48 protein-coding genes, 1 rRNA gene and 2 riboswitches are annotated in these 53,470 nt (G+C 50.0%); of the genes, 5 read left to right on the top strand and 44 right to left on the bottom strand.

Annotation, left to right across the window (positions count from 1 at the left end):
* Positions 1–78 (top strand): IS3 family transposase (locus R7V76_RS16690; protein WP_369076250.1); only part of this gene is annotated, 78 nt, incomplete at its 5' end.
* Between the two features lie 69 nt (positions 79–147).
* Here the strand turns inward: R7V76_RS16690 and lysA are convergent.
* The 12 genes from lysA to R7V76_RS14935 all read right to left on the bottom strand — a co-directional run bounded on the left by lysA (position 148) and on the right by R7V76_RS14935 (position 12,664).
* Positions 148–1,461 carry a diaminopimelate decarboxylase gene (gene lysA / locus R7V76_RS14990; RefSeq protein WP_318094009.1) on the bottom strand — a complete coding sequence of 438 codons (1,314 nt, stop codon included), beginning with the start codon at positions 1,459–1,461 and terminating at the stop codon, positions 148–150.
* A 12-nt stretch (positions 1,462–1,473) separates the two neighbouring features.
* On the bottom strand, positions 1,474–2,532 hold the full coding sequence (alr, locus tag R7V76_RS14985; RefSeq protein WP_318094007.1) for an alanine racemase: 1,059 nt from the start codon (positions 2,530–2,532) through the stop codon (positions 1,474–1,476).
* The gene (locus R7V76_RS14980) at positions 2,532–3,464 is read right to left on the bottom strand and encodes a branched-chain amino acid transaminase (protein ID WP_131504474.1); all 933 of its coding nucleotides are present in this window, start codon (positions 3,462–3,464) and stop codon (positions 2,532–2,534) included. The genes alr and R7V76_RS14980 overlap by 1 nt, the downstream gene beginning before the upstream one ends.
* Before the next feature lie 25 nt (positions 3,465–3,489).
* Entirely contained in the window at positions 3,490–4,197 is a 708-nt protein-coding gene (gene dapD / locus R7V76_RS14975; protein ID WP_318094003.1) for a 2,3,4,5-tetrahydropyridine-2,6-dicarboxylate N-acetyltransferase, read from the bottom strand.
* A complete protein-coding gene (gene dapB, locus R7V76_RS14970) occupies positions 4,184–4,930 on the bottom strand; it encodes a 4-hydroxy-tetrahydrodipicolinate reductase (RefSeq protein ID WP_318094001.1) in 747 nt (248 codons plus the stop codon). Before dapB ends, dapD begins: the two co-directional genes overlap by 14 nt.
* A complete protein-coding gene (gene dapA / locus R7V76_RS14965; RefSeq protein WP_318093999.1) occupies positions 4,927–5,808 on the bottom strand; it encodes a 4-hydroxy-tetrahydrodipicolinate synthase in 882 nt (293 codons plus the stop codon). The genes dapB and dapA overlap by 4 nt, the downstream gene beginning before the upstream one ends.
* Positions 5,809–5,828: 20 nt before the next feature.
* Positions 5,829–6,821, bottom strand: a complete 993-nt coding sequence (locus tag R7V76_RS14960) for an aspartate-semialdehyde dehydrogenase (RefSeq protein WP_318093997.1) — start codon at positions 6,819–6,821, stop codon at positions 5,829–5,831.
* Between the two features lie 12 nt (positions 6,822–6,833).
* Complete coding sequence (locus tag R7V76_RS14955) at positions 6,834–8,033, bottom strand: aspartate kinase (protein WP_318093996.1); 1,200 nt, start codon at positions 8,031–8,033, stop codon at positions 6,834–6,836.
* A gap of 113 nt (positions 8,034–8,146) precedes the next feature.
* A riboswitch (Lysine riboswitch) is annotated at positions 8,147–8,324 on the bottom strand.
* Between the two features lie 67 nt (positions 8,325–8,391).
* Complete coding sequence (gene argH / locus R7V76_RS14950) at positions 8,392–9,765, bottom strand: argininosuccinate lyase (protein ID WP_318093994.1); 1,374 nt, start codon at positions 9,763–9,765, stop codon at positions 8,392–8,394.
* Positions 9,762–10,967: an argininosuccinate synthase gene (locus R7V76_RS14945; RefSeq protein WP_114596934.1), complete on the bottom strand. Its 1,206-nt coding sequence runs from the start codon at positions 10,965–10,967 to the stop codon at positions 9,762–9,764. The genes argH and R7V76_RS14945 overlap by 4 nt, the downstream gene beginning before the upstream one ends.
* 120 nt (positions 10,968–11,087) lie before the next feature.
* Positions 11,088–11,516, bottom strand: a complete 429-nt coding sequence (locus tag R7V76_RS14940) for a GNAT family N-acetyltransferase (protein ID WP_318093992.1) — start codon at positions 11,514–11,516, stop codon at positions 11,088–11,090.
* On the bottom strand, positions 11,513–12,664 hold the full coding sequence (locus tag R7V76_RS14935; RefSeq protein ID WP_318093990.1) for an alanyl-tRNA editing protein: 1,152 nt from the start codon (positions 12,662–12,664) through the stop codon (positions 11,513–11,515). The genes R7V76_RS14940 and R7V76_RS14935 overlap by 4 nt, the downstream gene beginning before the upstream one ends.
* A 128-nt stretch (positions 12,665–12,792) precedes the next feature.
* Here R7V76_RS14935 and phnF point away from each other — a divergent pair, with 128 nt between their 5' ends.
* Entirely contained in the window at positions 12,793–13,527 is a 735-nt protein-coding gene (gene phnF / locus R7V76_RS14930; protein WP_318093988.1) for a phosphonate metabolism transcriptional regulator PhnF, read from the top strand.
* Between the two features lie 115 nt (positions 13,528–13,642).
* On the opposite strand, the gene R7V76_RS14925 is transcribed toward phnF, so the two are convergent.
* The 5 genes from R7V76_RS14925 to R7V76_RS14905 form a co-directional block, all read right to left on the bottom strand.
* Positions 13,643–14,713, bottom strand: a complete 1,071-nt coding sequence (locus R7V76_RS14925; RefSeq protein WP_318093986.1) for an LCP family protein — start codon at positions 14,711–14,713, stop codon at positions 13,643–13,645.
* A 256-nt stretch (positions 14,714–14,969) separates the two neighbouring features.
* The gene (gene nagB, locus R7V76_RS14920) at positions 14,970–15,728 is read right to left on the bottom strand and encodes a glucosamine-6-phosphate deaminase (RefSeq protein WP_318093985.1); all 759 of its coding nucleotides are present in this window, start codon (positions 15,726–15,728) and stop codon (positions 14,970–14,972) included.
* A 6-nt stretch (positions 15,729–15,734) separates the two neighbouring features.
* Positions 15,735–16,880, bottom strand: coding sequence for an N-acetylglucosamine-6-phosphate deacetylase (gene nagA, locus R7V76_RS14915; RefSeq protein ID WP_318093983.1), 1,146 nt, complete (start codon positions 16,878–16,880; stop codon positions 15,735–15,737).
* A gap of 148 nt (positions 16,881–17,028) precedes the next feature.
* Positions 17,029–19,587: a bifunctional lysylphosphatidylglycerol flippase/synthetase MprF gene (gene mprF / locus R7V76_RS14910; RefSeq protein WP_318093982.1), complete on the bottom strand. Its 2,559-nt coding sequence runs from the start codon at positions 19,585–19,587 to the stop codon at positions 17,029–17,031.
* Entirely contained in the window at positions 19,584–20,939 is a 1,356-nt protein-coding gene (locus R7V76_RS14905) for an MATE family efflux transporter (protein ID WP_318093980.1), read from the bottom strand. Before R7V76_RS14905 ends, mprF begins: the two co-directional genes overlap by 4 nt.
* 96 nt (positions 20,940–21,035) lie before the next feature.
* Between R7V76_RS14905 and R7V76_RS14900 the strand changes: the two genes are divergently transcribed.
* Entirely contained in the window at positions 21,036–21,818 is a 783-nt protein-coding gene (locus R7V76_RS14900) for a CHAD domain-containing protein (protein WP_318093977.1), read from the top strand.
* On the opposite strand, the gene glsA is transcribed toward R7V76_RS14900, so the two are convergent.
* The 3 genes from glsA to R7V76_RS14885 form a co-directional block, all read right to left on the bottom strand.
* Positions 21,815–22,747: a glutaminase A gene (gene glsA / locus R7V76_RS14895; protein ID WP_290829584.1), complete on the bottom strand. Its 933-nt coding sequence runs from the start codon at positions 22,745–22,747 to the stop codon at positions 21,815–21,817. The two genes, R7V76_RS14900 and glsA, sit on opposite strands and share 4 nt — an antisense overlap.
* A gap of 146 nt (positions 22,748–22,893) precedes the next feature.
* Positions 22,894–25,467 (bottom strand): ATP-dependent chaperone ClpB, encoded by a 2,574-nt coding sequence (gene clpB / locus R7V76_RS14890; protein ID WP_318093974.1) that lies wholly within the window; start codon positions 25,465–25,467, stop codon positions 22,894–22,896.
* Positions 25,468–25,474: 7 nt separating this feature from the next.
* Positions 25,475–26,341 (bottom strand): DnaJ C-terminal domain-containing protein, encoded by an 867-nt coding sequence (locus R7V76_RS14885; protein ID WP_318093972.1) that lies wholly within the window; start codon positions 26,339–26,341, stop codon positions 25,475–25,477.
* A 191-nt stretch (positions 26,342–26,532) separates the two neighbouring features.
* Here R7V76_RS14885 and R7V76_RS14880 point away from each other — a divergent pair, with 191 nt between their 5' ends.
* A complete protein-coding gene (locus tag R7V76_RS14880; protein ID WP_012369376.1) occupies positions 26,533–26,724 on the top strand; it encodes a YwbE family protein in 192 nt (63 codons plus the stop codon).
* A 61-nt stretch (positions 26,725–26,785) separates the two neighbouring features.
* Here the strand turns inward: R7V76_RS14880 and R7V76_RS14875 are convergent, their stop codons facing one another.
* The 3 genes from R7V76_RS14875 to R7V76_RS14865 all read right to left on the bottom strand — a co-directional run bounded on the left by R7V76_RS14875 (position 26,786) and on the right by R7V76_RS14865 (position 30,223).
* Positions 26,786–27,961, bottom strand: a complete 1,176-nt coding sequence (locus R7V76_RS14875) for an amidohydrolase (RefSeq protein WP_318093969.1) — start codon at positions 27,959–27,961, stop codon at positions 26,786–26,788.
* 12 nt (positions 27,962–27,973) lie between these two features.
* A complete protein-coding gene (locus tag R7V76_RS14870; RefSeq protein WP_318093967.1) occupies positions 27,974–28,828 on the bottom strand; it encodes a MurR/RpiR family transcriptional regulator in 855 nt (284 codons plus the stop codon).
* A gap of 216 nt (positions 28,829–29,044) precedes the next feature.
* Positions 29,045–30,223 (bottom strand): CamS family sex pheromone protein, encoded by a 1,179-nt coding sequence (locus tag R7V76_RS14865; RefSeq protein ID WP_318093966.1) that lies wholly within the window; start codon positions 30,221–30,223, stop codon positions 29,045–29,047.
* Between the two features lie 132 nt (positions 30,224–30,355).
* Here R7V76_RS14865 and R7V76_RS14860 point away from each other — a divergent pair, with 132 nt between their 5' ends.
* Positions 30,356–30,931, top strand: a complete 576-nt coding sequence (locus R7V76_RS14860; protein WP_318093964.1) for a class D sortase — start codon at positions 30,356–30,358, stop codon at positions 30,929–30,931.
* A gap of 89 nt (positions 30,932–31,020) precedes the next feature.
* On the opposite strand, the gene ligA is transcribed toward R7V76_RS14860, so the two are convergent.
* From ligA to rrf, 21 genes are all read right to left on the bottom strand, one after another.
* Positions 31,021–33,015: an NAD-dependent DNA ligase LigA gene (gene ligA, locus R7V76_RS14855; RefSeq protein WP_318093963.1), complete on the bottom strand. Its 1,995-nt coding sequence runs from the start codon at positions 33,013–33,015 to the stop codon at positions 31,021–31,023.
* Positions 33,016–33,029: 14 nt separating this feature from the next.
* The gene (pcrA, locus tag R7V76_RS14850) at positions 33,030–35,255 is read right to left on the bottom strand and encodes a DNA helicase PcrA (RefSeq protein WP_318093961.1); all 2,226 of its coding nucleotides are present in this window, start codon (positions 35,253–35,255) and stop codon (positions 33,030–33,032) included.
* Positions 35,256–35,299: 44 nt separating this feature from the next.
* Positions 35,300–35,983 carry a heptaprenylglyceryl phosphate synthase gene (locus tag R7V76_RS14845; RefSeq protein WP_318093959.1) on the bottom strand — a complete coding sequence of 228 codons (684 nt, stop codon included), beginning with the start codon at positions 35,981–35,983 and terminating at the stop codon, positions 35,300–35,302.
* Positions 35,984–36,067: 84 nt separating this feature from the next.
* On the bottom strand, positions 36,068–36,292 hold the full coding sequence (locus R7V76_RS14840) for a hypothetical protein (RefSeq protein ID WP_318093958.1): 225 nt from the start codon (positions 36,290–36,292) through the stop codon (positions 36,068–36,070).
* A gap of 12 nt (positions 36,293–36,304) precedes the next feature.
* A complete protein-coding gene (locus R7V76_RS14835; RefSeq protein ID WP_318093956.1) occupies positions 36,305–37,684 on the bottom strand; it encodes a TrkH family potassium uptake protein in 1,380 nt (459 codons plus the stop codon).
* Positions 37,685–37,723: 39 nt separating this feature from the next.
* Positions 37,724–38,038, bottom strand: coding sequence for a YerC/YecD family TrpR-related protein (locus tag R7V76_RS14830; protein ID WP_318093954.1), 315 nt, complete (start codon positions 38,036–38,038; stop codon positions 37,724–37,726).
* A gap of 67 nt (positions 38,039–38,105) precedes the next feature.
* Positions 38,106–39,845, bottom strand: coding sequence for an adenine deaminase C-terminal domain-containing protein (locus R7V76_RS14825; RefSeq protein WP_318093952.1), 1,740 nt, complete (start codon positions 39,843–39,845; stop codon positions 38,106–38,108).
* Between the two features lie 209 nt (positions 39,846–40,054).
* The gene (purD, locus tag R7V76_RS14820) at positions 40,055–41,311 is read right to left on the bottom strand and encodes a phosphoribosylamine--glycine ligase (RefSeq protein WP_318093950.1); all 1,257 of its coding nucleotides are present in this window, start codon (positions 41,309–41,311) and stop codon (positions 40,055–40,057) included.
* Positions 41,312–41,326: 15 nt separating this feature from the next.
* Positions 41,327–42,847 carry a bifunctional phosphoribosylaminoimidazolecarboxamide formyltransferase/IMP cyclohydrolase gene (gene purH / locus R7V76_RS14815; RefSeq protein ID WP_318093948.1) on the bottom strand — a complete coding sequence of 507 codons (1,521 nt, stop codon included), beginning with the start codon at positions 42,845–42,847 and terminating at the stop codon, positions 41,327–41,329.
* Positions 42,844–43,419 (bottom strand): phosphoribosylglycinamide formyltransferase, encoded by a 576-nt coding sequence (purN, locus tag R7V76_RS14810; protein ID WP_318093946.1) that lies wholly within the window; start codon positions 43,417–43,419, stop codon positions 42,844–42,846. Before purN ends, purH begins: the two co-directional genes overlap by 4 nt.
* On the bottom strand, positions 43,416–44,450 hold the full coding sequence (purM, locus tag R7V76_RS14805) for a phosphoribosylformylglycinamidine cyclo-ligase (protein WP_318093944.1): 1,035 nt from the start codon (positions 44,448–44,450) through the stop codon (positions 43,416–43,418). The genes purN and purM overlap by 4 nt, the downstream gene beginning before the upstream one ends.
* 19 nt (positions 44,451–44,469) lie before the next feature.
* The gene (gene purF / locus R7V76_RS14800) at positions 44,470–45,879 is read right to left on the bottom strand and encodes an amidophosphoribosyltransferase (RefSeq protein WP_026833967.1); all 1,410 of its coding nucleotides are present in this window, start codon (positions 45,877–45,879) and stop codon (positions 44,470–44,472) included.
* Positions 45,855–48,074 carry a phosphoribosylformylglycinamidine synthase subunit PurL gene (purL, locus tag R7V76_RS14795; RefSeq protein ID WP_318093942.1) on the bottom strand — a complete coding sequence of 740 codons (2,220 nt, stop codon included), beginning with the start codon at positions 48,072–48,074 and terminating at the stop codon, positions 45,855–45,857. The genes purF and purL overlap by 25 nt, the downstream gene beginning before the upstream one ends.
* Entirely contained in the window at positions 48,055–48,738 is a 684-nt protein-coding gene (purQ, locus tag R7V76_RS14790; protein WP_318093940.1) for a phosphoribosylformylglycinamidine synthase subunit PurQ, read from the bottom strand. The genes purL and purQ overlap by 20 nt, the downstream gene beginning before the upstream one ends.
* Positions 48,735–48,983: a phosphoribosylformylglycinamidine synthase subunit PurS gene (gene purS / locus R7V76_RS14785; RefSeq protein WP_318093938.1), complete on the bottom strand. Its 249-nt coding sequence runs from the start codon at positions 48,981–48,983 to the stop codon at positions 48,735–48,737. Before purS ends, purQ begins: the two co-directional genes overlap by 4 nt.
* Entirely contained in the window at positions 48,980–49,687 is a 708-nt protein-coding gene (purC, locus tag R7V76_RS14780; RefSeq protein ID WP_318093936.1) for a phosphoribosylaminoimidazolesuccinocarboxamide synthase, read from the bottom strand. Before purC ends, purS begins: the two co-directional genes overlap by 4 nt.
* A 61-nt stretch (positions 49,688–49,748) precedes the next feature.
* Positions 49,749–51,044 (bottom strand): adenylosuccinate lyase, encoded by a 1,296-nt coding sequence (gene purB, locus R7V76_RS14775; protein WP_318093934.1) that lies wholly within the window; start codon positions 51,042–51,044, stop codon positions 49,749–49,751.
* Positions 51,041–52,144, bottom strand: a complete 1,104-nt coding sequence (purK, locus tag R7V76_RS14770; RefSeq protein WP_318093932.1) for a 5-(carboxyamino)imidazole ribonucleotide synthase — start codon at positions 52,142–52,144, stop codon at positions 51,041–51,043. Before purK ends, purB begins: the two co-directional genes overlap by 4 nt.
* On the bottom strand, positions 52,141–52,632 hold the full coding sequence (purE, locus tag R7V76_RS14765) for a 5-(carboxyamino)imidazole ribonucleotide mutase (protein WP_114596963.1): 492 nt from the start codon (positions 52,630–52,632) through the stop codon (positions 52,141–52,143). The genes purK and purE overlap by 4 nt, the downstream gene beginning before the upstream one ends.
* A gap of 89 nt (positions 52,633–52,721) precedes the next feature.
* Positions 52,722–52,823: riboswitch (purine riboswitch) on the bottom strand.
* A gap of 233 nt (positions 52,824–53,056) precedes the next feature.
* Positions 53,057–53,236, bottom strand: a complete 180-nt coding sequence (locus tag R7V76_RS14760; protein WP_440137056.1) for an NETI motif-containing protein — start codon at positions 53,234–53,236, stop codon at positions 53,057–53,059.
* A 115-nt stretch (positions 53,237–53,351) separates the two neighbouring features.
* Positions 53,352–53,467, bottom strand: a 5S ribosomal RNA gene (gene rrf, locus R7V76_RS14755).
* Between the last annotated feature and the right edge of the window lie 3 nt (positions 53,468–53,470).

Below are 53,470 nucleotides of genomic sequence, written 5' to 3'. Positions count from 1 at the left end.
AATTACTATAACGAAGAACGAATCCAAGAAAAATTAGGCTACCTGACACCGATAAAATATGGTGTACTGGCAGCCTAATCAAGGTGTTTTATATGTGTCTCATATCGCTAGGTCAGTCTAGAAGGTGCTTTTCGTATAACTTTATTTTTAGGAAGACGGGATATTTTCCAGACCAAGATCACATTGAATCAAATCGGCATACGTCTGGCGACGGACGACTTCACGCGATTCTCCTTGATTAACAAAAACGACAGCCGGGCGTAAAAATTGGTTGTAGTTGCTTGCCATCGAATAGTTATAAGCACCAGTCCCGAAGACCGCCAGCGTATCCCCGCCGACAGGTTCCGCTAAGTCAGCGGACTCGGCAACCAGGTCGCCTGATTCGCAAGCCGCACCGACAACCGTCACCTGCCGCTTGTTTCCTTCCATTCGGTTCGCGATGACAGTCTCATACACGGCACCGTACAGTGCCGGCCGGATATTGTCCGCCATTCCGCCGTCAACCGACAGATATGTCCGGACACCTTGCACTTCTTTGATGGCACCAACCGTGTAAAGCGTCGTTCCGGCATTTGCGACGACCCAGCGCCCCGGCTCGATTCCGATCCGCGGACGATCGATTGCAAGACGCGTCGTTTCTTCATCGATGATCGCCATCACCCGCTCCATCGTTTGTTCAAAATCAAGCGGCTGGTCATCTTGTGTATAGGCAATTCCAAATCCGCCGCCGAGATTGACTTCACTTGCGACGAAAGAGGTCCGCTCGCGAATCGTTTCGACGAATCCCATCATCGTCCGGGCTGTCCGTTCAAAAAGTTCGATTTCTTGGATTTGTGAGCCGACGTGACAATGGATCCCGAGCAATACTAAATGCTCCGCTGCTAAAACGGCTTCGACGGCTTCTAGATACGAGTCATCATGCGTCGAGAAACCAAACTTCGTATCGACACCGCCGGTCTGAATTTTCGTGTGCGCCCCGCCGATGACTTGCGGGACGATCCGAATCAGGACCTGAACCGTTTGACAGGCATCCGCCGCAATCTGATTGAGTTGAGCGATTTCCCCGTAATGATCGATGACGATTTTTCCGACACCTTCTTCGACGGCATACCGTAAATCCTGCGTCGATTTATTCGAACCGTGGAAATAGATCCGTTCCGCCGGCACACCGGCTTTACGGGCGATAAACAGTTCACCGCCGGTAACGACATCAATCCCGAGACCGTGCTTGACGACCTGCTGATATACAGCACCGATCGTCAAGGCTTTAGAAGCAAACGAAGCATACGTATTCGGATATTTCTCTAAAAAGGCGTCGCGTACAGTCACCAGACGGTCCGTCAGTTCACGTTCTGCCATGACATAAAGCGGTGTCCCGTATTGTTTGGCAAGCTCCGTTGCTGCCACCCCGTCAATCTGTAGTTCATTGTTTTGTTCCGTCAAATAGCGGCTTCCGTACATCTTGCTTCCCCCTTATAGATAACGATGTGTCAAACGCCACGAACGGGCACACATCTGTTCCGAATTATTGGCTGTCCCGGTCCGGGTGATGTCATCGATTTCAATGCCATCTCCGTACAACACGACTTTATCACCGATCTCCACCGTCGAATCGACGGCGATGAACGTATGGCTCATGAATAACTTACTGATGATTGGATAACGTTTTCTATTGATGATGACCGGCAGTGATGATCGTCCGCGGACAACCCCGTCCCCGTAGCCAACCGGCAGAACCGCAACACGAATCGCTGTCGGTGCCGTATACGATGTTCCGTAACCGACGTGTTCCCCTGCTGCCACTTCACGAATTTCAACAACCTCCGTCGTCATCCGGAGCGAAGGTACGAGCCAATCCATTTTTTCGATTGGTGAGTAGCCGAACAGGAATATACCGGGCCGAACGTAATTGCAACAGGCGAGACGCGGATCATGTTTGACGATCGTTGCACTGTTTTCGGCATGGATATAAGTAAATGTGTGTTTTGCCTGTAACGGATTTCCGATTTCAAGGAATCGTTCAACCTGACCGTCGTGATCGGCTCCCGGTTCATCGGCAAGCGGGAAGTGCGTGTAGAGCCCTGTTAACATCAGCTCCTGCTCCTGTACGGTTTCAAGCACCGCTAGCGCTTCCTCCAGCGAACTGACACCAAAACGGTTCATCCCGACATTTATTTTTAGATGAAGTTCAATTCCTGATAAATCCGCCTGATGACGTTGAAGCCAATCGAGCGAAGGAATTCCGAGCGCTACTCCATGCAACCGGACTTCTTTGAAGTGCGATGCCGGATTCATCGCCAGGACATAACTGTCTGGAAAATTCGTTTTGATTTCAATTGCTTCGTAGACTTCTGCCACTGCGAAATGCCGGACACCGGCTTCCATCAATGTGGCGACCATCTCAATCATTCCTAAGTTATAAGCATTGTTTTTGACCACGGCAAAAATCTGCTTATTGGACCGGGCGAAAACCGATGCGACATTGTGCCGCACCGCTTCCCGATCGATTGTAACAATAGTTCGTGAACTCATTATTCTGCGATGGCTGGTGTCACGTAAGTCAACCACGATGCATATTGTGGCAGTTGACCCGAGACTGCTTGACGGTAAAGATCGAGTAACTCATCTGCGACAGCCCGTGTTCCGCCGTTGATGACGATATGATCAATTTCACCGACACTTGTGATTTCTGCAGCCGTACCTGTTAAGAAGATTTCATCTGCAACGTATAACTCATCACGGCCGATGTGACGCTCGACGACCGGATAGCCTTGATCCTGTGCCAAACGCATGATGACTTGGCGTGTGATCCCGTCTAGTACTGAACAATCGAGTGAAGGCGTGTAGATGGTACCGTTTTTCAACATAAACAAGTTGGCAACACTTGCTTCACTGACGTTCCCGTTCATATCAAGAGCAATCGCCTCGTCAAATCCGTCGCGAAGTGCTTCTCCTTTTAAGAGTTGCGAGTTCATGTAGTTGGCGGCAGCTTTTGCCTGCATCGGCATCATCGTCGACGATACGCGACGGTACGAAGCGACTTTCGCCCGGATGCCGGCACCTTTGTCAAAGTATTCACCAAGTTCCCAACAAGAAATCCCGACGTGTACCGTCGTATCTTTTGCCATCAATGCCTGCCACGGCGTACCGAGGAAAACAAACGGGCGGATGTAACAAGATTCAAAGCCGTTTTTGGCGACAAGATCAATCGTCGCTTGGACAAGTTCTTCCACTGTATAAGGAATCGTCACGTGATAGAACGCACAACTGCGGAATAAACGTTCAATGTGTTCCGTCAATTGGAAAATCGCCGGACCATCCGGTGTCGCATACGCACGGATGCCTTCAAAGAATCCGCTTCCGTAATGAATCGCATGGGACATGACGCTCGTATTTGCTTCTTTAGGATCATGAAAAACCCCGTCTAACCAAATTGCTTCTCCATACTGTGTATCCACTGCCATGTGTTTTCCTCCTCTTCGACGTCAATCAGAGTGAACGTAAATCATCCACTAGTTGCGTCTTCTCTGCTGTTTTTGCATCTTTCTGTTTGATGACGCGTGCTGGCGTACCAGCCACTACGCTGCCGGCAGGAACGTCTTCTGTGACGACACTGCCTGCTGCGACGACGGCATCTTTTCCGACGCGGACACCTTCAAGAATCACGGCATTCGCTCCGATTAGGACACCATCTTCAATGATGACCGGTGTTTTTGAAGGCGGTTCAAGAACCCCTGCGACCACGGCGCCTGCGCCGACATGAACGTTTTTCCCGATTGTGCCACGTGCTCCGACAACGGCGTTCATATCAATCATTGTACCATCTCCGATTGATGCACCGATATTAATGATTGCACCCATCATGACGACAGCATTGTCACCGATGACGACATGATCACGAATCCATGAACCCGGCTCGATCCGTGCGTTTAAATGGCGCGTATCAAGCATCGGTACGGCACTGTTCCGGCGGTCATACTCGACGTGAACTTCCGTAATCCGGTCTGCATTCTCTTCTAAGAAAGTTGACGCAAGTCCTGCATCGGCGAAGAAAATTTTCGATTGATCGGTTCCGAAAGCTGTTGCCCCTTCAATCGTCAGTCCTGTCAAGTCTCCGTTAACGTACAGTTTGACCGGTGTTTGTTTTTTAGCATCTTTAATGAATTTCGCAATTTCAAAAGCATCAGTTAATAACATGTGAATCCTCCTGTGTGTAAAGCGTCTCCAGTGTATAGAGTCCCGCTGATTTTTGGATGAGTGCTTCTGCTGCCTTGATCGCACCTGAAGCAAAGACTTTCTTTGACAGCGCCGTATGCTTGATTTCAATCAATTCGTCAACACCGGCGAACAACACTTCATGTTCACCGAAAATCGTTCCGCCTCGCATCGAGTGCATCCCGATTTCGTTTGCTTCCCGCTTCTCGCGTGTCGATTCCCGTTCATAGACGGGTGTGACGTCCCGCAGATCTTGTATCGTCCGGAGCAACAGATCTGCCGTCCCGCTTGGTGCATCAACTTTTTGATTATGGTGTTTCTCAAGCAATTCGATGTCAAATGCTCCGGCGAGCGGAACGAGTGTTTTTAACAGCTGTTGCATCATCGCGATTCCAAATGACATGTTATACGATTGGAAAATCGGAATTTGTGTTGACGCCTCGCGGATCGTCTGCAGTTCCGCTTCCGAAAAACCGGTTGTCGCAATGACGAGTGATGTCTTCGTTCGGATACCGTAGGCAAGCAAGTCCGGTAAGAGACTTGGATGTGAAAAATCGATGATCGCATCGACCGACTCCGTCATTTCGGCAAGCGTCCCGTAAGACGGCACCTGTTCCGCCGTTTTCGTTTTGTCGATGACGGCGACGACAGCATCCGGTGCCAGTTCGTGCACGTAATGTCCCGTTGCCCCGTAACCGTGAATGGCGAGTTTCATCCAACCACTCCTTTGTAACTGCGCATCGTCTCAAGCAGATGGGCATGTCCCGCTTCCGACTGACGGACGAGCGGCAGACGAGGTGCCCCGACAGCAATCCCGATTTCTTCGAGTGCGGCTTTGACGGGAATCGGATTGACATCGCTGAACAACGCTGAGATGACAGGCATCAAATCACTTTGAATCTGTCGTGCCGTCACGTAGTCATCCGCAAGTAACGCTTCCGCAAGCGCCTGTGTTTCCGCCGGATATGGATTTGATAAGACGGAAATCACACCTTGTGCTCCCCAGGCCATATAAGGAAGAATTTGATCATCGTTGCCGCAGAAGACGGCAAAGTCAGCTGGTAAGGCCGTCATCAATTCACCCATGAAACTGACGTCTCCGCTTGCTTCTTTAAAGGCTTGGATATTCGGATGTTTCGCAAGCGTCACGGCTGTTTCGACCGAAATCGCAACCCCCGTTCGTGATGGCACATTGTACAGCATGATCGGTAAATCGACGGCATCTGCAACCGCCGTGAAATGGGCGACGAGTCCTGCTTGCGACGTCTTATTGTAGTAAGGTGTGACCAGCATCGCTGCATCCGCACCAAGTCGAGCCGCCGTCTGTGTTTTCTCAATCGTCTGTGCCGTGTTGTTTGTTCCGGTTCCGGCAATAACCGGGACACGGCCGGCTGTCACACGGACTGCCGTTTCAAGTAACGTCTCAAACTCTGCATTCGTCAACGTCGACCCTTCACCGGTCGTCCCTCCGACGACTAACGCTTGAATGTTTGCTGCGAGTTGTTGCTCGATCAGTTGTTCAAATACGGTTAAATCCAGTTCACCGGTTGAGGTAAACGGTGTAGCGAGTGCTGTTCCTGCTCCTTTAAACATATCGGATTCCTCCTCGTTTCTTACGAATGGATTGAACTTTCAAGCGCTTGACGCGCGACTTGGACGGCGTTCGAAGCAGCCCCTTTACGGATGTTATCGGCGACGCACCAGATGTGGAAGGTGTTCGCAAGACTCTGATCCTGTCGAATCCGTCCGACGTATACATCATCCGTTCCACTGGCATCAAGCGGCATCGGATACTGATTTTGACTGACATCATCGACCAGAACGACGCCGGGTGCTTGACGCAATGCTTCACGGATCGCTTCGACCGTCGTCTCCTGCTCAAACGTCACGTTGATGGCAACGGAATGCGAATTCGTGACCGGGACACGGACACATGTCGCACTGACCGGTAACTCCGGTAAGCGGAAGATTTTCCGTGTTTCGTCAATCATCTTCTGTTCTTCTTTTGTATAACCGTCCGGTAAGAACACATCGATATGCGGCAGGATATTATCATGAATCGGGTGTGGATAGTTGACCGGTTCTTCGCCGCGACTGCCACGTGCTAAGTCCTCGATCCCCTTTTGACCGGAACCGGATACGGCCTGATACGTCGTATAGTTAACGCGCTTCAAACCGAATGGTTGAAGTGGGGCCAGGGCGACGACCGATTGAATCGTTGAACAGTTCGGATTGGCGATCAAACGATCGTTCGGACCGATTGCCTCCGGGTTCACTTCCGGTACGACAAGCGGAATATCCGCCTGCATCCGGAAAGCACTGGAGTTGTCGACGACGAGTGTTCCTGCTGCAGCGAGTAACGGAGCATACTGTTCACTGATCGTTCCGCCTGCTGCGAACAGTGCGACATCAATCCCGTCTTCCGTAATCTGTTCCGATAATGCTTGAATCGTGACGTCTTGCCCTTTGAACCGAACGGTTTTCCCGGCAGAACGAGCTGAAGCGTAAGCTGAAATTTGACGAACCGGAAAGTCGAGTTCCGCCAGGACTTGCAACATTTTTTGTCCAACGGCGCCTGTTGCGCCAATGACTGCTACATGATACATATGGTTTCCTCCTTACAGGTCAAACGCATTGGCGATTGCTGCGACGGTCCGTTCGATATCGGCCTGTGCAATCGTATATGAAATGCTGATTTCTGATGTCGTGACTTGATAAAACGTAATGTTTTCCGCGCGGAACGTCGCAAACAATTTCGAAGCGACACCGGTTGCGTCCCGCATCCCGATTCCGACGACTGATAACTTGGCATGCTGGTTGTGACGGTCGACTTTGACCGTCGGGAAACGATTGATGATATCCTGCAGCGCTTCTTCCAAAAATTCTTCTTCATCCAGCGGACAAGAGAAGGAAAGGAAGATGTCGCTGTCAAACGTCGTCTGACTGATCATATCGATGTTGACGTGACGCCCTGATAACAGTTCAAAGATATCCGCGACCGCCGAGTTCGTCTGCGGTACATGCTTGATTGACACCGTCAACACGTTTTTCGTTACACTGACGCTCGTGACCGCTTTTTGTTCCATCGTTTCCGTTGCCTCCATGATCCAAGTCCCTCTTTCCGATTCTAATGTTTTTCCGACGAAGATGTGGACGCCGTATTTTTTACCGAGTTCGACACTGCGCATCTCCATGACTTTTGAGCCGAGCGCACTCATTTCCATCATCTCATCGTATGAAATATGTGGAATCGGTTGTGCCGCTGCATGAATCCGTGGATCAGCGGTGTAAACACCGTCAACGTCCGTATAAATTTCACATCGTTTATCAAGAACCGCAGCCAAGGCGACGGCTGTCGTATCCGATCCGCCGCGACCGAGTGTCGTGACATCCCCGAGCTCATTGACGCCCTGGAAACCGGCGACGATGATAACGTCGTATGTCTCCAGTTTTTTCCGGAGCAATTCGCCGTCAATCTGTTTAATTTTACTTTTCGTGTGGAGTCCCATCGTGCTGATACCTGCCTGGGCCCCTGTCTGCGACAAGGCTTTTATCCCAAGCGAGTTCAGGGCGATGCTGAGTAATGAAATCGTCTGTTCTTCACCGATTGCAAGCAGCCGGTCCAGTTCGCGTCGTTCCGGACGGTCTGTAATAGCCTGTGCCTGGGCAATCAATGAATCCGTCATTTTCCCCATTGCCGATACGACGACGACTAATTTTTCACCTTGTTCCGTCCGATTCTTCAAATAATTCGCAATTGACTGAATCTGTTCGACAGTCGCAACCGAACTACCACCAAATTTAAGTACAGTTGTCACAATCCTATCTCCTTTTGTCCCGAAACAGAAAAAAACGACGGGCCGGTAGGAGCGTTCCTACGGCCCGTCGTTATCACGATCGGACAAACGATGACAGTGTCATACGTTCTTTTACGTAAGATAGCGCTCCGAAACGTGGGTTTCGGCAGTACAACGGATCTTAACCGTTGTACCAGCAATCAAGAAAAAGCATTTTCTTGTTCACTTCGGCGGATTTCCCCTTTCACATCACTTGGCATGCTTGCCTTGATAAGTGTTGCTACTGATGTCATCCGCGCCTCTATCTGTCGGTTGTTAGTTACAGTTATAGCAAACATTTTTTGTTAAATCCAGTGATTTGCCAAACTTTTTTTGAATTTTATATTTTTTCAAGTTGCTTCTTCGCTAATACAAGTTGATCCCGGACGGCCGTAAAACCGGTTCCGCCGTAACTTCCCCGTCGTGCGACCGCCTGAACCGGATCGAGCAACGGATAAACATCTTCTGCAATGACCGGATGGAACGTCTGATACGTGGACAGCGTCAAATCTTTTAAGAAACAGCCGCTTTGGACACAATGTAAGACGGCTTTTCCGACGATTTCATGTGCTTCCCGGAACGGAATCCCTTTTGTGACCAGATAATCCGCCAGTTCCGTTGCATTCGAGAAGTCTTGCATCGTCGCCTTCTTGAGCGCTTCTGTCTTAAACGTAGCCGATTCGATCATGCCTGTAAAAATTTGAACGGATTGTAATACAGTATCAGCGGTGTCAAAGACACCTTCCTTATCTTCCTGCATGTCTTTATTATACGCGAGCGGTAAAGCTTTCATCGTCGTCAGGAAACCCATCAGATTTCCGTAGACACGACCTGTTTTACCGCGGATCAGTTCCGCGAAATCCGGATTCTTTTTCTGGGGCATCATGCTCGATCCCGTTGAAAAAGCATCAGATAACTCGATAAATGAAAACTCCTGTGACGCCCAGATGATGATTTCTTCGCAAAAACGAGACAAGTGCATCATGACCGTCGAAGCGATTCCGAGATATTCGATGACGAAATCCCGGTCCGAGACCGCGTCCAAACTGTTCGGATAGACTTGTTCAAACCCAAGTAACTCGGCCGACTTGAACCGGTCAATCGGGAAAGTTGTTCCCGCCAGTGCCCCGGCACCGAGCGGCGACATCCGAATCCGTTTCAGGTTATCGGTCAATCGATCGGCATCCCGTTCAAACATCCAAAAATAAGCGAGCAGATGATGCGCGAGTGAAATCGGCTGCGCCCGTTGCAGATGGGTGTAGCCCGGCATGACCGTCTCCACATGTTGCTCGGCCTGTTCCGTAATGACGGATTGCAGGTTGCGGATACTGGTCAGAAGTTCAAGAACATGCTGTTCCATCCAAAGGTGGAGATCAGTCGCGACCTGGTCATTTCGACTGCGGGCTGTATGCAGCTTACCGGCGACCGGACCAATCTGTTCCGTCAGTAACCGCTCGAGATTCATGTGGATGTCTTCATCCACTGTCGTATAGACGTGTTGCTCGAGTGTCGTTTGCAACTGTTTAAGGCCGGCTTCGATTTGTTCCCACTCGGTCTTTTCAAGAATTCCCTGTTCATATAACATCTGCGCGTGTGCAAGACTCCCCTGTAAATCAACGGCTGCTAATTTCTGATCAAACGAAATCGATGCTCCGAAGGCCTCCGCTTGAGCGGAAGCACTTTCCGTAAAACGTCCGCCCCATAGTTTCGTCATTTTTTCACGCCTTCCTGACGATGAACACTGGCATGTGTCGCAATCGCAAGACCGTGCAATTTGATGAATCCTTTCGCTGCTTCGTGATCAAAGGCATCTTCTTTTGTATACGTCGCGAGTTTCTCGTCGTAGAGCGAAACCGCTGACTGACGTCCTGTGACGGTTGCGTTCCCTTTATACAGTTTGACACGGACTTCCCCGGTCACGTCCTGTTGCGTTGCCGTCAAGAACGCTTTAAGGCCTTTTGTCAGCGGTGCATGGAACAATCCGTTGTAAATCGTTTCTGCATATTGTTTGCTGAGAATTGGTTTAAAGTGGGCAACGTCTTTCGTCAATGTGATCGTTTCAAGTGCTGCGTGAGCTTTGAGTAAGACTGTCGCACCCGGGCACTCATACACTTCACGTGACTTGATGCCGACCAAACGGTTTTCGACATGGTCAATCCGTCCGACACCATGTGCACCGGCAATGATATTCAGTTCTGTAATCAGTTTCGCCAGCGGATACGCTGTCCCGTTAATCGAAACCGGAACACCTGCTTCAAAACCGATGATGACTTCTTCCGCTTGATCCGGTGCGTCTTCCGGTGCGACCGTCAAAGCGTATGCATCTTGCGGCGGCTCTGTCCATGGATTTTCAAGGACACCACATTCGTTACTGCGTCCCCATAAGTTCATGTCGATTGAATACGGGCTGTCGAGATTGATTGGAATCGGAACGTTGTTTTCTTTTGCATAAGCGATTTCTTCTTCACGTGACCATTTCCATTCACGAACCGGTGCGATGACTTCGAGTGACGGATCAAGAGCAGCAACCGAAACTTCGAACCGGACTTGGTCGTTTCCTTTTCCGGTACATCCGTGGGCGACTGCTGTGGCACCGTGGGCATGCGCCACTTCGACCAGTTTTTCAGCAATCAACGGACGGGATAAAGCGGAAATCAATGGATACGCACCTTCGTAATGCGCACCGTATTGGAGGGCCGGCAAAACAAAGTCATTTGCGAATTCGTCTTTGACATCAAGGACAATCGATTCGATCGCACCGACGAGTAACGCTTTTTCTTTGATGACCGACAAATCTTTTCCTTCGCCGACATCCATGCACAATGCGACGACGTCATAGTCCTTGCTTAACCATTTGATGGCGACTGAAGTATCCAATCCACCCGAATACGCTAAAATCAATTTTTGTTTTGTCATTCTTATTTCCTCCTTGAATTCGACTGTATCTGTCTGTATAAAAATTCACTATGAATTATATATATACATAGACTTTCAAAAAAAGAAACCCTTTTTTCAGGATTTCTCAAAAAATATGCATTAAATTTTTTTCTCCATCGTCCGGTGCGGAATGCCCGCATCATCAAATTCATCGGAAACAATCGCATAACCAAGCCCTTGATAAAACGGAATGGCCTGTACTTGGGCACCGAGCGTTAAAATCGTCCGGCCTTCCCGGCGGGCAATCCGCTCCATCGCCTGCATCAGCTCGCCGCCGTATCCTTTTCCTCTTGTCGCAGCAAGGGTCGCGACGCGTTCGACCTTCATCCGTTGCTCATCGTACGGACGGGTCCGCCCCGTCGCAACCGGACGATTCATCTCATCGAGGACAAGCAAGTGAATCGCTGTTTCATCATGCGTATCATATTCCAAATGGCTTGGAACGCCTTGTTCCTCGACGAAAACCCGTTCCCGGATCATTCGGACCGCTTGTTGTTGTTCGGCTGTTTTCACTTGAATCACTGTCATGTATGTAATTCCTCCTTTAATGCTTCTGCATAAGCTTGTGCCTCTTCATACGTTTGGAATACTGCCTGGGCATTGTTTTCACTTCCACCGCCCCGTCCATTAAACTGCTTTAAATGGGTTTTGGCAAATTTTCCGAGATGAATGGATCCGGCGCTGCACATGAATAATTTTTTGGCATTTTCGTTCCAGACGAATCCTGTCCGTCCTGCTTCAGCCAGGGCTTTCAACAGTTTTTCCGAGAAACGGACATCCTCTTGATCATGCCGAACGGTGAGAACCGGTTCATCCGTTGCGAGCAACTGTTTTAAGACCGTTTTGACATGCAGATCTTCCGCCTGTCCGATTTGACGGTTCAGACGGACTTGTTCCTGCTTCAGTTCCTCCACGACGAGATGGACCTGATCTTTTTTAGCTGATACTGCACGTGCGGTTTCTGCCAGGACACGCCGTTCGGTCGTCAGTAATCGAAACGCCCGGTCTTTTGCAACGTACGCTAAACGAATATTCCCGCGAACCTTTTCAAGTCCCGTGAATAAAATCATTTCCAGTTCCGTCGTTGAGGCGAGATGTGTTCCCCCACAGGCACTGTAATCCAGTTCACCGATTTGGACGACCCGAATCTTTCCTGTGACTTGTGGTGTTTTTCGTAACGGTAACTGCAAGGCTTCTTCTTCTGTATATTCCGTCGCTGTAATCAAGAGGTTTGCTTGAATTACCGTCCGTAACCGTTCCTCCAAGCGACTTTGAAGCGTCTCGTCCCAGGCACCGAGATCGAGATCAAGCGTCGATTCTTCTGTGCCGGTCCGGAAACTGACTGTCTTGATTTGAAATTCGTCTTGAAGAATTGCGGAAATAACGTGTTGTGCTGTATGTTGCGCCGCATGATCCGTTCGAATGACATCATCGACTTCACCCTGCACTTCGTTTTCAAGAAGCGGACTGTCGAGCAGGTGCCAGACCTCCCCTTCTTGAAGCTGGACATCGAGGACAGGAATCCCGTTGAGTGTTCCCCGATCCGCAGGCTGTCCCCCGCTCTCCGGGTAAAAGTAGCTTTGTTCTAATTTTACCCAGTAACCTTGTTCTTCCTTCGTACCTGTCACGATTGATTCGAAGGTCCGGACGTCCGGATAAATTTGCTCTGAACGCATCTTCATTCCACCTTTTCCGCACTGAATTTGCTTCTATTATGACACAAATCACTTACAATCGTTTGTCGACATCTTCATTTCCTAGTACACTAGATGAAAGACTATCGACCGCGAAGGGACGAAATGCCGTGATTCAGCATATCAATAAAAATTCACCACTTCCAATCTACTACCAAATCGAGGCTGCCTTGAAGCAACAAATCGAGGAGGGTCTGTTACAACCCGGCGATTTAATCCCCTCGGAACGCGAGTTTGCCGAAGCCCATCAAATCAGCCGGATGACTGTCCGTCAAGCCATCTCGAATCTTGTTAACGCTGGTTATCTCATTCGTCAAAAAGGACGCGGCACATTCGTCGCCAATAAAAAAATCGTCATGCAACTGTCCGGATTAACCAGTTTTTCCGAAGAGATGGAACATCTTGGTTTGGAACCGGCGAGTGAACTGCTGTCTTATCAAACGATTGCTGCCGAAATGACGATTGCGAATAAACTCGGGATTCGTGAAGGAGCCAAAATCTATGAATTAAAACGGCTACGCATCGCGAACGAACAATCGCTTGCGCTCGAAACTGTTTATATCCCGGAACAGCTGTTGCCGGGTTTGAACCAGGATGTCGCCATTACGTCCCTTTATGCCTTTGCTGAAGCCAGTGGACTCAATCTGGGTCGCGCCAGTCAGACTTTCGAATCACGTCTTGCGACAAAAGAAGAAGCACAACATCTCGGTTTGTCGGTCAGTTCACCTGTTTTGTCCGTCGAACAGCTGACTTTCCTTGCCACCGATCAACCGTTTGAATATGTCATTTCCGCGTATCGCGGCGACCGGTATACGTTTACGGTCGAAATGGAACGGCAACGCTGATGCTGATTTGAATACAGAGGAGGACTCCTCTTCCTTTCCGAAAAAAAAAGCACATGTCTCAGGATACTTTTCAAGAAAGTATCTGAAACGTGTGCTTTTTAATATCCAGTTAGCATTACTGAACGGGTTGTTCGACTGTCGTCGAATCATCTGTTGTTGTCGAATCCGTTGTTCCCGGTGTCCCTGTCTCTTCTTTTATCGGTGACACTTCTTGTCCTTGCATTGCCTTGGCCAGGTTGGCTTTCACCCGGTCAAGCTGATTCGGGTCCAGATGGTATTCCCATTTCCCGCTGATACCGATGTATCCTTCACCTGCGAGCTGGTATTCCGTCGTATTCCGTAAAGCTGTCGTAAAGTCAGCTAACCGGAGATAATCGTTTGGACCTAAGTTCGTCTCAACGTTGTCCCCGACAGCGTCTAAGATATCACGGTACGCACCAAGCGAACGGAAGCTTGCGGCTTCTTTCGCAACAGCTTGAATGACTTGCATCTGCTTTTGTCCCCGGCCGATATCACCGAGTGGATCATCATGGCGATTTCGGACATAAGCGAGTGCTTGTTCCCCCGTCAAATGTTGCATACCTTTCGGAACGGTAATCGTTCCTGCTTTACGCGCTGAATCCTGTTCTTTGAACGCATAACGGACGTCGATATCAACTCCATCCAGCGCATCGATCAACTGAACGAATCCTTGGAAATTAACTTTAACGACATGATTGATTTCAATGCCGAGCAGATTTTCCGTCGTCTCACGGGCGAGTTTGATGCCGTTGTAAGAACTCGATTTGTCCATCGAACCAAAATAATGCGCATGGGTGATCTTGTCCTGCTCGACACCCGTTTTCCCGTACGGCACATCATACTTGGAGTAATCAATATTGACGAGTGAATCCCGGGGAATACTGGTCAGGACCAATTGCTCGGTCTTTTTATTCAAGACACCTACAATCATGACATCCGACCGCGCCGGCTCCTTGCGTTCTTTACTCGCTTTCGTCTCATCCGTTCCTAAAATCAAAAAAGATTCGGACGGCACATCATCATATTTCGAACTGACTTTCGAACCTGGAATGTTGATTTGTGTTCTCGCCAGCGTTTCCTGTGTTTTTATGAAAACCGCTCCCGCATAACCGGAACCGATAACGGTCAAAAGTAATAACAAGGCAGCGATCACTTTGATGAACATCTTGCCAGCACTCGGTTGCCTCTTTCTTGCTGATCTCGTCTGCATCTGTAAGCCCTCATTTTCATGTAAATTTTCTGTAAAGTTCACTATTCTCCATTATCCCGACTTTTATTAAAATGTCAATTTACGTTTCGATTAAGATGATGTGATTTCACTATTTTTACAATCGGACGGCTCACCGTTCACAACATAAAAACCCGCCTCTTGAGAAGACCGGTCTAAAGCAGTCCGGTCTCATCAAAGACGAGTTGTTGTTTCATTTCATGAAGTTGGTATAGGCAGCTCGGCCCGTGCGTTTCGCTTCGTCCGACAACAAGCTTGCCGCTTCTTCATCAAGAACGACCATCACATCGGCGTGCCGCTGTAAAATCGTCGCCGGGCATGCCGTCGTCGCCGGACCTTCCATCATATCGCGAATCGCCTCCGCTTTCCGTTCGCTTGAAGCTACCAACAAAATCTTTTTCGCTTCCATGATCGTTCCGATTCCCATCGTGATCGCTTCTGTCGGTACATCTTCCAACCGATCAAAAAAACGCTGATTGGCCTGTCGGGTCGACTCGGTCAGCTTAGTCACGTGGGTTTTGGCATCAAAAGGGGTGCCCGGTTCATTAAACGCAATATGACCGTTCGAACCGATCCCGAGCAACTGAATATCGATGCCTAACTTCCGGACAAGCGCTTCATACCGGTCACTCTCTTCACTTGGATCCACCGTGTTTCCGATCGGCACATACGATTCTTTAAAGTCGACCGCATCAAACAAATGCTCCTGCATGAACGTATGATAACTGTGCGGATGATCCGGACTGAGTCCGACGTATTCGTCCAAATTGACGGTCGTCACATGCCGGCAATCCACTTGATCCTTGCGCCATTCTTCATAAACACCGAGCGGAGAACTGCCGGTCGCAAGTCCGATCGTTAATCCTTCCGGGTGTCTTACAATCTCCTGTTTGAGCAGTTGATACGAAACATTTGCCAATTCTGCCGCTTTTTCTACAATCATCCATTTCATCAGTCGTTACCCCTTTCCGTTTGTAAATTGGTGCACTTTCCCGCGGTGAACGGTTTGCTCCACTTCCATGTCTGCTGTCAATACGACAAAATCGGCATCCTTGCCCTGCTCGAGTCGTCCTTTATGTGTTAAGCCGAATTCCTCTGCCTGATTAATCGAAGTCATCTGGACGGCTTGTTCGAGTGAACAGCCGGTAAAGCTGATGATATTGCGTAGCGCCTGATCCATCGTCAAGACACTGCCGGCTAAGTTCCCGCTTTCGAGACGCGCTGCTCCGTCCTTGACGTGCACCGTCTGTCCGCCGAGTTCATATTCTCCGTCCGACAATCCCTTCGCCCGCATCGCATCGGTGATGACCGTCAAACGGTCTGGTCCCTTCATCCGGTAAGCGAATTCGACCATCTCTTTCGAACTGTGGATCCCGTCCGGAATGATTTCCGCGTATACCGATCGTTCGAGGAGACAATATCCGACGGTGCCCGGTTCCCGGTGATGCAAAGCACGCATTTGATTATAAAGATGCGTCCCGTGGGTAACATTACCTGAATGATTTTGATCAAATGTCGCATCGGTATGTCCGGCAGATGGAATCGCTCCCGTCTCTCGAACAGCCGCTTCAAAATCACGGGCACCCGATCGTTCCGGAGCGTACGTGACAAGTTTGATCTGATTTCCGGATGCCTGTTGCCATTTTAAAAACTGGTCTGCATCGGGTTCGACGATATATTCAAGTGGTTGTGCTCCGGCATAATCCGGATTGATGAACGGTCCTTCCAGGTGAATCCCTTCAATCGTCGTCTGCCGGGAGTCGATGACATCGCGCGCGACTTCCAGGGCCCGCGTAATCTGATTCCAGTCTTGGGTGATCGTCGTCGCAAAAAAGGACGTGACACCTTCCGAGAGCATGGATTCACTCAATCGGCACAGCGCTTCCGCACTTGCATCCATCGTATCGACGTCGTATCCACCATGGATATGAACATCAATCATTCCCGGAATCAATCGTTTTCCCTCAAGATTAATGACTGCTTCGTCGCGCGCTGTGTAAGCTGACATCGGCCCGATTTCCTGGATGGTCTCCTCAAAACGGATGAATCCATCGTGAATAACGGTCTGTCCCGTATAAATTTCAGCATGAATCATGGTTGGCATCTTGTGACTTCCTTTCTCGTGTAAATTCCGGCAAGTAATCTATCTTCCCTTTTAGTATACTGCTGTTCATTCTAGTTGTATAGACCTTTATACATTTAACTAACTATGAAAAAGAAGATTCCGGCGTCTCGTCCGGAATCTTCTTTAGTCACGGCAATAAAATCCGGTCTTTTTTCTTCGAAATCAGACGTGTCGCTTTTAAGATCGCAATCGTCAGTGATTGACGTTTACGGTAGGCGAGGTAACGTCCTTCCCATTTCGGATCGTATTTTTCCTTGTATCGTCTCAGTCCTGTAAAGCTGTACATATACCGGATGTTATTGAACACATCCGCTGCCACGCGCTCCTGCCAAAATGAGGTTTCGTCCTCACCAACGGACGAGAGTGGAGCCATTCCCATATTAAAGGTGTGGTAGCCTTGCTCGGTCGCATAGTCAAACAAACGGATAAACATGGCATCCATGATCCCGTTCGGACCATCCGGACGAAAACGCATTAAATCAATCGAGAGAACCCCTTCTTGATACGCCGGCATGAACGTCATGAATCCAAGCATCTGCTGATTGGCATCACGCATGATACCGATCGGCGCTTGATTCAAATACGACTCGTTGAAATAACCTAATGAAAATCCTTTTTCTGATTTCCCTCCCAGCCATTCATCCGAGACGTCACGTAATTGATGCAACAACGCTTCACTGAACGGAGGTGACACGACTTCAAACGTCATGCCTTCCCGTTCGAAACGATTTTTAATAGAACGTAAGCCGGCCCGCTTTTTCCCGGAAACGGTAAAGGTCGTCATGTCGACGATTGCTTCCTCGCCAAGCTTAAAGAAATTAAAACCAAAATCATGATACAACGACATATTTTGTGCCTGAATCTGATAGATGTTCGGGATATACCCTAAATCCTCAACACGCCGTAAGAAACAGGCAATCAACTGGGAATGCTCTTCCGGATTTCCGCTCGGGTCACCCAGCATCATAATCCGGTTTCCAGTCTGACTGAACTGAATAAATGAACGCCCGGACTCGGAGAAGAAAAAGCGTTTATCGCCGAGAAAAGCCAGGTGACTTAAATAATTTCCCCCCTCTTCTGTCAAGACATCCTTAACTTTTTGCAAATCTAACTTTTCACCCAGGACCGGATGATTAAATGTATTGAATAAACGAATGAAGACGAGTGTGTAGACAAGTGCAAAAATCGAAGCACTCGCGGCAAACATGAAGATCTCATGCGCAGGATAGACCTTTGTTCCGTCAGCCGAACCGAGTGTATAAAACGCATATCCGAAGAAGATGAAGCCGCCGATGTATAAAAAACCGGCAAAACCGGCCCGGATTAGTCGAGTCGTCGTGATCAGTGTCCGTTCGCGATGAAAGGCACTGCGTGACATCGTTACTAAAATCAACACGATCAACACGACAGACAAGGAAATCAAGTTAAATCCGCGGAGGGCCATCCCGATTAAAGCAAAAGCCGAAACACCATAAATCATATACAGTGAACGTTTCGTCCGTCGGTACAGAGACGGAGCAAGCAATACATACAACAAACCGGCCATCAAAAAGAAACTGTTTGCAAGCAGCAGCAATTCATGCGGCAGACGGGCTTCCAAATATTCATACTGTGTCGAATTAGGCGGCAGAATCGCCAGACCCCAAATCGCGATGCCGGCGAGTAACGTAATCAAGGCCAATGTAAAATGTCGTACTTTACTTAAAAAACGTAACTGAAGCCGCCAAATGACGCCGCCGACCTCAACCGACGGACCGACAATCGGTTTATCCTCAATCATTTTGACGACCGGACCGCTGAACTCACGTGCCGAGAAAATGACACCGATCACGAATGGAATCAAATAATACACCAGACGATAAATCAGCAATCCGGTAAGGACGATCCCTTCTTCGACACCGGCGCCCTGCATGCCAATCAAAAAGACCAAGTCAAACGAACCGAATCCACCCGGCACCATCGAAATCAATCCGGCGGTTGCGGCGATGATGAAAACGCCGATGACTTTAGAAAAACTGACATCCGTTCCGAGGGCTGCAAGAATAAAATAAACGACGACTCCAGCACTGAACCATTCCGCAAGCGATACAAGCGAATAGAGGGCGATCGACGACGGACGGATACTGCTGCTTCCGCGCCGGAAGGTAAACAGAAGATAGACCGGGAAGAAAAAGGCAACACCGATGATGACCGGCCATAACCATTTCTTTAAATCCAACACTTCAAAAGCAGGAAAGACATTTAATAAAGATAATGCCGATAAAATCGATAATCCGCTGATCAGTGTCGGAGCCATCCAACCGATGGCTTTTAATAACCGGGTTCCTTCGACGAACGGTCGATAGAGGGCTGTTCTGACGCCCATTCCGGCAAGTCCTCCGAAACCGATAATCCCGTTAAACGAGTTGGCAATCCAAGATGCCCGGAAAATCAGCCCGAGTGGAACCTTCACTTGAAGCGAACGCAATAAGAAGAAATCATAAAAGAACATCGTTGCGACCGCTGCAAGTCCCGAGACAATCAATAAAATGAATTTCCAGGACGGAATCTGCTGAATCGCCCGAATCGATTCTTTTAACGATAGACTTCTTAATTCGTTTTGTCCTTGATAAAAAATGAACGCAATCAAGATAATCGGCAAAATGATTTTCGCCATTGTCAACAAACGTTGTTTATTGAATCTCATTTCACGACCTCCTTTGATTTTCTGACAAGATGCATCAGGCGGAGCAAGAGAAGACTGGCTCCGACGGCGAGTCCGATGATCAAGCCCCACCAATATCCGTCTGGCCCAAGTTCCGTAAACCGCTCAAAATAAAATCCGAGTGGCAGTCCGATGACCCAGTACGCGGTAATCGTCAAAATAAATGTGACGTTGACATCCTTAAATCCCCGAAGCGCCCCTTGAGTGGGTGCTGCGACCGCATCGGACAATTGAAAGAAAATCGCTAAAATCATGAAATGAGCTGCCATTTTGATAACTGCTGGATCGTTGCTGTAAAGTGCCGCAATCCGTTCATTTTGAACGTACAGTAATATCCCTGAAAATAGCGAGACGACGAGACAGAGCAATAAGCCGATCCACACGTATTGAACGGCGTCCTTGACTCGTTTGGCACCCATTTCGAATCCGACCGTGATCGTCAGGGCTGATGCAGCCGAGAGCGGAATCATATAGACGAATGATGCAAAGTTGATCGCTGCCTGATAAGCTCCTATGACGACATCGCCGTAGGCGCCAAGCAGCAAAGTTACAGCTGAAAAGATACTGACTTCCGAAAAGATCGCTAAGCCGATCGGCGCACCGAGCAAGACCAATTCTTTGATTCTTGTTACATCCGGTTTATAAAAACGACGGAGAATCCCGAGTCGTTGAAACAGTTCACCTTTCAAGACAACACCAACAACCGCGATACATAAAATCCAGTAGGTGATGGCTGTCGCCACACCGGCTCCGATTCCACCGAGTTCCGGGAAACCGAACTTTCCGAAGATAAACAGATAATTGAAAGCAACATTAATGGGTAAAGAGAATAATAATAACGTCATCGTGATGTTCGACTTTCCTAACGAATCAATTAAGGTACGCAGGACAAAAAAGACGAACATCGGAATGATGCCAAAACCTAACATGACGAGATAGATGCGGGCAACATGACGTGCCTGATCTGATAATTCCATTTGGTTCAAAATCGGATTCACGAGCACCAGTCCGAGCAGAATCGTCAAGACGATAATGACGACGGACACATACAATGCCTGAATCACGATCCGCTTCACTTCCCGCTCTTTTCTTGCTCCCATTGCTTGGGACACAAGCGGCGCCACGGCTAATAAAATACCCGTCAATCCTGTATAAACCGGTGCCCACAGACTGGCTCCGACGCCGACGCCCGCTAAATCAGCCGACCCGTATCGTCCGGCCATGACCGTATCAAAAAAACTAATTAAGTAAAACGCTACCTGTGTGACCAGAATCGGAAAGAAAATCTTCATGAACTGTTGAATCTTTCCCGATAGCGTAGTTGTCTCTAACATTGTTCCACCACATTCCAGGGCAACCTGCACCCTATTTTTATTGAAGCATTCAAGTTTGCACTTTGTTCTACGTAAATTATTTAAGGAGGGATTCATTTGAATCATCGTGATGCGGAAAATTTAACTTTTGAATTACTCGAGACCTGGTCGACGTTTAATCATTATGCCAAGGAAGCCCAAACATTTAAAAACCCGGAAAATGTCCACCAGGCCCGGATCCGGTTGCGTAAACTCATTACGTTCGCGAAACTGGTTGATCAAACCGAGGAACCGATCTATCTCATCTGGAAACGTTTGATGGCTGCATTCGGTCAAGTGCGGGATCTTGATGTCCAACTCAGCCAACAATCGGTCGACTCGCCGATCGAACAATTATTCGCAGAACATCTTGCCTTGCAGCTGCAAGGCAAGCGGGCAACGTTACTGGAAACGATGCACCTGTTGATTTCCGACGAACTCGACCGTTCCGTCCGCCGTTTTTTAGCCGGTCGGTTGACGAAACAATTAAAACGGATCGATGAACAACATCTTCTCCAGACAGCCGAAAAACGATTTGATAAAAAGAAACTCCACTATGAAAAAGTTCAGCATAAGGAAGGGAATAAGCGGATTCAAATGATGCATGAGTTACGGCTTGCAACGAAATTTTACCGGTATACAGTCGAATATTTACGACCGTACACCGATTTTCCAAAGTCGTCCGTTGATCGGTTAAAACGGATTCAAACCCAATTAGGCGATATCAACGATACGTATAACCGGCTTGAACGCTGGCGTCTCTTCAGTGTTCCGGAAGAACAACTGGCGCAACAGCAAAAAGAAATCACGCGACTTGAGAAAAAGCTTTCGAAACTGCTCGATCAGCTGTCGTTTGATTAAGGATGGCGCTGAACAAGCAACTCCAGCATCTTTGTTCCGGCAATCGAGTTTCCTTTCAAGTCAAGCGCCGGTCCGAAGATACCGATTCCAAGGTCCGCCATGTCGAAATCACTGCGGCCACAGGCAACGATCGCACCCGAGACCCCGCTTTTTCCGGGTAAGCCGACCTGGACCGAAAATTCACCGGACGCATCGTACATGCCGCACGTCGTCATGATCGCCCGGATGATCCGTGCATTCCGGCGGGAGATGACTTGATTCCCGGATGGGGTTTTTCCGGATTGACTCAAGATTTTCCCCATCATCGCGAGTCCTTTACAGTTGGTCAAAATTGCACATTGTTTTGTGTAGACATCGATGATTTCTTCGACGTTCCCTTCGATGACTCCATGATACCGCATGAAGTAAAGCAGAGCCCGGTTTAAGTCGGTCGTCTCGAATTCGGATTTCGCGACTTCCGCATCATATTTGACCATATCGAGATCGATATCAAGTAAATCCGCAATGAATTGACGTAACCGGTTCAGCTTATCAACTGCATTTTCTCCCGGTAACATGCTCGTCACCGCGAGGGCTCCGGCATTGATCATCGGATTAAGCGGTTTTGTCGGAATCGTCTCTTCTAGCTTCGCAATCGAATTGAAGGCGTCCCCAGTCGGTTCCATCCCGACTTTTGAGAACACGTAGTCTTCTCCAAACGTCTCGAGGACAAACGCCAATGTGATGATTTTTGAAACACTTTGTAAGGTGAACATCGTTTCGGCGTCTCCCGCGGATACAAAACTGCCGTCTGCATTACACACGGCGATTCCGAGTTGGGTCGGTTCCGACTTTGCCAGTTCCGGTATATAACTCGCCACCTGCCCGAGGACGGTATAGGGGCGGCATTCAGCGATTAACTCTTCTAGTTGTTGTTGCGTTACGTTCATCGGAGTCCCTCTTCCTGTCGTTTTCATTAGCTTATCATGCTTTTTCATCATGAGATATGCCGTTGTTCTTTTTAGTTTTCCTTCTCATTCAAAAGGTCGTCTCTCCCCTGACTGTCAGAGGACGAGACGACCTTTTAGACTATACTTCAACGGATAATCAATTCTGTACCGTCTGTATCGATTGCGACGTGTGAACCGTCCTGGATGGATCCACTGATCAAGGCCCGTGCCAGCTTTGTTTCAATCGTCCGCTGGATATAGCGGTTGATCGGGCGTGCCCCGTACTGCGGTTCAAACGCTTCATTGAAAATCAATGTTTTTGCCGCTTCGGTCACATCAATCGTAATTTCACGACCGGACAGACGATCCGCCATCTTGCTGACCGCTTTGTCGATGATCCGTTCAATTTCCGCCCGGTGGAGAGGATGGAAGAGAATCGTGTCATCAATCCGGTTCAGAAACTCTGGCCGGAAATACTTTTTCAACTCTTGACGGACGGCTTCTTCTTCTGCCGCATCAATTTCTCCGTCTTTTGCTGCTTCAAGTAAAATATTCGATCCGATGTTGGATGTCATGATGACGATCGTATTCTTGAAATCGACCATCCGTCCTTGTGCATCGGTCAAACGTCCGTCGTCGAGCACTTGAAGTAAGATGTTAAAAACGTCTCCGTGGGCTTTTTCAATCTCGTCAAACAGGAGGACCGAATACGGACTCCGGCGGACGGCTTCTGTCAATTGACCGCCTTCTTCATACCCGACATAACCCGGAGGTGCTCCGACCAGACGTGATACGTTGTGTTTCTCCATATATTCCGACATATCAATCCGGACGATGTGTTCCTCACTGTCAAACATGGCTGCTGCGAGAGCTTTCGCCAGTTCCGTTTTCCCGACCCCTGTCGGTCCGAGGAACAGGAATGAACCAATCGGGCGGTTCGGATCCTTGATTCCGGCACGTGCCCGGATGACTGCATCCGACACCAGTCGGACGGCCTCATCTTGACCAAAAACACGTTCGTGCAGCGTATCTTCCAAATACAGCAGTTTCTCACGTTCGCCTTGTGCGAGTCGGCTGACCGGAATCCCTGTCCACTTCGATACGATATCGGCAATTTCTTCATCTGTCACGGCTTCCCGGACGAGTTCATGCGATACGTGTTCCGCCGACTCTTCCGCAACTTTCAACTGATTCTCAAGAGCGGGAATCTGCCCGTATTTGATTTCGGATGCTGTATTCAAATCGTATCGTCCTTCAGCTTCCTGCAGGGCAAGTTTTGCTTTTTCAAGATCGGCCCGCAGTTGCTGGACGTTTTGGGAACTGTCTTTCTCACGTTCCCATCGTGTCCGGAGCGCACTCTCGTCCTCGCGCACAGAACTGAGTTCCTGCTGGAGCGTCTCGAGTCGTTTCCGGGAGGCTTCATCGGTTTCTTTTTTCAGTGCCGCTTCTTCGATTTCAAGCTGCATGACACGGCGGACAAGCGAATCCAGTTCAGCCGGCATCGATTCCATGTCGGTTCGGATCATGGCACAGGCTTCATCGACTAAATCGATGGCTTTATCAGGCATAAAACGGTCCGTGATATACCGGTCGGACAGGATTGCTGCTGCAACCAGGGCATTATCATGAATCCGGACACCATGATGAATTTCAAATCGTTCTTTTAGTCCCCGTAAAATCGAAATCGTATCTTCGACATCCGGTTCCGCAACAAGGACCTGTTGGAATCGGCGTTCGAGTGCCGGATCTTTTTCGATATATTTCCGGTATTCATCTAAAGTCGTCGCCCCGATGCAGTGCAACTCTCCGCGGGCAAGCATTGGTTTCAGCATGTTACCGGCATCCATCGCCCCTTCGGTTTTTCCGGCACCGACAATCGTATGCAGTTCATCGATGAACAACAGAATCTGTCCTTCGGCTTCCTTAACTTCGTTTAAGACCGCCTGCAGACGTTCCTCAAACTCTCCGCGGTATTTCGCACCCGCCACAAGCGTACTCATATCGAGACTGAACAACTGTTTGTTTTTCAGACTTTCCGGTACATCTCCCCGGACAATCCGTTGCGCCAGACCTTCAACGATGGCTGTTTTCCCGACACCCGGTTCCCCGATCAAAACCGGATTATTTTTCGTTTTCCGGCTGAGAATCCGGATGACACGGCGGATCTCGTCATCTCGTCCGATGACCGGATCGGTTTTCCCGGACCGGAAGTCTGCGACAAGATCGCGGCCATATTTCTTTAAGACGTCGAAAGTCGCTTCCGGATTTTTAGTCGTTACTTTCCGGTTGCCCCGCATTTCGATGATTGCTTCCCGTAAGACCTGTTCAGTCACACCCTGGTTCCGCAAATATTGTGTCGCCGGACTTGATTGTTTGATAAGACCTAATAATAAGTGCTCGACAGAAACATAATCGTCTTGCATCAAACGGGCTTCCGTCTCGGCTTCCGTCAAGACCTGCAACAAGGAGTTACTGATGCGCGGCGTCGAGGATTGACTAAGTGCCGGTAATCGTCCGAGTGCTTCATTCACACCTGTCTCCAACTGGTCAATCCGTTGGTCCAGCTTCTCAAAAACAATCCGTGCGATGCCCTCTTCTTGTGAGAGTAAAGCGAGCAACAGGTGCCACTCTGTAATCTCACTGTGTCGACGTTGTTTGGCAATGGCTTGTGCCGATACGATAGCTTCATGTGCCCGGTCTGTTAATTTTTCGAAATCCATTTTTCCGTCACTCCTTCACAGATAAACGATTTTCCCACTCTTCATAAAACGACGGTTCCATTTCCGGTAATTTTACTTCCAGTTGAACCAACAGAGCACCGCGGTGTCCTTCCCGGTTACTGAGTCCCCGATTCGGAATACGGAGCCGGGCTCCCGGTTTTGTGCCGGGCTTGATTTTCAATTTGACACGTTTTCCTTCCAACGTATCTGCGACGACTTCTCCCCCGAGAACAAATACGGTCGGATAAACCCGGACTGTCGAAATGACGTCGGTATCCTGGCGGCGGAACTGTTCATCATCCTTCAGATGAATCGTCACGTACACATCTCCCGCGATGCCTTTGCGGTTGCGTTTCGAACTTTTACCGCGTAAGCGGACTTTTTTTCCGTCATACAAATCTTTTGGCAGACTCATTTGAATGGCTCCTGTCGCCAGTCGAATCGTCACCTTATCATTTTGACTCAGATGACTCAGCGGAACCGTCAACTCGAGTTCTTCGTCCGTTTCCTCGGGTTCCTGACTAAAGAACGAACCAAACATATCCTCGAATCCAAACGACTGTCCTGCCGATCCCGACGGCCGCGATTGACGACCGTTGAATTGACGGAAAAGATCATCATAGTCAGCCGACTGTCCGTAACCTGCTCCTGCCATCCGTTCATAATTACTTCCATATTGATCATACTGTGCCCGTTTTTCTTCATCCCCAAGGACATCAAATGCTTCCTGAATATCTTTAAAGCGCTGATCCGCACTCGCCTCCTGATTGACGTCCGGATGGTATTGTTTCGCAAGCTTTCGGTAGGCCCGCTTGATTTCCTGGTTCGATGCCGTCTTCTCGACACCAAGCGTCCGATAGTAGTCTTTCGCCACTCTGATCACTCCCTTAACTTTTTGTTCTGTATCTTAATTATAAAATTAGTCAGTCAATTGGTCAAATATAGTCAAACTTTTTTTGACGATTCTTTTGTTCTTTTCACTTTACGCATTTTCCTCAAACAAGTTTCACTTCAGAAACCATGATATACTGACAACTAGCATCAGGAAAAAGGAGCGATCAAGGCATGGATGGTAAAAAACGCGCCGACGTCAAAATCGGGCAACACGTCAGTATCGTATTAAAGCAAGACCAACGGACAGGGAAACGGACGGAAGGAATCGTCAAGGATCTGTTAACCAAGTCACCAAATCACCCGCACGGTATCAAAGTCCGTCTCGAAGACGGGCAAGTCGGCCGGGTTCAGGAAATCTTATAATTCAGCACACGACAAAGCCCCCCGCTTTCCGGCCATCTGCCGGAGAACGAGGAGCTTTTCTTCATTCACTGGAGCGCTCGAGGTAACGTAAGGTCACTTCGATTAAGATCCGGGCAGCATGCTGCATCGCCTGTTCTTCAAAGTCAAACTTCGGATGATGATGCGGGTAAAAGGTTTCGTCCCCTGCCCCGGTAAAGAAAAAGGTACCGGGCACCTGTTGCAAGTAATAAGCGAAATCTTCGCCACCCATCGTCGGAGCAATTTCAAAGACGTGATCCGCACCCATGATGTCAGATGCCACGGTCCGCAAAAGGTTCGTTTCTTCCGGATGATTGACGACCGCCGGATACCCTCTTTCGTACGTAAACGAATAGGTCGCCCCTGCCGCGTCACATACCCCTTTGATTGTCCGTTCCATTTCACGTACGATTTGCTCGGCGACTTCCGGATCAAACGTCCGGATCGTCCCCGTCAGTTCCGCACTGTCGGCGATGACGTTAAACGTATTCCCAGCATGCAGTGTACCAATCGTCAAGACCGCTTGTTGAAGCGGATCGAGTCGGCGGCTGACGATACTTTGCAATTCTTTAACCACGGTCGCACCGAGTACGACGGCATCAATCGTTTCGTGTGGCTTCGCACCGTGCCCTCCGCGTCCGAACAAAGTCAGCTCGAACTTGTCGGCCGCCGCCATGACCGGACCGATCCGGTAACCAATCGTTCCAAGTTTCGTCGTTGACCAGAGATGGGTTCCGAAGATGACATCGACGCCGTCAAGACATCCGTCGGCCACCATGTCCCGTGCCCCGCCCGGAACCACTTCTTCCGCGTGTTGGTAAATCAAGACGACGTTCCCTGCCAACTGTTCTTTCTGACGGACCAGAATTTCGGCAACGGCAAGCAACGTCGCTGTATGCCCGTCATGTCCGCATGCATGCATGACACCCGGGACGGTCGATCGGTAACCAACGGTTTTTTCATCCTGAATCGGTAACGCATCAAAGTCTGCCCGTAGTGCGACCGTTTTTCCCGGTTTCCCCCCACGGATCGTTCCGACTACCCCCCGGCCGCCGACACCGGTCCGGACTTCAATCCCAAGCTCCGTCAATCGATCCGCAATGAATTTCGGGGTATCGACCTCATGAAACGACAACTCCGGATGTTGATGTAAATACCGACGCCGTTCGACCATCACCGGAAATAACTGCTCCACCATCTCTTCCACTGTCTGTTTCATTATGTACGCCCCCTATTTTTTACTGTGCAACATTTTTACACTTTCCCGTGTATACTGCAACCGTTCAATCGTATCGTCATAATGGACGGCGGCATAGGATAAAAACAACACATCAATCGCAAACAACTGAGCGAGACGCGAACTTAAGGCTGCACTTCGTAACGGCGCTTCCGGAGCCCGTGACGTCCATAAGGCGATATCCGCCAGCTGGCTGACCCGATTATCCCCGAACCGTGTCAAACTGATGACCTTCAAGCCCCGGATCTTGGCGAGCCGGATCAACTCCACAACCTCTTCTGTTTCCCCGCTGTAGGAAATTGCAAAAAAGACATCCTCCGGACTGGCGTTCGCAAGAATCGTCGCGACGAGATGCTGATCGGACTCCTGAATCGTCAGTTTCCCGACACGCGTCCATTTTTGGGCAGCATCCAGTGCGACGACGTTTGATGCGCCGATTCCATAAAAGTAAATTGCCCGTGCCTGATCCAGTACATCCGTCGCTTCCGCAATCCGGTCTTCACTCAATTGTTTGGCCGTATCCTGTAACGCTTGAATGCTGTTGCTGACCGTCTTTTCCACTAAGTCAGCAGGCCGTTCATTTTTTTCGATATCATGATACCCTTTTAAATCTGTTCGTGCCGTATCCGCTGAAATCCGCATCCGCAGTTCCGGATATCCTTTTAAACCGAGTGCCCGGCAAAATCGGACGACAGCTGCCGCACTTGTCCCCGATTCTTCGGCTAAATGATGAATCGTCATCCCCGCGATTTCATTCATATGCGCTAAAACAAAATCAGCGACTTTCCGCGAAGAAGAAGGTAACTCTTCGTGGACGGCGCTAATCTGTGAAAAAATACCACCTTTCATGCGAACCGCTCCCTTTACCATGAATTAAAACAGGCGAACTCAGCATAGATTTGTCTGATTCGCATTATGCTTCTTTTCTATTATGCGCTTTCAAGACGGCTTTCGTAAATCTAAAGAAATCTGACAATAGTAAATCAATTTTTGATTGTGTTTAAAAATCAGCTCAGCCGCAAAAAAAAAGACTCCTGCTTGCGCAAAGAGTCTTTCCAAATAAAATCAGCGAATCTTGACGATCGGCTTTTTCGTATCCGGCTCGATGAATAACATTGCTTCCGTATCACCGTTCAAGTTCGTGACGGTAATCGTTGTCGGAACGTTCCGATTGTATTCCCAACGATTTTCGAGCAGGTAGGTCACGTATTGAATAAACGCTACGAGTTCTGCTTTTCCGTAAAACTGCACCGGAATCTTAATTTCTAACTTTTTCAGTTCACCTTCCTGGTAAAACCCTTCGCCCATCATACCGGTGTAATTCGGGAAGTAGTCTTCAAGGCGGTCTTTAAATAAATCAAACTTCGCAGCATCATCCCGGACATCGTTCGTCGCGGCACCGGACGGATAGTAATAATACTTTTCGTCATAGTTTTTCCAGTCATTTGAACTGATTTGATTGCCACGGCCGATGAAGGCAGAAGAGACATAATGACCGGAGACCGGTGATCCTTCACTTTCCTGCAAATACAAGGCCACATGGATCGGTGTCGTTTTGACCCCGTCCGTTTTCCGCATTTTCTTGACCAACTCATTGGCCATCCGCTTTCCTTCTGCAATGACTTTTTTCTCATCAAGTTTTACAGTATAGGTCGGACCGTAGTTTTCATCTTGGAAAACATACTCGCTGTTTAAGACTAAAGCAACTGACGTCCCGCCGAGTTCGAGTTTTTTATCTTCTTCCAACATGTAGTCCTGTTCCAAAATGTGCGATAGAATCAAAGGAGACTTTTGGTTTTTTTCTTTATAGGATTTTCCGGTCGTATACGCAGGATTCAGGCCATTCGGATCACTGACACCATCCCCGGATTTTCCTTTTCGCAACAGCCACTGGGCAATCTGATCGGCTTGCAGTAACTGTCCTTCCTGATAATAGTATTTATCTGGAGCAAAAAATTGAGTGGAGTGACGCATCAGACCGGTCTCGATTTCATCCAGTTCCAGGCGGGAACTAATCCGCTTTTGTGTCATCCCGCGGGCGACACTCGGTCGGAACGGTAAGACGGTCCGATAATAGGAATCGGTTGTATCAATTGCCGGACTGACGACGGCTTGAACTTCTTTTCCTTGTTCGCTCTCTGTAATGACTTCTTTTGTATCGCTTTTCTGTGACAAATCAAACGAACACGCGCCGAGGAATAATGTACTCGTCAACGTCAACGCTGCTATTTTTTTAGATTTCATTTCTTTACGCACCCCATGTTTTTAAAATCGTTCTCTCTATCATAACAGAATAGTTTTCCATCCGGGAAGGTGTAGTTTTCCCCTGATTTTCAAAAAACGATCCTGCTAAAACAGCAGATGAAAGGATACTTCATGAAACGACAAAAATTTTTGGGCCTGCTTCTTCTGATTGCGGGCATCCTGCTGATTCTCTGGCCGCTGTATACCAACCATCAAAAACAGGCGGCCGCGGAAGAGCTGAAGCAACAGTGGACACAAAACTTACAAGCGGTCGATGCAAAGGAAACGAAGAAGCCGGTCGCAACGAACGGCAGCGGCTTACTGACGATTCCATCCCTTGACTTTGAACAGGTCATTTTAGAAGGGGCTTCGACGGCTGTCCTCGATCAAAGTATCGGTCACCTGAAAGCGACCGGCGCTCCCGGTAAAGGGAATTATGCCTTAGCGGGACACCGTAGTTTTACGAAAGGACTTCATTTCAACCGTCTTCCTGAGTTGAAAGCAGGCGCGCATGTGATCGTAACAACAAAAAGTCACCGCTATACCTATCAAATGAAGACGTCACAACTGGTCAAACCCACCGATTTGTCCGTCTTGCATCAGGACGTGAAACAAGCAACCATTACACTGATTACGTGTGATCCGCCGGAAACGGCAACCAACAGGTTAATCAAACAAGGTGTGTTAATCAAAACCGAATCGTTGTAACACACCATTTCAACAGCAAACAGGGAAGGCGCCGTGAATCATGCGCCTTCCCTGTTTGTATTCCCATCATCCGTTTGACGGATGTTCTGTTATCCTTCGTATTTCGCCAACTCTTCAAGCAGTTGCGTTTCATTCCAAATCTCAATTCCGAGCGACTCGGCTTTCGTTAACTTCGAACCGGCTTTTTCCCCGGCTACTAAAATGTCCGTTTTCTTACTGACACTTCCGGTTACGTCCGCTCCAAGCAATTCGAGCCGCTTGCCGGCTTCCGAACGTTTCAGTGATTCGAGCGTTCCGGTCAGCACAATCGTTTTCCCGGCGAGCGGAGCATTCGATTGATCGACCCGTTGTCCGAGAAACTGTTGATTCAGTCCGAGTTCTGCCAAATCCTTGATCAGTGCCTGCGCTTCCGGATGTTCAAAATACTTCGTCACAGAATCGGCAATCTTACTGCCGATTCCGTCGATTGCTAAAATATCTTCATAGTCCGCCTGTGCGATGCCCTCGAGTGAATCAAACCGTTCTGCCAGCAGGTATGCCGCTTTTTGACCGACCAATCGAATCCCGAGACCAAACATCAACCGTTCCAAGGAGTTTTGCTTCGACGCTTCAATCGCGGTCAGGAGATTATCGACCGACGTTTCACCCATGCGTTCATACGTCAGCAATTCATCCCGGTCGAGGCGGTACAGATCGGCAAGCGTCCGGATTGCTTCGTGTTCGTACAATTGACGGACGACTTTTTCACCGAGGCCGTCGATGTTCATCGCTTGACGCGATACGAAGTGAATGATGCCTTCGACGAGTTGAGCCGGGCACTCCGGACTGACACACCGGATATCCGCTTCGCCTTCAAGACGAACGAGTTCGGATTCGCAGGCCGGACAATGCGCCGGGAATTCAATCGGCTGTTCGTCCCCTGTCCGTTCCGAGACGACGACGCTGACGACTGCCGGGATGACATCTCCGGCTTTTTTGATGATGACTTGATCGTGCAGCCGAATGTCCTTTTCCGTAATGAAATCGGCATTGTGGAGCGTCGCATAACTGACGGTCGAACCGGCAACAACGACCGGGGCAAACCGGGCACGTGGCGTGACTTTCCCTGTCCGTCCGACACTGAAATCGACTTCTTCGACCGTTGTCATGACTTCTTCGGCGGCAAATTTATAAGCCGTCGCAAAACGGGGGCTTTTTGCTGTAAAGCCGAGTTCTTCCTGATCGTCATAACGGTCGACCTTTAAGACGATCCCGTCAATTTCATACGGTAAGTTGGCACGTTCCCGTGTCCAGTGGTCGATGTACGCCAAAATTTCTTCGACCGTCTCACACGTCTGCATCTCCTTGTTCGTCGGCAGTCCGAGTTCCGCCAGTTGTTGCATCGCTTCACTGTGCGAACGGGCACTCAGTGTATTGACACCGACACCGTAGACGAACAGTGACAGATTACGGGATGCTGTAATCGAAGAGTCGAGCTGACGCAAACTACCGGCCGCTGCATTGCGCGGATTGGCAAACAGCGCTTCCTCCCGTTCGGCCCGGTCTGCATTAAGACGTTCAAACGATTGTTTCGGCATATATGCTTCGCCCCGGACCTCCACCGTCTCCGTTTGACGCAACCGGAGCGGCAAGGCTTTGATTGTCCGGAGGTTTTGCGTGATATTCTCGCCGACCGTCCCGTCGCCGCGCGTCGCCCCGCGGACAAGTTGTCCGTCTTCGTACTTCAGCGAAATGGCGAGTCCGTCAAACTTCAACTCTGCCACGTACGTCGTCGACCGACCGAGAGAGCGTTCGATGCGGGCGACCCACTCCCGAATCTCCGTCTCATCAAAGACGTTGCCGAGCGATAACATTGGTAAATCATGGGTCACCTTCTCAAAGGCATCGAGCGGCGCAGCACCGACGCGTTGCGTCGGTGAATCTGCTGTGATCAGCTCCGGATGTGCCGTTTCGAGTTCCATCAGTTCCCGCAACAATTGATCATAGGTGCTGTCCGGAACAGTCGGTTGATCCTGCACGTAATATTCATAACTGTATTGGTTTAATTTTTGGCGTAATTCTTCGATTCGTGCCTGTTCTGTCATCTTGACGCCTCCACTCATACCTTTTTGATCGGTGCGAATTTCGCCAGCAACCGTTTGACACCGACTTCCGGGAAGGCGATATCGATTTCAAGGCTGTCTCCTGCTCCGCGTGTCTGTACCACGGTACCGCGACCCCATTTTCCGTGCTCCGCTTTGTCTCCGACGTTCCAGCCGAGTGACTCCGCGCCTGACGTCTTCATCGCCGTGGGTTTCGTGACCGAACGACCGATGACGGCTTTTCCTTGCGGCACCGGACGGTCTTCCCACGGTAACGGTTTCGGTTTTTTACCGGTCCGCTCCAGTACTTCCTCCGGTAATTCGGCAAGGAAACGGGATTCGAGATTGGCATTCGTCCGACCGTAGAGCGAACGCATCCGCGCGTGCGAGAGATACAGGCGTTTTTCGGCCCGGGTAATCCCGACGTAAGCAAGACGGCGTTCTTCTTCCATTTCATCTTCATCCTGCAGGGAGCGGCTGTGCGGGAACAATCCTTCCTCCATTCCAATCAGGAAGACGATCGGGAACTCAAGTCCTTTTGCCGAGTGCAATGTCATCAAGGTTACCTGTTCGCCCGGATCACTTTCATCGAGCGAGTCGACATCAGCGACCAACGTCAAATCGGTTAAGAAGGCGATGATTGTTTGTTCTTCCGGATCTGCTTTTTCGGTCTCTTTTTCAAAGTTTTGCGCAACGGTAATGAACTCGTTGATGTTTTCGAGACGGCTTTGTGCTTCAAGCGTTTTGTCCTCTTTCAACACTTGACGGTATCCGGTCTTCTCGAGGACTTCTTCGACCAGTTCAGACAGGCTGATAAACTCCTGCATTTGCTGCAAGCCGAGAATCATCGTCCGGAAGTCCGTCAGTTTGGCTGCCGTTTTCGGCGCAATGCTCGACAATTCGATATCGCGGATGGCTTCCATCAGGGACACGCCCTGCAGGTCGGCAAAATCACGTAATTTATCAATCGTCGTTGCTCCGATACCGCGTTTCGGTTCATTGACGATCCGGGCAAACGATAAGTCTTCGTTCGGATTGGAAATCAGACGCAGATAAGCCAGGACATCCTTGATTTCTTTGCGATCATAGAACTTCGTGCCGCCGATCATCTTGTACGGGACATTTGATTTCAGTAATGTTTCCTCAATCGCCCGTGACTGGGCATTCGTCCGGTAGAGAATCGCAACATCGTTCAGTTTCATGCCGTAACGCAACGCATTGCGGATTTCCTGGACGATATAAAACGCTTCTTCGCGTTCGTTTTCCGCCGTATGGACAATCAATTTTTCGCCTTCCGCGTTTTCCGTCCAGAGTTTCTTGTCTTTGCGGGTACTGTTGTTTTGAATGACATGGTTCGCTGCATCGAGAATTCGTTTTGATGAACGGTAATTTTGTTCGAGCAGGATGACTTTCGCTGTCGGATAATCTTCCTCAAACGACAGGATGTTCGCAATGTCAGCTCCCCGCCAGCGGTAAATCGACTGATCCGAGTCCCCGACGACACATAAGTTCTGATGGGCTGCTGCCAGGAGATTAACGAGATCATACTGGGCTTTGTTCGTATCCTGATACTCATCGACATGAATGTATTGGAACTTGCGTTGATAAAATGCCAAAACATCCGGATTTTGTTTAAACAGTTCTGTCGTCTTCCCAATCAAGTCGTCAAAATCAAGCGCATTGTTACGGCGCAGGACGGCTTCATATCCTTTATAAATTTCAGCAACCGTTTTTTCATACGGATTCGTGACGATCGATGCATAGAACTCGGCACTGCGCAGTTCATTTTTTTGACTCGAGATGATCGACAGCATCGACCGGGGATCCCACTTCTTCGGATCGAGGTTTTGTTCTTTTAAGACGAGTTTCAGTGCGGATTGCTGATCACTGGAATCGAGAATCGTAAAGTTCCGGTTGTAGCCGATTTTTTCAATATCACGGCGCAACATCCGGACACACATCGAGTGGAAGGTCGAAACCCAGATATCATTGGCGACACCACCGACGAGCCGAGCAATCCGGTCACGCATTTCACGTGCCGCTTTATTCGTAAAGGTAATCGCCAGGATATTCCACGGCGCGACTTGTTTCGCTGCCATCAAATAGGCGACGCGGTGTGTCAGGACACGGGTTTTTCCGGAGCCTGCTCCCGCCATGATTAAAAGCGGTCCATCGGTATGCTTGACTGCCTTTGCTTGTTCCGGATTCAATCCGCTGACAAGCTGTTCACTTAAATTAAACATCTAAATAGCCTCATTTCTATATTCCGAACTTTTGTTCTTATATTTTATCGTGTTGCTGCGACGGTCGCAAGTGCCGCTTCTAAATTGTCATAGATGATGTTGCCGACGACGATGGTATCCGCATGTGTCAACATTTCCCGCGCCCGTTCAGCGGAGTCGATGCCGCCGCCGTAAAACAGACGACCTTGCTTCAAGACCCGTTTGACGGAAGCGACGAGCGCCGGATCGCCGTAGGTGCCGCTGTACTCAAGATAAATGATCGGCATCCGGAATACACTGTCCGCCAGTTGCGCGTAAGCGACCACCCGGTCATCGGTCAGCTGTTTTGCTTGCGTGACACGTGCGACCTTGGCGTCAGGATTCAGGACGATATACCCTTCCCCGACGAGGTCTTGATGCGCCAGCATATGACCGACTTCTTCGAGCGCCTCGACCTGCTTCTCAATCACGTGTTCGAGCGTTCCACTGTTCAGGACGCTCGGCGTCAAATACGTATCAAATCCCATCGTCGCTGCTTCAAGCTCCGATACTTCAAGTGCCACCGCGACCGGATACCGCCGCAAGCGCATCAGCAAATCAAGTGTCGCATCGAGGGTGATATCATCGGTACCTCCGACGATGATGGCGTCTGTTCCCGAAGTCGCAACCGCCTGAAGAACTTCTTCTTCAATCTCCTTTGCCGGATCAAGTTTAAAGACATGACGCCATTCATTATAAGGTAACAACATGTTCGTTCCATCCTCTCTTCTCATTCTCTTTCCCCAGTATAAAACAAAAACCCATCCCGCGCAGAGCGAGATGGGGCAGATCGATCAGACACGGGCCCGGCGCTTCGTCAACAGCGCAGCGAGACCGAGGGACAAAAAAGCATAAAGGACGGCAAATGCCCACGGCTCGGCCAGGAAAAAACCGAGTACCGGGACATCCAGTAACGGTGAATCCGGCGAACAGAGCGCCCGTCCGTTGACGAGGGCTAAAAACGGTAACGCCGGCACCATAAAGATATAACCAAAATTGATCCAAAATGTCCGATTCACGTCACAACCTCCTTAACCGATGATGACCGATTCTTTCGGATAATTGTAATTCCGTTTTGGTTGGTTCGCCTTCAGCAGCAAGACAAACGAAATGACACCAATCCGTCCAATGAACATCAGGACCGATAACGTCCATTTGCCAACATCGGATAACTCACTCGTAATTCCAAGCGACAGCCCCGTTGTTCCGAACGCGGAACAGGCTTCGAAAAACAGGACGAGGAACGGTGCATCTTCAAAAATCAGCAGGACAATCAGTCCAATCATCGTCACGCCGGTCGATACGACGATGACGACAAATGCTTTCCAAATATCCGACTGACCGATTTCGCGTCCAAAGATTTTGATGCCGTATTCACCGCGGATAAAGGCGATGACACTGAGCACGGCGACGGCAAACGTCGTCGTCCGGATTCCGCCTCCGACCGAGGACGGGGACGCTCCGATGAACATCAGAATCGACAGGACAAAAATCGACGCTTGTGAAAACGATGTGATATCGACTGTCGTCAGTCCGCCGTTTCGGGTCGTCACGGATTGGAACAGCGCATCGACCAGTTTTTCATTAACCGGTAATCCTTTAAACGATTGATTCCACTCGAACAGCAACAGACTGACCGTTCCGAATAAGACTAGGATGAAAAACGTCGATGCGGTCAATTTCGTAAATAACGAAAAATGATACGGCTGACGGGTCGACTGGCGGGTCGCCCGGTACGAGATATACCGCCGGACTTCAACCAGGACTGGGAAGCCGATCGCACCAAGCGTCAACAGTAGAATTTGCATGAAGACGACAAATAAATCTCCCCGGAACGGCAGGAGTGATTCTCCGGTAATATCGAATCCGGCATTGGTCGTCGCACTGACGGAACCAAATAGTCCTTGTAGCATCGCTTCGCCGAGCGTCGGAAAGTACTTCGTATAATACAAGCCTAGAATCAAGGCTCCAATGATTTCAATCGACAGGATAATCAAAATGACTTCGCGAATGTATTTGACGACTCCCTGCATCGTCGTCTGGTTTTGGTCACGGACGACAAGTTGTCGCTCCCGAAAGCCGATCCGCTTGCCGAGGATGACCCACATCGCGATGTGCAATGACATCAAACCGATTCCGCTGACCTGCACGAGAATCATGATCATAAAGTAACCGAACGTCGTAAATGTGTCCGAGACGGAGACGGTCGTCAATCCGGTCACGCTGACACAGCTGACGGCCATGAACACAAGATCCGTGAAATCCCAGTCGTAATTGCCCTTTGTCGACCAGGGTAACCCCAGTAAAATGACACCAATGATGACGGCAACAAAATAAATAATGACGAGTGACTGGATCGGCGTCAGTTTTCGAATGAAATGTTGCAGTTTTTGTTGATACGCTAAATCCATCCGGCTTCGTCCTCCTTCACAGAAATAGCGGATAACCGGTTAGTTATCCGCTACTTCCTCCTCTACGACACCTAATCGTGCGAGCGCCAAGTCGTAGCCGCCGGAACCATAGTTCAGGCACCGTTTCACACGCGAAATAGTGGCTGTCGAAGCACCTGTCGCCTTTTCAATTTTATGATACGTGTTGCCTTCCCGTAACTGACGGGCGACTTCGAGACGTTGTGCCAAGGCCTGAATTTCATTGACCGTTGCCAAGTCTTCAAACAGCGTATAACAATCTTCTAATGAATCCATCTTCATGATGGCTGTAAATAATTGATCGAGTTCTTTTCCACGCAATTTATCGAGTTGCATCGTCTAACTCCCTTTCCCATTTGTTGCTCTTTAACAGTTTAAAGTGCGACGTTTTAAATTTCAAGCGTCATCGCAAAATTGCCGGGAAAAGTACTTTTTTCCGTAAGACTTCGTAAATTCCTTGCGGCGTAATCCGGACATACGGCAAATGGGTCGATGCCAGGAACAAAAGCGTATAAATCGGATCTTCAAACTGATAGCCGCGGGCGAACAGTGCTTCACGGAGCGCCGTTTCCTGAACGATCAGATCTTCAAGCGGTAAATCAGACGTCTGCCCCATCAAGGTCAAAGGAACTTCTGCCACCACTTCTCCGTCTTCGACGAGAACAACCCCGCCGCCAAATGATTTCATCCGGTCAAAGGCAATCTGCATATCCCGTTTCGATTTTCCGATCAGCAAGATATCGCCACTGATGGAATACGAACTGACGAGCCCGCCGACATGCGTCGCAAAGTTTTTCAGCACGGTATTCAGGCGCCATTTCCCTTCGCGGTCAACAAGCATCAAAAACGACTCATTGCATCCGGCAGGCAGTACCTGCATGCTTGTATCGTGTTCGACCTGATAGAGCTTCATGATGACCGAATTGACCATTTCAAGACCAACCGGCATGCTGAACGAAAAGTCCTGTTCGGTCAAATCAAGCCCGACTTGTGAAGTCGGCATCAAATCAATTGCCCGGTCGAGTGCTTCGACTGGATAACACGGAATATCGTTTTTGCGGACCCAGGTCCCGCGGGCGACGACGTCAACCGGTGTCGGCTTGTCTTTTGCTTCGAGGATGTTTAAATGGGCAATCCGACCCGGAGCAATACTGCCAAGCAGATGATCGAGGTTAAAGTGACGCGCTGCGTTGTACGACGCAATCCGGTATGCTTCTTCCGGCGCAATCCCTGCGGCAAGCATCAGACGGATCGTCTCATCCATCAGACCGGCTTTATAAAAGGACGGTGTCGAGCCATCGGTCGTCACCAGTACCTTCTCGTAATTTTGTAATCCCGCTTCGACGAGACCGGCAAAGATATCCGGTAAATCCGGACGGATCGAGGAATAGCGGATCGTTGTCGTGTAGCCGAGTTCGAGACGCATCAGCGCTTCTTCGACCGTCATCGCTTCATGGTCACTCGTAACGCCGAACAGTGCCATTTTTGTTAACGTCTTTGCAGAAGCACCCGGAAAGTGTCCTTCAATCGGTTTACCGAGCTTCATCGCATCCTGCATCCATTGCAGCAACTCGTCGTCGCCTTGCGACAGACGCGGCCAGCCCGTCAATTCGCCAGCTTGAATGACTTGTGGATGTTTCAACCAGGCTTGGATCCGCCGGTTATCAATCGTGATGCTGTCGGCATCCAGTTCCGTCTGGGCATCGAGACGGGCCCACCAGTACATCGATGTCGGAAGGTCGGCCAATGCGTCGACCTGCGCAAACGCTTGCTCCGTCGGCTCTAATAAAAGCAGCATATTATCGTTGACGAGTGTCGTCGTTCCGTGCTCTGCCGCAAATTTTGCGAGTGTCGCCGGATTATACAATTGGAACGGATGGGCATGCGGTTCAATGTAACCGGGGACGATAAATTTCCCTGTCGCATCGTAGATTTCATCCGCCGTATCCGGCATATCCGGTCCGACGTAAATGATCCGGTCGCCGCTGATCCAAATGTTTGCCGTCCGCCAGGCTTTGAGTCCTTGGTTTAAGTATGTCGCATTTTCAATCACGAGTGTAGGTGCAAGCTTTCCGTTGATGACCGCTTGATGCGTACGGACTTCTGTTTTCGTCCATGGGGACCGTCCACAATTTTTTTTCATGAAAGCTCGACCTCCTTTTTAATTTGAAAACGCTTTCTTATAGTTCTTATACTAAAATGTTACCGGAAAAGTTTCAAGCTTATTCGTGGTCAATTCAATCCATTTCGCCAAAATAACACAAAACCGCCACGGAAAACAAGTTACGTTCGCCGCAACATTGAAAAAAAGCCGCCCCCCTCACATCACTGCGAGTGGAACCGGCTTATCCGTTATGTCGTGCGAAATGCTTTTTTGGCGATATCCGTCCGGTAAAAGAAGCCGGTCCGGTCAAACGAATCAAGTCCGTTGTACACCGTTGCGACAGCCTGCTGCATGTCTTTCGCTTTCGCGACACAGACCAGAACACGTCCTCCGGCTGATACGATCTTCTCCTCATCGCCTGCAGCTGTTCCCGCATGGAAAATCAGGACATCGGAACCGATCGTCGACGTTTGAACAGGAAGCCCTGTCACCGGCTGTTCCGGATAACCGTTCGCCGCGATGACGACACCGACGACGGCATCGTCCGACCAGACGACTTCCGGGACATCCCCCTGCATCAATGGAATAATGACGTCAAGCAACTCCGTCTCGAGCCGCGGCAGGATGACTTCCGTTTCCGGATCACCGAAACGGGCGTTGAACTCGATGACGGAAGGTCCGCGGCTCGTCAACATCAGACCCGCGTACAGGAAACCGGTAAACGGAATCCCTTCGCTCGCCATTTGTTCGACAAGCGGACGGAGAACACGTTGCATCGCTTCTTCCGTCACGGCTGCTTCGTCAAATTGCGGCAAGGGACTGTAAGCTCCCATTCCGCCTGTATTCGGACCGGTGTCGCCGTTAAATGCTCGCTTATGATCTTGCGACAAGACCATCGGAATGACGGTTTCTTCATGGACGAAGGCCATCAGCGAACATTCTTCACCGACAAGACATTCTTCAATTACGACACTGCTCTGCTGACCAAAGTCACCGGCAAAAATTTCGTCGATTGCCTGAACGGCTTGTTCAATCGTTGTCGCAACGGTGACCCCTTTCCCGGCTGCCAGTCCGTCCGCTTTGACGACGATCGGTGCACCCTGGCGGCGGATGTAAGCAGTCGCTTCAGCCGCTGATGTAAAAACGGCATGGTCGGCCGTCGGAATACCGGCCCGGTCCATCAAAGCTTTTGCGAATTGTTTGCTGCCCTCAATCGCCGCCGCTTCACGTGACGGTCCAAAAATCGGTAAGCCGGCTGCCTGAAACGCATTGACGATTCCAAGGACAAGCGGTCCTTCTGGTCCGACAATCGTCCAGTCAATCTGCTCATCCCGTGCGAACTGAACCAATTCCTCAATCGCATCTTCCCGGATTGGCACGCAGACCGCTTCCGTCATCCCGATGTTGCCGGGTGCAGCATACACGGTTTCAACACGCACGTCTTGTGCCAATTTCCAAACGAGCGCATGCTCGCGTCCACCTTTACCGACTACTAATACTTTCATTCGGATCGCCTCCGCTTAGTGTTTGAAATGACGCACGTTCGTAAAGATCATCGTGATGCCGTGTTTGTTGCAGGCATCGATTGATTCCTGATCACGGATTGATCCGCCCGGTTGGATGATGGCTGTAATCCCGGCCGCTGCTGCTGCTTCGACCGTATCGCCCATCGGGAAGAACGCATCCGAGCCCATGGCAGCCCCGATTGCTTTATCACCGGCTTGCGTAATCGCGATATTCGCTGAACCGACACGATTCATCTGTCCGGCACCGACGCCGACTGTCACTTCATCTTTCGCGATGACGATGGCATTGGATTTCACGTGTTTGACCGCACGCCATGCCAGTTTCAAATCTTCCCATTCAGCGGCCGTCGGTTTACGGTCGGTGACGACACGTGCTGATGCATCATCAAGTGTTTCGTCATCACTGTCCTGGACAAGCATACCGCCGGCAACTGCCGTATAGCGGATTGCTTGAACCCGTTTAACATCCAGTTCGAGCAACCGGAGATTTTTCTTCGCCGACAGTAACGCAAATGCGTCTTCGGTAAAGGATGGAGCAATGATGATTTCAAGGAAAATACCGCTCAGTTGTTCCGCTGTTGCAAGATCGACTTCCCGGTTCAGGGCGACGATTCCGCCGAAAATCGAAACCGGATCCGCTGCATGCGCACGACGGAACGCTTCATCAATCGTCGGACCGACGGCGACGCCGCACGGATTCATGTGTTTGACGACGACGGCTGCCGCTTCGCGGAACTCATCGAGAATCTCCAGTGCTGCATTGGCATCCTGGATATTGTTATAAGACAATTCTTTCCCGTGGAGCTGTTTCGCGGACGCGAGTGAAGCCCCGCGGTAGATCGGTGTTTTGTAGAAGGCGGCTTCCTGGTGCGGGTTTTCTCCGTACCGCAAATCCTGGACTTTTTCGAGCGTAATCGTCAACTGATCGGGGAACTTTTCACCCGTCTGTGTCAGGAAGTAATCGGCAATCAAGGCATCATACGCCGCTGTGTGGCGGAATGCTTTGGCTGCCAGTTTTTGACGGGTTTCGAATGTCGTTCCGCCCAGATGAATTTCCTCGATGACCGCCTGATAATCGGCCGGATCAACGACGACCGTTACCGCCGCATGATTTTTGGCAGCCGAACGGATCATGCTTGGTCCGCCGATATCGATGTTCTCGATTGCATCGGCATACGAAACATCTTCATTCATGACCGTTTCTTTGAATGGATAGAGATTAACAACCACAAAATCAATCGGTTTGATGTGTTGTTCCGCCATCTGCTCGCGGTGACTTTCAAGATCCCGGCGTCCGAGCAGTCCACCGTGAACCATCGGATGGAGAGTCTTGACCCGGCCGTCGAGCATCTCCGGGAATTGTGTGACTTCACTGATGCCAATGACCGGAAGTCCTGCTGCTTCAAGGGCTTGATGTGTTCCGCCTGTCGAAATCAATTCGATCCCGGCGTCATGCATCGCCTGCCCGAGTTCGACGATACCTGTTTTGTCTGATACGCTGATTAACGCTCTCATACGTTTGCCTCCTCTTTCATCCACTCTTCGATGACTTGCGGGTACAATCTGTGCTCCACCTGCTGAATCGCCTGTTGGAGCGTTTCCCGTGTCATATCCTCTGTGATCCGAACCGCTTCTTGCGCGATGATCGGTCCTGTATCCATGCCTTCATCGACTATATGAATTGTAACACCTGTGATTTTGACTCCGCCACGAAATGCTTGGCCGATCGCATCTTTTCCCGGAAACGCCGGAAGCAGTGACGGATGAATGTTGACGATCCGTCCGGCATAATGCGACAGCAGGACGTCTCCGATCAAGCGCATATATCCGGCTAAGATGATCCGTTCCACGCCCCGTCGTTCCAGTTCCCTAACGATTTCCTGTTCGAACGACGGTTTGTCCGGATAATCTTTTGCCGTGAAGACGAAGACATCACAGCCGCGGGCCTGAGCCCGTTCAATCACTTTTGCTTGTTTTTGATCACAGACGACGAGTTCAATCGTAGCCTGCAGACGTCCTGTTTCAACTGCTTCGAATAAAGCTTCGACATTACTGCCACTTCCCGAGGCAAAACAGGCAATCTTCATTGGTCGACTCCAAGAATCCGGACACCCGGTTCACCCGTCACGGTCCCGATCGTATAGACCGTCTCGTTTTCACGGGCAAGTCGTGCCGAGACTGCTGCGACATCTTCCGGTTTGACGATCATCATGTAGCCGATCCCCATGTTGAAGACGTTATACATATCGTGACGCGGAACGTTTCCAGCCTGTTCGAGCCAGTCGAAGACCGGTAACGTCGGCCATTTTTTCGGATCAAACGTCGCACCGCAACCTTCCGGAAGCACACGCGGGACGTTTTCGTAAAAACCACCGCCCGTAATGTGGACCATCGCCTGAATTTTTTCTGTCTCAAGCGCGGCTTTGACCGCTTCGACGTAAATCCGTGTCGGCATCAGCAACGTATTGCCGATCGTACTGCCGAACATCATCAACTCATCTTCGTATCGCAGACCACTTTCGGCGACGATCTTCCGGACAAGTGAAAAGCCGTTCGAGTGAACGCCGGACGAAGCAAGACCTAAGATGACATCTCCCGGTTGAACGTGTTCTCCTGTGATCAATTTTTGTTTTTCGACGGCACCGACGGCAAAGCCGGCAATGTCGTATTCACCATCGGCGTACATACCCGGCATTTCTGCCGTTTCGCCGCCAATCAGCGTGCAGCCGGACTGGACACAGCCTTCCGCGACACCGGCGACAATCCGCTCAATCTTAGCGGGAATTGCTTTTCCAAGAGCAATGTAATCGAGGAAATAGAGCGGCTCCGCCCCTTGGACGATAATGTCATTGACACACATCGCGACACAATCAATGCCGATTGTATCGTGCTGGTCGAGCGCGAAGGCGAGCTTCAGCTTTGTGCCGACGCCGTCCGTTCCGCTGACGAGAACCGGCTCTTTGAGGTTCAATTGGCTGAGGTCGAACATTGCACCGAAACTGCCGAGTCCCGTCATGACTTCTTTGCGCATCGAGCGGGCCACGTGTTTTTTCATGCGGGAAACGGATTCGTATCCTGCTGTCAGGCTGACACCTGCTGCTTCGTATTGTTTACTCATGCTTTGTTCCCCCGTCTGTTCAAAGTTTGGCTTCTAGTTCTAATGCACCGATTGGTGTTGGATATTCGCCTGTGAAACAAGCCGTACACTGGCCTTTTAATGGTCCGTCAAACGGACGGTCGATTGCATTGACCATTCCGTTGACCGTTAGAAACTCAAGTGAATCCGCTCCGATTTCCCGGCAAATCTCACTTGGTGTCAACCGGGCGGAAATCAATTCATCTTTTGAAGACGTATCGATTCCGTAATAACATGGATTCGTGATCGGCGGTGCCGTGATGCGGACATGAACTTCCGTTGCCCCGGCTTCCCGTAACAGTCCGACAATCCGGCGACTCGTCGTCCCGCGGACAATCGAATCATCGACCATGATGACGCGTTTCCCGTTGACGACACCCCGCAACGCCGATAACTTCATTTTGACGCCGCGTTCGCGGAGTTCCTGTGACGGTTGGATAAACGTCCGACCGACGTAACGGTTTTTAATCAATCCCATTTCGTATGGAATGCCGCTTGCTTCCGCGTAACCGATTGCTGCCGAAATGCTTGAATCCGGCACACCGGTGACGACATCGGCCTCGACCGGTGCTTCTTCGAACATCTTTTTACCAAGTGCTTTTCGTGCTGTATGAACATTGACCCCATCAATCATCGAATCGGGACGGGAAAAGTAGATGTATTCCATCGAACACATTGCCCGTTCATGCGGTTCCATATACTGGCGTGATGACATACCGGACGTCGTAATCGTCACGAGCTCCCCCGGCTCGATATCACGGATGAACTCGGCACCGACGATGTCAAAGGCACATGTCTCGGATGAAAAGACGATGCCGCCGTCCGGTGTTTTACCGAGCGACAACGGCCGCAGACCGTGTGGATCGACGGCAACGTACAATGTATCTTCCGTTAAGAACAAGAAGGCGAATGCACCGACGAGCCGGGCCAGACTATCGGCAATCCGGTCTTCAAGCGTCGGTAACTTACTCCGTTTGACGAGGTGGGCAACGACTTCCGTATCACTCGTCGTTTGGAAAATCGCCCCTTCCGCTTCAAGTAAGTGTTTTAACGAATCGGCATTGACGAGGTTTCCGTTGTGCGCAAGCGCCAAGTCGCCCGTCCGCGATTTAAAATGAAGCGGTTGTGTATTCTCGAGCGTATTTCCCCCGGCTGTCGAATAACGGACATGTCCAATGGCATGGTGCCCCGATAAGGAATCAAGCGTCTCCTGCGAAAAAACTTCCGTGACGAGCCCTTGTCCCCGGTGCGGCAGAAGCAGTTTCCCGTCACTCGCGACGATTCCTGCTCCTTCCTGTCCCCGGTGTTGGAGGCTGTGGAGTCCGTAGTACGCAAGCTGCGCCGCTTCCGGTTGTCCGAAAATCCCGAACACCCCACACTCTTCGTTTAATCCTTTGATGTCATATAACACGCGATCGCCCCTTCCCAGTCGGCTTGCAGTGTTGAACGTGTCGCTTCGATGAATGTATCGTTTGTCTTGATTTGCAACGCATCTTGATCGGTGACATACCCTAATTTATGTGCGCCTGTCTGGTTGACGAAGGCGGCTTCCTGTTCCGCTTTCACCGTCACGACGAACCGTGATTGCGATTCACTGAACAGGTGGAGAGCCGGACCGTCAAACGTCACATCAAGACCGAGTGTCGTGCCGAATGTCATTTCAGCGAGTGCTACGGCGAGACCGCCTTCCGCCACGTCATGAATCGCGGTGACGAGTCCCGCTTGAACTGCTGCCTGTAAGGCCAATAACCGCTCTTGTTCGACCGCTAAGTCAATCTGCGGTGCTTTCCCGAATGATTTTTCGAATTGCAGATATTGCAATTCACTGCCGCCGAATTCGGCTGCAGTTTCTCCAAGCAGGTAAACCGCGTCACCGGCTTGCTTGACGTGCTGTGTTGTAATCCATTCGGTCTGTTCGTGAAGACCGACCATCCCGACGACCGGCGTCGGATGAACCGCTTTTCCGGCAGATTCGTTGTATAAAGAAACGTTGCCTCCGATGACCGGTGTCTCAAGGACCCGGCACGCTTCAGCCATTCCGGCTGTTGCTTGTTGCAACTGCCAGAAGCCTTCCGGTTTATCCGGATTGCCGAAGTTCAGACAATCGGTGATGGCGAGCGGTGTTGCTCCGCTGGCAACGATGTTGCGGGCGGCTTCCGCGACAGCAATCTGTCCGCCGACGAACGGATCGAGGTACACGAACCGGCTGTTGCAGTCCGTTGTCATCGCCAGTGCTTTGTTCGTTCCGCGAACGCGGATGACGGCGGCATCAGAACCCGGTGCGACGACAGTCGACGTCTGGACCATATGATCGTATTGATCGTAGACCCAACGTTTGGAAGCAATCGTCGGTTGTTTGAGCAAGTCACGCCATGTTTCGACGACATCTTCGACGACCGGCAACGTTTCATCCATTGCCTGAAATTCTTCATAATAAGCCGGAACACGTGACGGTTTGTCATAAACCGGTGCTTCTTCCGCGAGCGCATCAACCGGTACTTCCGCGACGATTTTGCCGTGATGGACGAGACGCAATACTTTCTCGTCGATGACTTCTCCGACGTGCACCGCATGCAGTCCCCATTTACTGACGATGGCTTCGATTTCCGACTCGCGTCCGCGTTCGACGACGAGCAACATCCGCTCTTGTGACTCCGATAACATCATTTCGTAAGCAGTCATGCCGGTTTCCCGTTGCGGGACGTCGTCGAGATGCATCTCGATGCCCATACCGGCTTTCGAAGCCATCTCGGCTGATGATGATGTCAGTCCGGCAGCTCCCATATCCTGCATCCCGACGAGCGCCGGATGACCAACGATTTCAAGACACGCTTCGATTAACAGCTTCTCCATGAACGGATCACCAACTTGAACAGCCGGACGTTTTGCTTCCGTATCTTCCCCAAGATCCTCGGAAGCGAACGTCGCCCCATGAATGCCGTCACGTCCGGTAGCGGCACCGACGTACATGACCGAGTTGCCGGCTCCTTTGGCAAGACCCTTTTGAATGTCTTCGTGGTTGATCAAGCCGATACACATCGCATTGACAAGGGGATTGCCTTCATACGAATGATCAAATCCGACTTCTCCGCCGATCGTCGGAATACCGACACAGTTCCCGTATCCGGCGATTCCGGCGACGACCTGTTCGAACAGTTGATTGACACGCGGTGTCCCGAGATGACCGAACCGCAATGAGTTCATCAGTGCGACCGGACGGGCACCCATCGAGAAGATATCGCGGATGATCCCGCCGACACCCGTTGCTGCCCCTTGATACGGTTCAACGGCGGACGGATGGTTGTGACTCTCGATTTTAAAGACAACGGCTTGGTTGTCCCCGATATCGACGACACCGGCTCCTTCTCCGGGACCTTGCAACACGCGTGGTCCGGTCGTTGGAAACTGGCGTAAGACCGGCTTCGATGTCTTGTACGAACAATGCTCCGACCACATGACGGAAAACAATCCGATTTCCGTATAGTTCGGTTGACGTCCGAGTAACTTGACGACCATGTCGTATTCTGCGTCGCTCAGTCCCATCGTTGCGTAGATCCGTTGTTCCTGAATTTGCTCCATCGTTGGTTCAGACTGTTGTTTTAGCATGGTGTGCCCCCTGTTTGACGAGTGAAGTGAATAACTTAAGTCCATCGGTTCCGCCGGTCAGCAGTTCGACTGCCCGTTCCGGGTGTGGCATCATACCGAGTACGTTCCCGGCTTTGTTCGTGATACCGGCAATGTCGCCGCGTGATCCGTTCGGGTTATCGGTATACGTAAAGGCAATTTGCCGGTTCGTCTGTAACATCGCATACGTCGCATCGTCACAATAGTAGTTGCCTTCTCCGTGCGCGATTGGAATCGTAATTGTTTCTTGCGCCGCATAGTCCGATGTAAAGCGTGTCTCATTGTTTTCAACCTTCAGTTCAACCGTCCGGCACATGAACTTCAGTCCCGTATTACGGTGTAAGACACCCGGGAGAAGTCCGGCTTCAACAAGGATCTGGAAGCCGTTGCAGACGCCGAGAACCGTTTTACCTTCTGTCGCAAAGCGTTTGACCTCTTCCATGATTGGTGAGAATTGAGCGATCGCTCCGCACCGGAGATAGTCGCCGTAGGAGAAGCCGCCCGGTAACAAGACGCCGTCATATCCTTCAAGAGACGTTTCCGTATGGAAGACGTAGTCCGCTTCTTCACCGAGTGCATCTTTGACAGCATGATACATATCTAGATCACAGTTCGATCCGGGAAAAACGATGACGGCAAACTTCATACGGTCGTCACCTCTTCTACGTCAAAACGGTAATCTTCCATCACAGTATTAACGAGCAGCTTCTGACACATCTCATGAATCATCGTGTCCGTTGTCTCATCTGAAACAAGCAACTCAATTCGTTTACCGATCCGGACTTCTTCGACACCTGTAAAACCAAGCTGTTGTAATCCACCTTTGACCGCAACCCCTTGTGGATCTAAAATGCTTTCCCGTAATGCGACCGCTACTGTAACTTTTTTCATTGTCCGTTTCCCCCTAGGCGATTGAATAGTGTTTGGTACGTGTCGATGAGTGATCCGATATTACGGCGAAAGACGTCTTTATCGAGGTGTTCGCCTGTTTCCTTATCCCATAACCGGCATGTATCCGGTGAGATTTCGTCTGCGAGCAAGATCTCGCCCGCCGGTGTTTTACCGTACTCGAGTTTAAAGTCAATCAGGGTGATGCCCTTTTCATCAAAGTAAGGCCGTAAGACATTATTGACGCGATGCGCTTCCTGTTCGAGCAAAGAAAGCTCCTCTGTAGTCGCAATCTTCAGTAAATTAATGTGTGCCGGTGTGACAAGCGGATCGCCTAAGCTGTCATCCTTATAATAAAACTCGACGATCGGTGTTTCGAGGACCGTTCCTTCTTCAATACCGAGCCGTTTGCTCAGGCTGCCGGCGACGACGTTTCGAACGACGACTTCGAGTGGAATGATGGTGACACGACGTACGAGCTGTTCGCGCTCCGATGTCCGCTCAATGAAGTGGGTTGGAATTCCGGCCGCTGCGAGAACTTCAAAAAAGTGACTCGTCAAACGGTTGTTCAGCTCTCCCTTACCGGCAAACTCTGCCTTCTTTTCTCCATTAAATGCCGTTGCTTCGTCTTTGTAGACGATGCGGAGCACATCCTGATCCTGCGTCGTGTATAACCGTTTTGCTTTTCCTTCATAAAGTGGTTGCATCGATTTCGTCCCCCATGATTCTAAGATGTAGACGGGAGTCATGCTCCCGTCCCAGGTTTGATTAGTTCAAGCCACACCGTTCAAAGATTTCATCGACCCGGCTCGTATGATACGTCGGATCAAAACAAGCATCGAGTTCTTCTTCTGTAAAGAGTTGTTGGATATCCGCTTCCTGCCATAAGACATCACGGAACATGATTTGTTCTTCCCATGCCTGCATCGCCCGCGGTTGGACGAAGTCGTAGGCCGCTTCACGGGACCAGCCTTTTTCGATCAACGCCAGTAAAACGTGACCGGAGAAGATGACACCAAATGTCCGGTCCATGTTGCGTTTCATGTTTTCCGGGAACACCGTCAGATTTTTGATGATGTTACCAAACCGGTTCAGCATATAGTTGAGTAATCCCGTCGCATCCGGCAAAATGATCCGTTCCGCCGATGAGTGCGAAATATCGCGTTCGTGCCAAAGCGAGACGTTTTCATACGCTGTGACCATATGACCGCGGATGACCCGGGCAAGCCCCGTCATGTTCTCGGAACCGATTGGATTGCGTTTATGCGGCATCGCCGATGATCCCTTTTGACCTTTGGCGAAAAACTCTTCCACTTCGCGCGTCTCTGTCTTTTGCAGACCACGGATTTCTGTCGCCATCTTTTCGATTGATGTCGCAATCAAAGCAATTGTCGACATGTAATGCGCATGACGGTCGCGTTGAAGCGTCTGTGTCGAGACAGGTGCAGGTTTCGTACCAAGCTTCTCACAAACATATTTTTCGATGAACGGATCGATGTTTGCAAACGTTCCGACCGCTCCCGACATTTTGCCGTATTCGACTGTTTCCCGTGCTGCCTCGAACCGGACTTTATTCCGTTTCATTTCTTCGTACCAAAGCGCGAGCTTCAGACCAAACGTGGTAGGCTCCGCGTGTACGCCGTGTGTACGTCCCATCATGACCGTATACTTATGTTCGTTCGCTTTGACCTTTAGGATGTCAATGAAACGATCAAGATCCGCCGCCAAGATATCATTGGCTTGTTTCAGCAAGTACGATAATGCCGTATCGACGACATCCGTTGACGTCAGCCCGTAATGGACCCATTTGCGTTCTTCGCCAAGCGTCTCGGAAACAGCGCGGGTAAAGGCGATGACATCGTGCCGTGTCTCCTGTTCAATCTCATTGATGCGGTTGACATCAAACGAAGCCTTTTCCCAGAGCAACTGGACGTCTTCTTTTGGAATCACACCGAGTTCACTCCAAGCTTCACATGCTAAAATCTCAACTTTCAACCAGGCTTCGAATTTATTCTGTTCTGTCCAGATCGCTTTCATCTCAGGACGTGTATAACGTTCGATCATCTAACCGTCTCCTTCCATATCTTCAGGCGCGTAACTTCAGCCAATGCTTCTTCGACTGAATCAGCCAGGATGTTCAAATGTCCCATCTTCCGACCTTGTTTTGCTTCCTGTTTCCCGTATAAATGGACTTTCGTCCGTGAGGATAACGTTGGTAGTTCCTCGTATAATGCTGTGATATGTTGACCTAGGATGTTCGCCATGACGACCGGTGTCGTCAAGCGGGTATCACCGAGCGGGAGACCGCAGATGGCGCGTATGTGCTGTTCAAACTGTGACGTCTCACACGCATCAATCGAGTAGTGACCCGAGTTGTGCGGACGGGGTGCCAGTTCATTGACAATCAGTTCAGATCCGACGACAAACAGTTCAATCGCCAGTGTGCCGATCAGATTCATATCATCCGCGAGCCGCGTTGCCAGTTCAATCGCCTGTCGCTTCAACTCATTCGGAATACGCGCCGGAACAATCGACAGATGCAGGATATTGTCTTGGTGGATATTTTCACTGACCGGGAACACTTTCGTCTCCTGTCCGCTTCGTGCGACGATGACGGAGATTTCCTGATCAAACGGTAACCATTTTTCAGCGACATACTCGGTTGGTTCAAACGTCTTGATTGCTGTTTGTAAATCCAGCTCTGTCCGAATGACCGTCTGTCCTTTTCCGTCGTAACCAAACCGGGCTGTTTTTAAGACGAACGGTAGACCTAACTGCCGTTTGGCTTCCAGCAAATCTTCGGTCGTCTCAACTGCCTGATACGGTGCTACTTGGTAACCGAGCTGTTCAATCAGTTCTTTCTCCCGGATTCGATGCTGCGTCCGAAACAGAAGTTCTGTTCCGTGAATCAGTTTACTGCCGATTGCTTCTGCTACTTCGTGTGAGATGTTTTCGAACTCGTAGGTCACGACGTCTGATTCGGCAGCAAGCCGTTTCGCTGCTTCCACATCCGTGAACGGCGCCTGAATCTGTTGATCGGAAACTTGTGCACACGGTGCATTTTCTGTCGGATCCAGTGTAATAAGCGAATAGCCCATTTGACGTGCCGATAAAGCCATCATCCGACCTAATTGTCCTCCACCTAAGATACCAATCCGTTTCATGTCAGGTGTACCTCGGAAGCAATGACATCTCCCTCTAGTTCGACGCGCATATGATCAAGCGCCCGGGCAATCCGTTCGTCGACCGTTCCAAGAATCTGGGCAGCAAGCAGACCGGCATTTTTCGCTCCGGCATCACCGATCGCAACCGTTGCGACCGGAACACCACCAGGCATTTGGACGATGGAGAGTAAGGAATCGATGCCTTGAAGCGCTTTGCTTTGAATCGGAACCCCGATTACGGGAAGTGTCGTCTTTGCAGCTACCATTCCCGGAAGGTGGGCGGCTCCGCCTGCACCGGCAATGATGACCTTGAGTCCCCGTTCCCGGGCAGACTCGGCATAACGGAACATCAAGTCAGGTGTCCGGTGTGCCGACACAACTTTCTTTTCATAACCAATGTCCAGCTGATCCAGTACATCACACGTTTTCTGCATGGTCACCCAGTCTGATTGACTGCCCATGATGACCCCGATTTCCACCTTACTCATCTGCGTCTCCTCCTTTTTGCATAAAAAAAGCCCAAACCACGTCTAAAAGGGTGGCTTAGGGTATAAAAAGGTACGCCAAAGAATTATCGACGAACATCCATATACCCCATAGTCCAACGATTTAGGGTCGTCGGGTAGAAACTTGCAAGCCATATCCCTGCTATTATACGAGGTGTTATATTCAATCTTCCTATCACGCCTTCATCTTAACAAGACTCGAGTCGGTTCGTCAACCAAAGGCGAACAATTTAATTATCTGAAAATTTATCGTTCGCTTTTAAGCTTGAATTGTTCTGTTCACTTAGTTCAGTATTCGGAAATTTTAAAAGTAATCAACACTATTGATGAGAAAACGACAAAAAAATACGACCCTTTCGTTTATGAAAGAGTCGTATGTATAAGAAGATATCACGATTCAGGCATTTCAAGCTTCGAGTTTCGGTTTGCAGTCAAAGATGATTTGCTGGCGGATAGGATACGGTTCTTCGTTGGCATCCAGTCCAAAAATCGGTTCTTCCCGTCGAACGGTCGGACGATAACCCATGGCATCGATCCGATCCAGACAATCACTGATCGTTTCATTTTCTTCTACGGCAACGCGCATTTTCTGTTTTTTGGCCATGAGTATCACATTCCTTCCTAATTATATATATGAAAAAACCAAAAAAAGTCCATAAAAAAGCGGCGGCCCTTGAGCGTATGCTCCAGAACCACCGTTTGCCTGGCAACGTCCTATCCTCACAGGGGGAAGCCCCCAACTACTTTCGGCGTTCAAGTGCTTAACTTCCGTGTTCGGCATGGGAACGGGTGTGACCACTTGGCTATCGTCACCAGACGA

It is taken from the genome of Exiguobacterium artemiae, assembly GCF_033342815.1.
Classification (GTDB): domain Bacteria; phylum Bacillota; class Bacilli; order Exiguobacteriales; family Exiguobacteriaceae; genus Exiguobacterium_A; species Exiguobacterium_A artemiae_A.
This window is presented reverse-complemented; position numbering and strand designations above follow the sequence as displayed.

Excerpts from the sequence above, each read along its gene's own strand:
- lysA (WP_318094009.1), bottom strand. The coding sequence starts at position 1,461 with ATGTACGGAAGCCGCTATTTGACGGAACAAAACAATGAACTACAGATT.
- alr (WP_318094007.1), bottom strand. The coding sequence starts at position 2,532 with ATGAGTTCACGAACTATTGTTACAATCGATCGGGAAGCGGTGCGGCAC.
- R7V76_RS14980 (WP_131504474.1), bottom strand. The coding sequence starts at position 3,464 with ATGGCAGTGGATACACAGTATGGAGAAGCAATTTGGTTAGACGGGGTT.
- dapD (WP_318094003.1), bottom strand. The coding sequence starts at position 4,197 with ATGTTATTAACTGATGCTTTTGAAATTGCGAAATTCATTAAAGATGCT.
- dapB (WP_318094001.1), bottom strand. The coding sequence starts at position 4,930 with ATGAAACTCGCCATTCACGGTTACGGGGCAACGGGACATTACGTGCAC.
- dapA (WP_318093999.1), bottom strand. The coding sequence starts at position 5,808 with ATGTTTAAAGGAGCAGGAACAGCACTCGCTACACCGTTTACCTCAACC.
- R7V76_RS14960 (WP_318093997.1), bottom strand. The coding sequence starts at position 6,821 with ATGTATCATGTAGCAGTCATTGGCGCAACAGGCGCCGTTGGACAAAAA.
- argH (WP_318093994.1), bottom strand. The coding sequence starts at position 9,765 with ATGACGAAACTATGGGGCGGACGTTTTACGGAAAGTGCTTCCGCTCAA.
- R7V76_RS14945 (WP_114596934.1), bottom strand. The coding sequence starts at position 10,967 with ATGACAAAACAAAAATTGATTTTAGCGTATTCGGGTGGATTGGATACT.
- R7V76_RS14940 (WP_318093992.1), bottom strand. The coding sequence starts at position 11,516 with ATGACAGTGATTCAAGTGAAAACAGCCGAACAACAACAAGCGGTCCGA.
- R7V76_RS14935 (WP_318093990.1), bottom strand. The coding sequence starts at position 12,664 with ATGCGTTCAGAGCAAATTTATCCGGACGTCCGGACCTTCGAATCAATC.
- R7V76_RS14925 (WP_318093986.1), bottom strand. The coding sequence starts at position 14,713 with ATGTTCATCAAAGTGATCGCTGCCTTGTTATTACTTTTGACCGTTATC.
- nagB (WP_318093985.1), bottom strand. The coding sequence starts at position 15,728 with ATGAAATGGATGATTGTAGAAAAAGCGGCAGAATTGGCAAATGTTTCG.
- nagA (WP_318093983.1), bottom strand. The coding sequence starts at position 16,880 with ATGCCAACCATGATTCATGCTGAAATTTATACGGGACAGACCGTTATT.
- mprF (WP_318093982.1), bottom strand. The coding sequence starts at position 19,587 with ATGAGATTCAATAAACAACGTTTGTTGACAATGGCGAAAATCATTTTG.
- R7V76_RS14905 (WP_318093980.1), bottom strand. The coding sequence starts at position 20,939 with ATGTTAGAGACAACTACGCTATCGGGAAAGATTCAACAGTTCATGAAG.
- glsA (WP_290829584.1), bottom strand. The coding sequence starts at position 22,747 with ATGAACGTAACGCAACAACAACTAGAAGAGTTAATCGCTGAATGCCGC.
- clpB (WP_318093974.1), bottom strand. The coding sequence starts at position 25,467 with ATGGATTTCGAAAAATTAACAGACCGGGCACATGAAGCTATCGTATCG.
- R7V76_RS14880 (WP_012369376.1), top strand. The coding sequence starts at position 26,533 with ATGGATGGTAAAAAACGCGCCGACGTCAAAATCGGGCAACACGTCAGT.
- R7V76_RS14875 (WP_318093969.1), bottom strand. The coding sequence starts at position 27,961 with ATGAAACAGACAGTGGAAGAGATGGTGGAGCAGTTATTTCCGGTGATG.
- R7V76_RS14870 (WP_318093967.1), bottom strand. The coding sequence starts at position 28,828 with ATGAAAGGTGGTATTTTTTCACAGATTAGCGCCGTCCACGAAGAGTTA.
- R7V76_RS14865 (WP_318093966.1), bottom strand. The coding sequence starts at position 30,223 with ATGAAATCTAAAAAAATAGCAGCGTTGACGTTGACGAGTACATTATTC.
- R7V76_RS14860 (WP_318093964.1), top strand. The coding sequence starts at position 30,356 with ATGAAACGACAAAAATTTTTGGGCCTGCTTCTTCTGATTGCGGGCATC.
- ligA (WP_318093963.1), bottom strand. The coding sequence starts at position 33,015 with ATGACAGAACAGGCACGAATCGAAGAATTACGCCAAAAATTAAACCAA.
- pcrA (WP_318093961.1), bottom strand. The coding sequence starts at position 35,255 with ATGTTTAATTTAAGTGAACAGCTTGTCAGCGGATTGAATCCGGAACAA.
- R7V76_RS14845 (WP_318093959.1), bottom strand. The coding sequence starts at position 35,983 with ATGTTGTTACCTTATAATGAATGGCGTCATGTCTTTAAACTTGATCCG.
- R7V76_RS14835 (WP_318093956.1), bottom strand. The coding sequence starts at position 37,684 with ATGGATTTAGCGTATCAACAAAAACTGCAACATTTCATTCGAAAACTG.
- R7V76_RS14830 (WP_318093954.1), bottom strand. The coding sequence starts at position 38,038 with ATGCAACTCGATAAATTGCGTGGAAAAGAACTCGATCAATTATTTACA.
- R7V76_RS14825 (WP_318093952.1), bottom strand. The coding sequence starts at position 39,845 with ATGAAAAAAAATTGTGGACGGTCCCCATGGACGAAAACAGAAGTCCGT.
- purD (WP_318093950.1), bottom strand. The coding sequence starts at position 41,311 with ATGAAAGTATTAGTAGTCGGTAAAGGTGGACGCGAGCATGCGCTCGTT.
- purH (WP_318093948.1), bottom strand. The coding sequence starts at position 42,847 with ATGAGAGCGTTAATCAGCGTATCAGACAAAACAGGTATCGTCGAACTC.
- purN (WP_318093946.1), bottom strand. The coding sequence starts at position 43,419 with ATGAAGATTGCCTGTTTTGCCTCGGGAAGTGGCAGTAATGTCGAAGCT.
- purM (WP_318093944.1), bottom strand. The coding sequence starts at position 44,450 with ATGAGTAAACAATACGAAGCAGCAGGTGTCAGCCTGACAGCAGGATAC.
- purL (WP_318093942.1), bottom strand. The coding sequence starts at position 48,074 with ATGCTAAAACAACAGTCTGAACCAACGATGGAGCAAATTCAGGAACAA.
- purQ (WP_318093940.1), bottom strand. The coding sequence starts at position 48,738 with ATGAAGTTTGCCGTCATCGTTTTTCCCGGATCGAACTGTGATCTAGAT.
- purS (WP_318093938.1), bottom strand. The coding sequence starts at position 48,983 with ATGAAAAAAGTTACAGTAGCGGTCGCATTACGGGAAAGCATTTTAGAT.
- purC (WP_318093936.1), bottom strand. The coding sequence starts at position 49,687 with ATGCAACCACTTTATGAAGGAAAAGCAAAACGGTTATACACGACGCAG.
- purB (WP_318093934.1), bottom strand. The coding sequence starts at position 51,044 with ATGATCGAACGTTATACACGTCCTGAGATGAAAGCGATCTGGACAGAA.
- purK (WP_318093932.1), bottom strand. The coding sequence starts at position 52,144 with ATGAAACGGATTGGTATCTTAGGTGGAGGACAATTAGGTCGGATGATG.
- purE (WP_114596963.1), bottom strand. The coding sequence starts at position 52,632 with ATGAGTAAGGTGGAAATCGGGGTCATCATGGGCAGTCAATCAGACTGG.
- R7V76_RS14760 (WP_440137056.1), bottom strand. The coding sequence starts at position 53,236 with ATGCGCGTTGCCGTAGAAGAAAATGAAACGATCAGTGATTGTCTGGAT.